This window comes from Nostoc sp. (assembly GCF_036917675.1).
Lineage (GTDB): Bacteria > Cyanobacteriota > Cyanobacteriia > Cyanobacteriales > Nostocaceae > Nostoc.
Map to the genome: position 1 here is coordinate 230,687 of NZ_JBALCT010000044.1, position 57,671 is coordinate 288,357.

Sequence of the window (57,671 nt, forward strand, 5' to 3'; positions counted from 1 at the left end):
TCTATCTAACGATAAAGTTTGTGTAAAAGTTATTCCCCAAAGAACTTCACAATTAATAGGGAATTATGTTGATTGTTACCCCATTAGTATTTATTAGTTTGTATTAAGGTGATGTAGGGTTTCCTAAGCAACTGGGGTACAGCTTAACCTCACCGCGATCAAGAATAAGCGGTTCTCCCCTCTTTCTGAGTTCAAAGCTACGGTGTACACACAAGTTATTGCATTCCCCGAAAATCTTTCAAAACCTCACCCTGTCCTATCTTTAATCCCTCTCCTTACTAAGGAGAGGGACAGGTTTTGCGTAGCAGAACCAGGGTGAGGTATCTCAGGGGCTGTGAGACTTAACCGTAAATTGCGTCACCAAAGACTTGTCTGTACACCGTAGTTAGTAAGGAGAGGGGTTGGGAGTGAGGTTTTGAGATGTACTTCACTCTTATTGGGAAACGCTATATAAGAGCAAAATTAACTACGGATAAACACTGATATTTACTTAAAAACTTTGTGGGATACCGCCACTATTGCCTATAAAGGTAACAGCCCTATTGTTACTTTGTCCGGCAATATCCGGTTAAATGTGGCGTAAATTTATCAGCAGATTTGTAACTTGCTCTAACACCTTTAATGCTGTTAACGAACCTCGAATCAGCCGAGTCGCAGCAAGGGGTTGTCGAAGCATTCCCATCGCTAAAGGCAAAGGGTTTAGGGAGCCATCAGAGTTAATTGCTGATGTCAGATCAGGGATATTATGCTGGCAATCGTCACTGACGACTCTCAGTATTGCCACGGATACCCCAGATGCCTTGAAAAACTCTAGGGCGGTAAATCCTTCCATATCAACAACATCAGCCGCCAAAGTCTCACCTAAATGGCGTTTTTCAGCAGCAGACCAAATGACGCGATCGCTTGTCAATGCCTTGACCAATGAGGCTTTTTGTGATATTAGAGAGTGCAATTGTGCTGTAAAAGTGCGATCGCATTCTTGCTGCTTTCCTTGATAAACACAATCTTGATACAGCACGATATCACCAACTGTATGGCGATCGCTCAAGCTGCCACAGATACCCATAATCAGTACTCTGGATTTTGGAGCCAGAAATTGTCCATTTCCTGGGGATTGTTGTAGATATTTGAGTAAAGGTTTCATCCCAACAGGTATGGCTACTACCGTGGGAATAGAGCCAGTAACGCCGCTTAATCCGCGACAGACAGCTTTATATTCTGCTCCCTGAGGTACCAGAATTGTGTTAATGGGCAAAAAATTAGGCACTAGCACGGCATGAGGTAAATAAACCACCCATTCCAAATCAATAAAACGCTTATGCTGTATACCTGTTTGAATTTTGAATGCGTGAATTTTGAATTCACGGCGGTACTAGCCCTCTCCACAGTTTTGAAGTTTCCTTTTCGATTAAAAATTTTGCCATATCTGAGTGACAATAAATAATATTGCCGTTTAATAGTAACCAAAACTTGCAAACCCAAGGTGATTGCTGCTGCCAGTACTAAGTTAACATGCATTAAAGTTGCATATTAGCAATTGCCAAAAGGCTGGCTAGGATTGTGTTTTTTCATTTTTCATTTTTCATTTTGAATTGCTTAATAATTGTGTCACCCACACGATAATTTTCCAAGATGGTAAAGCTTCGTAACTCCAAATCCGCACGAGAACTCTTCAACATTTCCAAATTGGCGATTCAATTTTCGTGGCTGACGGTGAGTTTTTGGATTGCCGTAACCGTAGCTGGTGTTCTGGCTTTCAGTTCCCTTAAGTATGCCTTGTTTCCAGATATTACCTTTCCAGTGGTGGTTGTGAATGCTATAGCCCCCCTGACAACTGCCCTGGATACGGAGGCGAAGCTCACCAAACCCCTAGAAAAACGCCTCCGCTCCCTAGAAGGACTGGAAGATATCCGCTCATCCACCTATCCTGGGCAAACTGCTGTTAGCCTTTCTTTTGCTGTTGGGACGAATTTAGAAACATCGAGCAAAAAGGTTGAAACTGCCCTCAAGCAGTTGACTCTACCTCCGGGAGCAACTGACAAAATTATTCCCCTGAATCTAAACGAGTCAGCCGCCATTAGCTATGCCATAGAGAGTCCGACGCGGAATCTCAAAGATTTGACGAAGTTGGCGCAAGATGAGATTGTGAGTGCGATCGCTAAACTACCAGGAGTTTTGAAAGTCTCACTACTAGGTGCTGCTACTGCAACTCCTGGGGTAAATCCAGCGAATGCGAGTGCAGCTGCTCTGCCCCAAGGTGGAGCAACATTAGTCAGGTTTAATGGTGAAGATGCATTAGCATTTCAGGTAATCAAACGCGGTAGCGCTAACACCTTGGAAGTAGTGAGTCGAGTTGAGAAAGAAGTTCAAAGGCTACGCTCTACCCTTAAGGATGTCAACCTGACTTTAGCTGCCACCCAAGCAGAATATATCCGCCACGCCACCCAGTCAACCATCGATGCTTTGCTGGAAGCAGTCGTCATGTCAATCGTGGTAATTTTTCCTTTTTTGTGGAATTGGCGGGCAACTCTCATCTCTGCCTTGGCGATTCCGACGTCTTTGTTGGCGACGTTTATCGTCATGGCGATTTTCGGCTTTAACCTGGAGACGATTACGTTGCTGGCTTTAGCTTTGGTGATTGGTAGTATTGTTGATGATGCGATCGTGGATGTAGAAAACATCATGCGACACATTGAAGATGGTGAAACTCCTCGCCAAGCGGCGCTTTTAGCGACAAATGAAATTGGGTTGACAGTTACCGCCGCCACTTTGACAGCAGTCGCAGTTTTTCTGCCCATAGGTTTGATGGGTGGGGTAATCGGTCAGTTCTTCAAGCCTTTCGGCATAACTGTTTCAGCCGCGATGCTTGCTTCGATGCTAGTTGCTCGAACTTTATCTCCAGTTCTGGCTATCTACTGGCTAAAACCTAAATCCTCACTCTCCCCGCATCAGGAAGCAAAAATCTGGGTGGCGTTTACCCAATTTTACAGAAATTTGCTGAGTTGGTCTTTGAATCACCGGAAGATAGTTATCGGGTTAGCTGTCCTCAGCTTCATCGCAGGTATAGCACTGATTCCACTAATTCCCAAAGGGTTTATTCCCAAACTCGATCGCGGCGAATTTAATATTGCTTATACGGCTCCTTTGCCAAGTATCCCCAGTGGAGCAGAGGAGCAGGGGAGAAATCCCAGTCCGCAGTTCCCAATTCCTAACCCTTTGAACGATTCTCTTGAGGTTGCGAAGAAACTAGAAGAGGTTGTGAGAAAATCACCAGCAGTTGAAACAGTATTTACCACTGTTGGTTCTCGTGAGGGTGAGCCAAACAAAGGCATACTATATGTGAAGTTAAAGGAGAACCGCACAATCACAACTGGGGAACTACAAGATCAATTGCGCTCCTCCTTACCTGCTCTTTCTGGGGTAACTACCAGTGTTGAAGATATTCAATTTGTCGATTCCGGCGGTCAAAAACCCCTCCAAATAGCATTACAAGGTGATGATCTTCAAGCTCTAAGCAAAGCAGTCAAAGCGATTAAAGAGAGGATTCAGAGGCTACCGGGATTTGCTGATGTCACGGTTACAGGTGAAACGAATCCGCAGGGCAAGGTTTTTCAGATCGAGCGTCTGAATAATCAACGGGTGGCCTACATCAGTGCTAATCTGGGCAAGGATCTGTCCTTGGGTGATGCCACTGAGAAAGTGGTAGCTGAAGCAAAGGCGGTGTTACCCTCTGATGTTTCCTTAAATTTAGGAGGAGACTCTGCCCGTCAAGATGAAGTTTTTGGCAGTTTCGGCACTACTCTAGTTCTATCTGCTCTGTGCATTGTTGTGGTACTAATTTTGCTGTTCAAAAGCTGGGTAGATCCTCTGGTTATTGGTGTCTCTTTGCCTTTGGCACTAGTGGGGGCAATGTTGGCGCTACTAATCACCAAGAGCGACTTTGGCATGATCTCACTGATCGGTTTCGTCTTTTTGCTGGGGCTGGCAAATAAAAATGCCATTTTGCTTGTAGATTTTATCAACCAGTTACGCAACGCTGGCTTAGACCGCACCGAGGCGATCCTCAAGACTGGATTAGTGCGCCTCAGACCAATTATGATGACCACGGCTGCCACTATTTTAGGGATGCTACCGATCGCCTTAGGTTTGGGTGCTGGTTCAGAATTGCGATCGCCTATGGCTGTAGCGATCGCTGGTGGACTAGTAACTTCTACTATCCTCAGCTTGATTGTTGTGCCAGTAGTTTACACCATTTTGGATGATTGGTTTCCCCGATTTCAGAAAAGGGAGATAGGTTAATGCAGGTTTTTGTCACGGGGGGGACGGGTTTTATTGGTGCCCATTTGGTACGGTTATTGCTACAACAGGGTTACACAGTCAAAGCACTGGTACGCCATAGCAGCAATTTGGAGAATCTACGCGGTTTGGAGGTGGAAATTGTCAAAGGTGATTTAAATTCACCAAATCTCTGGCAACAGATGCTTGGTTGTCAATACCTATTTCATGTGGCAGCCCATTATTCCCTGTGGCAAACAGACCGGGAGTTACTGCACCGTCACAATGTCCTGGGTACGCGCAATGTGTTAGCAGCAGCTCGCAAAGCGGGCATTGAGCGCACCGTCTACACGAGTTCAGTGGCGGCAATTGGGGTAGGATCATCTGGTCAAGTCGTGGATGAAACACATCAGAGTCCCTTAGAAAAGTTGGTGGGTGACTACAAAAAGTCTAAGTTTCTGGCTGAACAAGAAGCCATGCAAGCCGTTGCTACAGGTCAGGAGGTAGTTATTGTCAATCCCAGCAGCCCGATTGGTTCGTTGGATATCAAACCTACCCCCACGGGTGATATAATCTTACGGTTTTTACGACGGCAAATGCCCTTTTACTTAGATACTGGTCTAAATTTTATCGATGTCCAGGATGTGGCATGGGGGCATTTACTGGCTTTGCAGCGAGGTAAATCAGGCGATCGCTATATCTTAGGTCATCAAAATTTAAGTCTCAAGCGACTTCTCGAAGAACTCGCCGATATCACAGGTCTAATAGCACCTCAACGAACTGTACCCGCTTGGTTGCCCCTTAGTGTTGCCTGGGTTGATGAAAAAATTCTCGCACCATTGGGTAAATCGCCCTCAGTGCCATTGGATGGCGTTCGGATGGCGAAACAACCGATGTATTACAATGCTGCAAAGGCTGTACGAGAGTTGGGTCTACCTCAATCTTCGCTGAATGCGGCACTGAAGGATGCTGTGGATTGGTTTGTTGCTCAAGGTTACGTCAACCCCTCCAGGGAATTCAAAATTAAAGACCCCATAGATAAATCTTGGGGCTGAGAAAGTGGTGTTTTGATCTACAGAGGAGTAATAGAATGGCAGTTAATATACAACAAGCTATGGATATTGGGAAGTACCTTGTTACTCAGCGTTTGAAAGGACGTAAACGCTTCCCTTTAGTATTGATGTTGGAACCTCTTTTTCGGTGTAATCTAGCCTGTACTGGTTGCGGTAAGATCCAACATCCAAAGGAAATTTTAAAGCAAAATCTCACCCCAGAACAGTGCTTTGCCGCAGTGGAAGAGTGCGGCGCACCGGTTGTCTCAATTCCTGGAGGAGAACCTCTGCTACATCCCCAAATTGATGAGATTGTCCAAGGATTAGTTGAGCGCAAGAAATATATTTACTTGTGTACCAATGGCTTGTTGTTAGAAAAGAGTCTGAATAAGTTTCAACCTTCTCCTTACCTAACTTTTAGTGTGCATTTAGATGGGATGCGGGAGTTGCACGATCAGTGTGTCGATCGCCAAGGTGTCTTTGATATTGCTGTCAAAGCTATTCGCGCCGCTAAAGCTAAAGGCTTTCGAGTTACTACTAACACCACTATCTTTGAGGGTACCCAACCCAAAGATATGCAAGAGTTTTTCGACTTTCTGGAAACACTAAATACTGACGGGATGATGATTTCTCCCGGTTACAGTTACGAGTGGGCACCAGATCAAGATCATTTTCTCCACCGAGAACAAACCCGCGCCCTCTTCCGGGAAATTCTAGCTCCATACAAAGCTGGTGAAAAAAACTGGAACTTCAATCACAATCCGCTATTCTTAGATTTTCTCACTGGTGAGAAAGACTACGAATGCACACCTTGGGGTAGCCCTAGTTATAGCGTTCTCGGTTGGCAAAAACCTTGCTATTTGCTGAACGAAGGTTATTACTCTACCTTCAAGGAATTACTAGCACAAACTGACTGGAGTCAATACGGCCAGAAGAGTGGTAATCCCAAGTGTGCCGATTGTATGGTTCACTGCGGCTACGAACCCACCGCCGCAATTGATGCAATGCAGCCGCAAAATATGGCGCGTGCCCTTGGTAGTGTGTTTGGTAGGAACTAAGGAACGTGGATTAAATAAAATGTAAAACTTCATCCTATCTCTAGCTTCCCTCTCCAATATATCGGAGAGGGATTGAGGGTGAGGTAAGCCAGGGACATAAATTGTATGTTATTTAATTCTTATTCCTAAGTAATCGAGAGCTAGATGGCAGCTTAGGTGGATGTTTGAACTTTGGACAAAGGCGATGCCGAAGGCGGTAAACTACGCACTGATGACAGCATTCAAGCGATCGCGTTCAGCGTCTCGTAGAGAGGAAACGAAGCGATCGCTGGTACGTTGAGACTTGCCAAAATATTCATTGAGAGAATGCTTACCTAGTAAGCTTTTCAGGCATACGCGTCACTCTTTTGTGTGACTTAGGGTCGCACCTTCGATTGCTCATTTACCCCGTGTATGGAACGGAAAACTACCTTTAAAGCATCACGAGGTCGGGGTGTGGGTATCATTACTAAATCCAAATTTTGCCCTGGTACAAGTTCCCATTCATAACCACGCAATAGCAAAGCAGCAAATATTTTCATCTCTAATTTAGCAAATTCCTTACCTAAACATTCTCTTATTCCACCCCCAAAAGGAACGTAACTAAAAGGTTTAGATTTATCCTCAGCCCTATCTATACCAAACCTTTGCGGCTCAAAATTTTTAGGATTTTTATATATACTTTGATCTTGATGGGTTTTACTTATCTGATACAATACAGACCAACCTTGGGGAATACGATACCCATTAAACTCACAAGTTTGGATAGTCGAGCGAAAACCGCCACCAACTGGAGGAATAATTCGCAAAACTTCCTTGAGTATTTGGTCTAGGTAAGTCATTTGTTGAAGATGTTCAGGTGTTAGCGCACCTGCACAAATTATTTGTTGTTGTTCTCTCCTAGCGGCTGCTAAAATTTCTGGATTTTGCGCTAACAGCAAACATAGAGAAGATAGTGCAGAAGTTAAGGTTTCATGCCCAGCGAATAATAAATTCAGAATTTGGTCTTTTAGTTCTTCTATACTTAAACTCTTACCATCTTCATCTTTGGAATCTAGCAATAAACCTAAAGCATCTTGATGAGAATTTCCTTGTTGTTGACGCTGTAAGATCATCTCTTCAATTTTTGTTAATAACTTTTCTCGGCATTTTAATGCTTTCCCAAATTTCGTCCAAGGTAATCGAATAGGGAGAGTAAATAATCCGGCACACCATTCTTCAAATAATTCAGTAAAATGGGTATCATTAGTAGCGTCTTTTCCTACTAATAATTTACAAGCTATATCAAGAGTATATTGTCTTAGCTGAGGATACCAAGTCAATTGATTGAATGTTTCCCATTTTTTGAAGTGGCGATAGCTAATTTCTGACATCGCTGGTAGATAACTTGCCAAAGCTCTCGGTTGAAATGCTTGTGATAATAATTTGCGTCTTGTTTGATGGATGCTGCCTGTTTGCGTTGATAAAGAAGCAGAGCCGAGTAATATTGCAACACTCTCTGGCCATTTTATTGCAAAATTCTGATTTTCTTCGCTAAATAAATAACGATTAGCTTCTGCTCCCAACATCATAATAGTTGGCGAACCAAATAGATTAGTTTTAAAAATGTTGCCGTATTTCTGTTGTCGTTTGGTAGCAAAATCTGGGTCACGCAAAAAGCTAATTGTCTCCCCAATCAACGGGAAGCCCAAGCTTCCGGGAGGTAAAGGTAGTTGATTTTTAGTCAAAATATCTTGGTTTTGTGATTGTTTTTTTGGGATTTTCATGCTTTGTTGCGGTCAAGCTTTATTGGACTACTGGATACAGCCTTGGCTGTTAAAGAAATAGAGACAATCCGGGTTATCCTCAGCGAATACGAACACCAGCTTCTATTAAGGCTGACCAAGGAAGTCTTGTTTGCCAAGTTCTACACCGCAGTGTCTGAGAATGTCATAAGCTGTTGTGACATGGAAATAAAGATTTGGTAAAACAAAATATAAGAGAAATGGCATTCCTTGAAAAGAGATAGTGTTGTCACCCATCTTAAGGGTAATTGCTCTCTCCTCAGAACCGTCGATTTGCTCAGGTTTAAATGTATTTAAATGAGAGATAGTTTTTTCAATGCGGTCAATAAGTTGAGGGAATGTAGTTTCATTGTCCTCAAATTGGGGTGGTTCTATTCCTGCTAATCGTGCAGCACCTCTATTTACTATGTCAGAGGCAATTTGCACTTGTTTTGATAACGGAAACATATCTGGGGATAGACGACCATTGATTAACACAGAAGGATCTATTTTTTTAGTTTCAGCATAAGTAGCACCTTTTTGCAGAATATTTACAAGGTTATTCAGTGTGCGAATAGACACAGGTATTGAAGCTTGGTACATTGAAATGCTCATTGAGATTTCTCCACAAAAAGTTTAAAGGATTTTGAAATCGTCCCATCTCATTTTATCAAACAGAATTCAGGAGTCAGGAGTCAGAATTCAGCAATGAATTCTTTCCGAGTGGCGGATGAATAACTGGGTTTAAGACCACCACCAAATTTTCTTGTTTTGTGGTGCAACAATTCAGTGGCGGATCTAAGAACAAAGTTGCTCCTCTTGGGGAGACCCAAAGACCGCACTTTGCGCTGAATCCCCGACTAATTGATTCTGACGCCTCGGCGGAGCTTTCCTTGCTCCGCTCCTGAATTCAGAATAGCTGAATTCTTCTTCAACGCATGGTTTACTACGGCTAGGAACCAACGATTGCAATGCGATCGCCAATTAGGCGCGTGCCCCTATCATGGGCTAGGAAGTAGCCAATACTACACAAATTAAAGGTGCGATGCCTGGGTTGACCTATTCGGTGTCGCATTCTTTAACGGATTTCCCAGAAATAAATTATCCCATCTTTATCTTTTGGGGTGGAGAGGATTCAATATGGTTCGGTTAACTTGTTGAACAACTCCAAGATCCCCGTAACAGTGTAAATACTTACTGCTAAAAGGTAAAAGTAATATTGCTTATCTTATCGGCTTTTTAGGCTTTTGTAAAAAGTAAACTTATGTAAAGGAAATTAACAAACATAACAATAATTTGTAATAAATTATGATGCGGCAACATTGTATAAAGAGAACTTAGAGGCAAAAAACAACATCTTAATCAGGTTTTCCAGTCGTTCGCAGAAGTTTTAAGTTTTCTAACAAAAGTTTTAATCTGAAAGCCTGGAGATCGTAAACTTATTTCTTGAGATGTCTGTTTTAAACCTTTCGTAACTCGTCAGGCAATGCTGACATCAAAAATAAACTGAACCATTCAGTTTTGAGTCCAATTATTCTTAACCAAGCAAATTAGGAGATTTAAGGCAATGGTTTTAGATGCATTTGCAAAAGTAGTTTCCCAAGCTGATACACGTGGGGAATACCTCTCCGATGCACAATTGGATGCATTGAGCGAACTAGTCAAAGATGGTAACAAGCGTGCAGATGCTGTTAACCGGATTACCAGCAATGCGTCAGCTCTTGTTGCTGCTGCGGCTCGTGATTTGTGGGCAGAACAACCCCAATTGATCACTCCCGGTGGTAATGCTTACACCAGCCGTCGCGCTGCTGCTTGCATCAGAGACTTGGACATCATTCTTCGCTACATCACCTATGCAATCTTTGCTGGCGATTCCAGCGTGCTAGATGACCGTGCCCTCAATGGTTTGCGGGAAACCTACTTGGCATTGGGAACTCCAGGAGCTTCAGTTGCTGTTGGTATTCAAAAGCTGAAACAAGCTTCCCTGGCCATTGTCAATGACACAAATAACATCACCAGAGGCGATTGCAGCGCTTTAGCATCTGAAATAGCTAGCTATTTTGATCGTGCTGCTTCAGCAGTAGCTTAAGGCAGACATTTCTGCTATTGACTGAGATATTGTCCATAGGACAAAACAAAATTTCAACCAAAAGTTTGTAAAAGGGAAATACCAAAATGACAAAAACACCTCTAACTGAAGCAATTTCATCGGCTGATTCTCAAGGTCGCTATCTCAGCAGCACCGAGATTCAAGTTGCTTTTGGTCGCTTCCGCCAAGCGCCAGCTAGCTTACAAGCAGCAAAAGCATTGAGCGCTAATGCTCAACGCTTGACCGAAGGTGCTGCTCAAGCAGTTTATAACAAGTTCCCTTACACCACTCAACAACAAGGCCCCAACTTCGCGTCTGATGCACGCGGCAAAGGCAAGTGTGTTCGTGATGTCGGCTACTACTTGCGGATTATCACATACGCTTTAGTTGTTGGTGGCACAGGTCCCTTGGACGATTTCTTGATTTCTGGCTTGGCTGAAATCAACCGGACTTTTGACCTATCTCCTAGCTGGTACATTGAAGCTCTGAAGTACATCAAAGCTAACCACGGTCTAAGCGGCGACCCAGCTGTTGAAGCAAATTCCTACATCGACTATGTAATCAATACTCTAAGCTAGAGTGTTTCTTTAGCCCGGAGAGGAAATCAGCTCTTATGACAAGTAAGTTCTATGAGTTGTTTACCTCTCCGGGCAGTTTTATCAGAAAGGCTAGCTGAAAACCCTGGAGAAACGGGAACGTAGTTCTGCATTTTTTGATTTTGTCAATTTAATAAGACTGTTAAAAGATTAGAAAAAAATTTTCTAAAAAGTTTTCAGTTTTGTAGTTAAAACTGAGGAGGTTTAAAGATGGCAGCTTTGGGACAAGCAGCAAGATTAGGGATTGGAGCATTTGAAAACTCAGCACTCGTAGAACTCCGTCCCGATAGAACAGAAGCGGATGTGGCAGTGGTTATCCGGGCGGCTTACCGTCAAGTATTGGGTAATGAATACCTACTGGAAGGAGAGCGTCTAGAGAGTGCAGAATCACTGTTGCAGCAAGGTGCAATCTCAGTTCGGGGATTTGTGCAAGCCATTGCTCAATCGGAACTCTATCGGGATAAGTTTTTCTACTCTAATTCCCAAACTCGGTTTATCGAGTTGAATTATAAGCATTTATTGGGGCGTGCCCCACAAGATGAGTCAGAGATTTCGTACCATGTTGAGCTTTATAACTCCCAAGGTTATGAAGCTGAGATTAATTCCTACATTGACTCATTAGAATATCAAGAGAGTTTTGGCGAAAATGTTGTGCCCTACTATCGAGGCTTTAAAAGTCAAGTAGGACTGAAAAACGTTGGATTTGGCCGACTGTTCCAACTGTATCGGGGTTATGCCAATAGCGATCGCTCTCAAGGACAAAAACAAGGACGGCTAACCTGGGAAGTGGCTAAAAATCTGGCTTCACCCATTTATCCAGTCTCCGCCGGAGCCTTAACAGGACTCTCTACAGGTGGTCGCGGGGAAACATACCGCATCAGAGTGCTACAAGCAGCTTCCCCAAACTCGACTGTAGTGCGGCGGGGAACTGCGGAATTGATCGTACCCTACGAGCAACTTTCTAGTAAATTGCAGCAGTTGAATCGCAAGGGCAGTAAAGTGATTAGCATTACAGCCGTATAAATAGTTACTGGAGTGGGGAGTAGGGAGTAGGGAGTAGGGAGTAGGGAATTTCACCACTCCCGTACAGACGCGAGGAACATCGCGTCTCTCTACCCACTCCCCTTACCAATTACCAATTAGAAAAGGAAAATTACCAATGGCTATTACAACAGCAGCGTCCCGTCTGGGGACAGAGCCTTTTAGTGATCAGGCTCCTGTAGAATTGCGTCCAAATGCAAGCAAAGAAGACATTGAGAGAGTAATTGCTGCCGTCTATCGTCAGGTGTTGGGCAACAACTACATATTGGCATCTGACCGCCTTACAAGTGCTGAATCTATCCTGCGGGATGGAAAAAATACAGTGCAAGAGTTTGTGCGTCAAGTAGCTAAATCAGAACTGTACAAATCCAAGTTTTTCTACGACAATTTCCAAACTCGCGTCATCGAACTCAACTATAAACATTTGTTGGGTCGTGCCCCCTATGATGAGTCTGATGTGGTCTATCACTTAGACTTGTATCAAAACAAGGGATATGAAGCCGACATCGATTCTTATATTGATTCGCCAGAGTATCAATCTAACTTTGGTGAAAATATTGTGCCTTACTATCGCGGCTTTAAAACCCAAACAGGACAGAAAACTGTAGGATTTAGCCGGATATTCCAACTTTATCGCGGCTATGCCAGTAGCGATACGTCCCAACTTAAAGGCAAGTCCTCACGCCTTGCTAGCGAACTAGGTCGCAATAGTGCATCCATCGTTGTTCCTCCCTCCGGCGGTCCTTCAGGCTTTTCATACGTTGCTTCGGAAAAAGGCGTTACCCCCAACAGTACTTTCGGTGGTGCGGGAACTTTTGGTAAAGAAGGCAGACTCTACCGCATTGAAGTAGCAGGCGTTTTTGGGGCTGGGTATCCTAGCACCCGCCGTGTTAATCAAGCGGTGATTATACCTTATGAAGAACTATCTAGTTACTTCCAGAGAGTGGTAAAACAAGGTGGTAAAATCGCCAGTGTGAAGCCTCTTTAGTGTCATTTGTCAATCGTCATTAGTCATTATTCAAGGACTAATGACAATTTAGAATTGGGAATTAATTTTATGCTTGGACAAATTAGTAGTAGAAGTAGTAGTCGTTACTTTCGGTATGAAGTAGTCGGTCTACGCCAAAGTGAAGAAACCGAAAAAACTAACTATCCGATCCGTTCAAGTGCCACTGTGTTTTTCACAGTACCTGAGAACCGGATGAATCAAGAAATGCAGAGGATTACTCGCTTAGGTGGCAAAATAGTTAGTATTCAGCCATTGAACGCTGAAGCTCAAACAAATAGCACACAAAGCCATCCTGCTTCTTGATAATGAATTCCAGTCCGCAGAAATTTGAAGATTTATCACCGACAAGTAACTTTGGCGATGGTGAATCTTTAACGGTAGAGCAAGCTCTAGCTAATCTTGAAAGTGCAGATTTAGGCTTGCGATTTTATGCTGCCTGGTGGTTGGGTAGGTTTCGCATCGGTGAACCAGCTGCGGTTACAGGACTGATTAAAGCTTTAGAGGATGAAGCCGATCGCACACCAGAAGGTGGATATCCTCTGCGACGGAACGCAGCTAGAGCCTTGGGGAAACTAGGCGATCGCCAGGCAGTATCACCTTTAATTGGGTGTTTAGACTGCTCAGATTTTTATGTCCGGGAAGCTGCGGCACAATCTTTAGAGATGTTGGGTGATCCGGTTTGTATTCCTGCCCTGATCAAGCTATTAGTAGTAGGTTTGCAGGGAGAGCAACTCATATCAAACCAGCCTGATTTATCTCAACCTTACGACTCCATCTTAGAAGCCTTGGGAACTTTGAAAGCGACTGAGTGTATCCCTTTGGTAAAGCCATTCTTAGAGCATCCAATCGAATTGGTGCAATATGCTGCCGCACGAGCCATGTATCAATTAACCCAAGAACCAGTTTATGGAGAACGGTTGGTAAAGGCTTTAGGGGGTGAGAAATTGCAATTGCGTCGAGCAGTGTTAGCAGATTTAGGAGCGATTGGATATCTACCCGCAGCAGATGCGATCGCACAGACTCTTGCCGAAAATAGTCTGAAGCTAATTTCTCTTAAAGGATTACTAGAATATCAAGTTAACCACACAGCAACAAGCACTTTCTCAGCAGGTGCGATTAAAGTGATGAATTTGATGGACTCGCTGTTGTAGTCCTAAGTTCTAGATAATCAGTTGTCATTAATACGTTTAAATTAAATATTTGTCACACATAAACCCCCAACCCGACTGCAAAATCAGGGCTAGGGGTTTATGTATGATGCCAACTACGGATAACTCAAGCTACAATTGGCTGACGACTAATTACTCATGAAAAATTCCTATGAATAACAGTGAGCTTGCCCAAATATTAATCCGTGCTGTGCAAGAAGCAGACTCATCAGAGCGGCTAGTAGACGCAGTTCAAGAGTTAGCAGCAGCTGGTATAGAGGAATCTGTTCCCACTCTGATTGCAGCTTTAGGCTATAACAATCCAGGGGCGGCGGTGGCGGCGGTAGATGGACTAATTGCGATCGGGGAAACCGTAGTACCCCCACTATTGCAACTAATTGATGACTACAACTACGGTGCTAGAGCGTGGGCTATTCGTGCCTTAGCGGGAATTGGTGATGTCCGGGCGCTAGATACCTTGTTAGAGGCAGCAAAAACCGATTTTTCCTTAAGTGTGCGGCGGGCAGCTGCCAGAGGATTAGGCACTTTGCGCTGGCATCAAATACCGTCTGAGAAACTGGAATCTGTTCAGACTCAGGTATTAGAGGCGCTATTACTAATTTGTCAAGATCCAGAGTGGGTAGTGCGCTATGCAGCAGTGACGAGTTTAGAAACACTAGCCATTGCAATAGCAGTCACTTTACCCGATCAAGCGTCGCGGATTACAAATCAACTTCAGCAAATGCTCAATACAGATGCCGATCTGGGAGTTCGCACCCGTGTAAGGTTGGCACAGGAAAAAATTCAGCCGCAACAACATCAAGAAACGTTTGCACCGAAAAGAAAGCTACAAGACATTGAAGTGCCGGAAGTGCCTTATCGTGGTGCTGGCAGACGGTGAAATACCCCGCCGTAAGACGGACGTTGCTCTCCCAATTCATCGGGAATAATCTCGTTTTCAGCCAGAGGCTGAAAACGAGACAATCTCTAAAAACTGCTTCTAGACTGCTTTTAACATAAAGACTGAATTTCTGTCTGGATATTGCCACGGGCAGATGGTTCGGCGAACTCTGACATTAAAGGTGTAAAGTAGATATGCGATCGCTGTAAAAATTCTTCTAAAACCTGCCGACGACCTATGATATACTCTGCCTGTGCCACCCAGCCATATTCCTGGCGAATGGCATGAGCGTATTCTGGATATTGCACTAGGTTAGTAGCCAAGATCGCTAAATCTGCATCAAGTAGAACTTGGCTATCATAGTCATCCACCGCAGCTTGGTGCTTTTTAGTGTTCAGAATCAAACGGGTGACAGTAGTGATAGTACTTTCTGGAATACCCAAATTACTTAGCAATTTCAAAGCATAGTCTACGCTTCGTTCTTCATTATCTTCAGCTTGAGAGTTATACACTACATCGTGAAACCAGGCAGCTAGTTGAACAGCAGCTAGGTTGTTAGTGTAGCCTTGCAAAATCTGAATTGTGCCCAGGACGTGATCAATGTGTTTCAGTGTATGGTAGTAGCGATCGGGGGTAGAGTAAGCTGCAACCAAGCAATTAAAGGCTTTCTCAGCCGCTACCTGTTCAACACCAAAGGGTTTGAGTGTGTGTTGCCAGTTAGAAAATAAGATATGGGTGAGGTTTTCTGTAGGCATAAACATAGTATTCACAATAGTATTCACACTATTAATATGACTGAGCTAATCTTTTGGGCTGCAACATTTGTCTCATCAAGTTAGAAGTAGATCCACCCTCTCTACGAGACGCTACGCTAACAACTCTTAGTAGGGTGGGGAGGAATAGCTGGTAATGAGGAGCATTACCTACGATCAATCTTGAACGCAGTAAAAGTAGGGAATGGGTAAGCGACGAATTACCAATTTCACAATCTTCAATGTATATGTCTCATCGTTTTCAGTCTCACATTAATCACGTCATCAGCTACCAACTTGTGAAGTCTGCCAAGGCAACTAATCCTGAAAGTTCCCACCTCAGCCGTTAGGCAGGTGGGGGTAGTTTACCAAAAGGATAACACTTGTGATTGAATTGGGCATTGGGCATTGAGAAAGAGAAGGCAGAAGGCAGAAGTTCTTCAATGCGTGAATTTTGAATTGATTTCTCCCCACTCCCCACTAAATATATGAAAGCGTCAAAATAGAAGACACAGGCTTTATACAAAAAGCCTTGCCTTGATTAACGGAGTTTATGATCAGTGGTATTACAAGTACAAACAAGCACCTACGAAGCTAAAACCCAAGAAATTGCTAAACAACTTCTCGCAGCAACGCAGGAAAATCGTTCGTTTTTTTCTTCCCTGCGGGATCAAATGCGCTGGGATGATAAATTACTAGCTTGGGCGATGGGTAATCCTGGGTTGCGGGTGCAATTATTTCGCTTTATAGATACGCTACCTGCTTTGCATAGTAAATCAGAAATTGCCTCACATTTACAAGAATATCTCGGAGATGAGTCTGTAGAATTACCGGCAGCTTTGAAGGGAATGCTCAATTTTGCTAACCCCGACTCTATGCCAGGACAAGTTGCTGCTACAACCGTTGGTACTGCGGTTGAAACTCTTGCTCATAAATATATTTCTGGTGAAAATATTAAACAAGTCATCAAAACAGTTGAACGACTGCGAAAAGAAAAAATGGCTTTCACCATCGACTTACTTGGTGAAGCGGTGATTACCGAAGCTGAAGCGCAGTCTTATCTAGAACGCTATCTAGAATTAATGCAACAATTGGTGGAAGCATCGAAGAATTGGACAGCTATCCCAGCTATTGATGAGGCTGATGGCGAACTGATACCAAAAGTTCAGGTTTCTGTTAAATTAACCGCGTTTTATTCCCAATTTGATCCTCTAGATGCTAAAGGTAGTGAGGAACGAGTTAGCGATCGCATTCGGATTCTCTTACGTCGTGCTAAAGAATTAGGCGCAGCTGTGCATTTTGATATGGAACAGTATGCCTATAAAGATATAACTCTCAGCATCTTGAAAAAACTGTTACTAGAAGAAGAGTTTCGCCAACGCACAGATATTGGCATAACAATTCAAGCATATCTGCGTGATAGTGAGCAAGATACCAAAGATTTAATTTCTTGGTTGAAACAGCGCGGTTATCCCCTGACAATCCGCTTGGTGAAAGGCGCATATTGGGATCAGGAAACTATCAAAGCAGCGCAGAAGCATTGGCCACAACCAGTTTACAACGAGAAAGCGGCAAGTGATGCTAACTTTGAAACCATCACTCAGTTATTGCTAGAAAATCATCAATATGTGTATTCTGCCATTGGTAGCCATAATGTGCGATCGCACTCTCGCGCCATTGCTATCGCTGAAAGTTTAAATGTGCCTCGCCGTCGCTTTGAATTACAAGTCCTCTACGGTATGGGTGATAAAGTTGCAAAGGCGTTGGTTGACAGAGGTTATCGGGTGAGAGTTTACTGTCCTTATGGTGAATTATTACCTGGAATGGCGTATTTAATTCGGCGGTTGTTGGAAAATACGGCTAATAGTTCTTTTTTACGGCAAAATCTCGAAAATCGACCGATTGAAGAATTATTAGCGCCGCCGATTGTCAACGTAGAGACGCGATTAATCGCGTCTCTCCAAAGTACAGACGGGATTAATCGCGTCTCTCATTTCCTTGGTGCTGCTGATACCGATTACGCTGAGGAAGAGATGACAAGAAAATCTGCTCAAGCTTTCCAAAGCGTTCGTCAACAGTTGGGTAGAACTTATTTGCCCCTGATTAATGGCGAGTATGTTAATACGCCGGAATTTGTTGATTCTCTGAATCCTTCTAATTTCAGTGAGGTAGTTGGTAAAGTTGGGTTGATTAGCGTTGAACAAGCCCAACAGGCGATGGAAGCTGCGAAAGCGGCCTTTCCTGGGTGGAAGAAAACACCAGCTAAACAACGCGCTGATATTTTGCGGAAAGCGGGAGATTTGATGGAAGAACGCCGCGCCGAACTTTCAGCTTGGATGGTTTTGGAAGTTGGGAAACCAGTTAAGGAAGCTGATGGAGAGGTTTCTGAGGCGATAGACTTTTGCCGATACTACGCTGATGAGATAGAACGATTAGATGAAGGTGTGAATTACGACATTCCGGGCGAAATAAATCGTTATATTTACCAGCCACGGGGAATTGTTGTGGTGATTTCTCCCTGGAATTTCCCGCTAGCGATCGCTTGTGGAATGACGGTTGCTGCTTTGGTTTCAGGCAATTGTACTCTCCTCAAACCGGCTGAAACGTCTTCTGTTATTGCAGCGAAACTCACAGAAATCTTGGTAGATGCTGGTTTTCCCAAAGGTGTATTTCAATACGTCCCTGGCAAGGGTTCGCAAGTCGGCGCTTATTTGGTAAATCATCCAGATACTCATGTAATTGCTTTTACAGGTTCCCAGGAAGTCGGCTGTAGAATTTACGCAGAGGCGGCAATTTTGAAACCTGGACAAAAGCACATGAAGCGGGTGATTGCGGAAATGGGCGGCAAGAATGCCATTATTATCGATGAAAGTGCTGATTTAGACCAAGCTGTTGTGGGCGTAGTGCAGTCGGCATTTGGTTACAGTGGACAAAAATGTTCTGCGGCCTCAAGGGTGATTGTGCTGCAACCAATTTATGATACCTTTGTGCAACGGTTGGTGGAAGCGACAAAATCCTTGAACATTGGGGAAGCAGAGTTACCGAGTACACAAGTTGGGCCAGTGATTGATGCTAATGCCCGCGATCGCATCCGCGAGTATATTGAGAAGGGTAAGGCAGAAGCACAACTAGCTTTAGAATTACCAGCACCAGAACAAGGATATTTTATCGGCCCAGTTATCTTTAGTGAAGTATCGCCCAATGCGGTAATTTCCCAGGAAGAAATTTTTGGCCCTGTGTTGGCGGTAATTCGGGTGAAAGATTTCCAGGAAGCCTTAACAGTCGCCAACGGTACAAACTACGCCTTGACTGGCGGACTTTACTCTAGAACGCCTTCGCACATTCAACAGGCGCAGACAGAGTTTGAAGTTGGGAATTTGTACATTAACCGCAATATTACAGGAGCGATCGTTGGGCGGCAACCCTTTGGTGGATTCAAACTTTCTGGAGTAGGTTCTAAAGCAGGCGGGCCTGATTACCTCTTGCAATTTTTGGAACCACGCGCAGTCACAGAAAATATTCAGCGCCAAGGTTTTGCACCAATTGAAGGCGCAGATTAAACTACAAGAGTAGGTAGCGCATATAGGACTCATATTTGATTTCTGAAAAGATACGTAGGGGAGCCAGTGCGTTGCGGTGAGGGGGTCGCAGTCTTGGCGCTTGGCGTCGATTGCGAACCCCCGAACCCGAAGGGAGGTTCCCTCCGTTGTAGCAACTGGCGTTGTGTTAGCGCCGAGAGTACGGCACCATCTCAAGCTCTTGGTGCGTTACGACGTTCCGTCTAACACACCCTACGAACACTTAGATTTTTTCAAAAATCAAATAGTAATCCTATATGCCCTACTTATTAGACTTCTTGCATAAATCAAAAATAAAGAACCCCACCCCGCATTTGAGTAAAGCAAACGCTCCCCTCCCCGCAAGCTCTTAGGGGTTGGGGATGGGGTGTTAAGGACTTTTGCAAGAGGTCTATTATATGTAGAAATCGTAGAGAGACTTTAATGAGTAATTTAGTTATAAAAGTTGCTGAATTACCTGAAGATTTTCCGGCAATTCAAGCAATTAGAATAGCAGTATTTCAAGAAGAACAAGGTGTAGATCCCGCTTTAGAGTTTGATGGCAAAGATGAAATATCTGAGCATCTAATTGCTTATTTAAATGAGGAAGTTGTGGGTACTACCAGAATTAGATATTTAGATGAGAAAACTGCCAAAATAGAAAGGCTTGCTGTTTTGTCTACAGCTAGAGGACAAGGTATTGGTAAGAAAATTATGATCAAAGCACTAGAGATTATAGCTAATAAAAATATCCCCGAAGTAGTGATTCATGCTCAAGAATATGTGAAAGATTTATATAAAAAATTGGATTTTGTAGAAGACGGAGAAATCTTTGAAGAAGCCAGTATTCCCCATGTGAAAATGAGGAAAAGTTTCTTACCGTCAAAGTAAAATATACTATATTTCCACTTCGTTCCATAACCCGCTCTAATCCCTACCCTACTAAGAGTTGAGGCTAGAGACTGCCGCGATGCGTTAAATTTGGAATTTGAAATTTGGAATTGATTTCTGCCCCATCTCTCGAATGCACTGGATTTGGTAGAAACAGAGTGAACTGACTACCTTTTCCCAAAGTCGATGTGAAGGTAACATCTCCACCATGCAAACGCGCTAATTTGCGTGTTAAAGCTAAACCCAAACCAGTGCCTTCATACTGACGATTTAACCGACTGTCAAGCTGTTTAAACGGTTCAAATATAAATTTAAACTGATTTGAGTCTATCCCAATTCCAGTATCTGAAACTGCAAACGTTATCCCTTGCGGTACTTTTTTGACTACCAGCGATACCTGTCCGGTTGGGGTGAATTTAATGGCATTGGTTAGCAGGTTGAGTAGCATTTGCTTAATACGCCGTTCATCAGCAATACAAATATCCGCTTCTAGGTCAATTTCATGCGTGAGTTGCAATCCCTTTTCTAAGGCGCGATCGCGCACTGTCCAGATGGCATAATTACATAAATCTGACACTGCCAAAGCTGAGAGTAACGGTTGCTCTTTGCCTGCTTCTACCTTAGATAAATCAAGGATATCGTTAATCAGTCCCAGCAGATGTTCACCACTACTATATATAGAATTTACATATTCGTTCTGCTTTTCATTGAGTGAGCCAACTATTTCTTGTTGCAGCAACTGTGACAAACCCATAATCGCATTCAGAGGTGTCCGCAACTCATGGCTCATGGTTGCTAAAAATTCATTTTTTGCCCGACTGGCTGCTTCTGCTGCTTCTTGAAAGGCACGCAGTTTCAACTCTGTTTGCTTGCGTTCAGTAATGTCCTCAATCATCGCTAAAAAAAACTCAGGTTCACCATTACTGCCAGGTATAACAGAAACAGAGATATGAGTCCAAACTAAGCTACCATCTTGATGCAGGCAGCGTCTTTCCATCTCAATGCAATGTCTAGCGACAAGCTGTTCCTGATCTTCGGAGGCTTGGAAGCCGACCCTCGAAGTTCTCTTTAAGTCTGTGCGAATTCCTGACATCAGTTGTTTGTAAAGTTTTAACCCCCCCCTTTCTGTGGGAATGTAATCTGTAAAGCGCTTGCCATATAGTTCTTCTCGGCTGTATCCAAAAATCTTGCACAGTGCCAGATTGGTATCGACTATCTGCGCTTTCATATCTATAAGTCCTATGCCGATAGAGGAACGCTCAAAAATCGCCCGGAATTGTAAAGCCTCTTGGGCTTGGTTCTGCTCTGTAATCTCTCTAGCCGATACCACCTGCATTAGTTACCCTTAAGAACAAATAATTTTGTTTTGCAGTTATACGTAAAAAGTAAAACCGTCTTTGTATAACTACAATTACTTCATAAGGGTTTTCCTATCCGAAAAGTATTATTTGTTTCATCAAATCTTTATTTAGTACTGACTAGCAAAACACCGTTGATTCCAATACGGTTCACTTAAGAAGAATAGTAGGTTGGGTTGAGCGTAAGCGTTACCCAACAAAGCCTTGATAATGTTGGGTTTCGTTCCTCAACCCAACCTACGCCAGTTTTAGTTTTTAGCCTTGACCCAAGCGTATTGCCGTTGATTCCCCTAGAGAAAGATGCCTAAAGTCTTAAATTTTGCCAAAATCAAGGTAATGGCAGCTGTTGTGGAGGTGAAACGATGACGGATAGTAGTGTGAGAATTGTTTCTTTAATTCCCGGTGGAACAGAGATTTTAGCGGCACTAGGGTTGGTTGATGCGATTGTAGGGCGATCGCACGAATGCGATTACCCTCCAGAAATCCAAAACCGTCCCATTTGTACCCAAGCACGTTTAAATTCCAATGCCTCCAGTAGCGAAATTAACGATGAGGTGAACAATTTATTGCAATCTGCTCTCAGTATTTATGAAATCAAAACAGATGTTTTAGAGCAGTTGCAGCCTACCCACATTCTCACTCAAGACCAGTGCGATGTTTGTGCTGTTAGCTTACACCAAGTTGAAAAGGCAGTTGCCACACTCATTGACAGTAAACCCCAGATTATTTCTTTACAACCCAATAGTCTCAAGGATGTTTGGGCTGACATTGAGCGAGTTGGCAACATCTTTGGCGTAGACTCGGTAAACATCTTAGAAAACTTAGAAGCTCGCGTCAAAATTTGTCAGCAAAGAATCCAAGGACTTTCTTTAAATGAAGTGCCTACTGTCACCTGCATTGAGTGGACTGATCCTTTGATGGTCGCCGCCAACTGGATTCCAGAATTAGTTAACTTAGCAGGAGGACACTCTCTATTTTGTGTTACAGGTCAGCCTTCTCCTATCTTGCCGTGGGAAACACTATTAACAAGTAATCCCGATGTAATTGCTTTTATGCCTTGTGGGTTTGATTTAAATCGCACTCGCCAAGAAGCCAATTTGTTAACTCAACATTTAGACTGGGAAAAATTGCATGCTACCCAAGCTGGTAGAGTCTACATCACTGATGGTAATTCTTACTTCAATCGTCCAGGACCACGACTGGTAGATTCTCTAGAAATTTTGGCAGAAATTTTGCATCCAGAAATTTTTCAATACGGCTACAAAGGAACCGGTTGGGAACCTTTATAAGAAGAATTCAGAACTCAGGAGTCAGAATTCAGTATAAATTGGAGTTTGATGGCTCGACTAAGCGTTCGGCCAATGTCTGGGTAATGAATATTGGTTTAAAACTTTGCCCTTTGTGAGCGAAAGAAAATTTAAATATTCTTCCTTATTAGAACTCCATGCCTTCATGGGTGGAGCATTCTGAATTCTGACTCCTGAATCCTGACTCATTTTTATGGTGTTTGTTCAGAATCTGCCGATGGTTCATTGTTAAATAACAGCAGGCGTGCAGCGAGCATGGCAAATCCCACAGCAGCGATCGCTTTTAGGACGCGTGTAGGTAATAATTCCGCCACTGCACCCCCTGCTAATGATCCCAACAGACTTGTCAACAGCAATGCGCCTGCTGCGCCAAAAAATACTGCACGCGGGGAATTACAACGCCCTGAAAGTGCGATCGCTGCTAGCTGACTTTTGTCACCCAATTCTGATAAAAAAACTGTAATAAAGCTCAGTCCTAAAAGATGCCAGTCCATATAATTAAAGGGGAGTGGGGAGTGGGGAAAAGGAGAGAGATGAATTAATAACCAATGCCCCATGACAAATGACTAATGACTAATGACTAATAACTAGTAAATATATCCCAAAACAGCATTAGGGAAATCACCAACAACATCACGCCTGCTGATTTTTCTACAGTTTTCGGGCTGAGTCGGTTGGCTATCCAACTACCTAAAAGCACACCTAATAAGCTGGTGGTTATCAGCGCCGCCGCAGAGCCGATAAATACCACCCACGGCGAATGAGATTCTGCACTCATTAACAGGGTGGATAGCTGAGTTTTATCTCCAATTTCTGCTAGAAAAATGGTTACAAAAGTTGTACCAAAAACTACTAGCACTGATTGCTGCTTTTGAGGACTATCGACAACTACAGGCTGAACTGACGGAGCGATCGCGATCGCAGGAGTTAAGCTCAAATCAGTGCTGTCTTTCAGTTCTAGCTCGATCTCAGTCTGAGATATGCTAGATATGTCCAAAGGAGCAGAGTCAAGTTTCACAAGCAATAGTTTTGTTGCTAGGTTGTTTTCATATTTCTATCATATTCTCAGATTGTTAATAAATTGCAACCCTATAGAAAAAAAGAAGCGGTGGAGTGAATGTTAAAGCCCAACAGCTTTATTGAAGCGTAGTATTTCCAGACTGCGATCGCCATATACTCCCTCTATTTGCTGACGACAGCAGTCAATGGCAAAATCGTTGACTTCTTCTGGTTCAACCCCATACATATCTTGAAACACTTCTGATTCCACACGGCAGAAGCGAGGACGATTGGAGTAGATGCGACATTCTCGCGTGGTATGGTCGAAATTAACGCACCATCCTCCTTCGCCTACCATGCTGAGGTAGAGTTCTAATTCTGGTGGAGAGAGATACTCTTCCAAATCTGGACGCTCTGCTGGATCAAGATTACAGCAGGCTCCACATTGCTTTACACATTGCCAAGTTGACATTTTTAATTAGGGAGTGGGGAGTGGGGAGTAGGGAGTAGGGAGTAGGGAGTGGGGAGAATAATCAATGCCCAATCCGCTTATTTTACGTTTTTATATCTTTTCTTATAATTTTGTTAAGTAAATTAAATCTAACAGACCATAGCCAGATATGATCGATTTTGGGTTTTGTAATTAAGTTATTGAATTTTTTAAAACAATTGAGAGGAGAAAAGCAAAATGTTTGACGCTGTATCTGACTTGTTTAACGCTTTTACCAGTATCAATTGGGAAGTAATCTTCCAATTGCTGTCTGTGGCGCTAATTGTGATTGCTGGCCCAGCAGTAATCTTTGTGCTGGCATTTCGCAACGGTAACCTTTAACAGTGCTGAGTGCTGAGTACTGAGTAAGTAGAAGTGTGGAGTGCTGAGTAGAAGAAAATTTTGGAATTTAAAACTCATAACTCATAACTTAAAACTCATAATTCATAACTCAGCACTCAATACTGATAACGCCTGAAGGGCAGCTTGGATAATATTGTCATACGGTGGTTGAGAAATATCAACCTCTTTAGCGTTTTGACGATTAGTACCCAGCAAACCGATTATATCTCCTGGCTCCATGACTAATACTTTGCCTTCAGAATTTTTAATTCTTAATTCTGCTTCAATACCGTTTTTATAGAAACCACAAGTATAATGTCGCTGGTTGTATTCAAAGGTGGTGCTTGACGGAATAGGTGGCGAAGCAAAAAATTGTTGAACCTGAATTGGCAGTCTGACACCGATTAATTCTAGCTCGATGGTGGTCTTACCGTTAAAGTAATTTTCTCGCAGTTTGTAAGCGACATCCACTCGTGGTGGTAAGTGGAAATAGTCGCCCCAACGCCAAGCGATCGCCTTAATTTTGTATTCTTGATTATCAATAGTTTGGGCAATTGTTAGTTTAATGTGACCCTTCCCGACGATTTTTTGCTCAATCACTTGAACATTAGGTGTCCAAAAAACTGGATCGGGGTTGTCCATACCGCAGGGGTGTAGAGCATTAAGCTGTTGATAAAGCTGCTGATTGATGTGATTGAGGTTGACTTCGGCATCAATTTTGAGCAGAGGCTTAAGATGCTGGGGTTCAAGACACTGGTTAGCAAACTCAATCAAACGCGATCGCAACACCTGTAAATTCTCTGCTGGTAGAGAGAATCCTCCGGCTGCTTTGTGTCCACCAAATTTTCCTAATAAATCGTGACAATATTCCAAAGCTTCAAACACATGAAACTCTGGAATCCCTCGTGCTGAACCGCGTATATGTTCCTCATCCTCATAAGTACCAATAAACACGGGAACGCCGTAACGTTCCACCAAGCGGGAGGCCACGATACCAATAACGCCGTGATGCCAATTGGGTTGAACAACAACTAATACACGGTCTTTTTGTAGAGATGCAACAAATTCTGTTTCTACATAAGCGATCGCTTCTTGTTCAATTTGCTCACACATTAACTGGCGACTAGTATTAGTTTGTTCGCACTGCTTTGCGAGTTCCAGCGCCACCCCCATATCATCTGTAGTCAGCAATTCAATCACAGTCTGGGGATTACCAATCCGACCAATAGCATTAATTCGCGGCCCCAAGCGAAAACCGATATCTTCAGGCTTTAACGATTTTGGATTTTGGATTTTGGATTTTGGATTGGGGCTTTTCTCCCCTGCTTCCCCTGCTCCCTCTCCTCTCACCTCCACGCCACCTACCTGAATTAATGCCCGTACCCCAGCTAAGTTAGATTTGGGTAAATGCTGTAAACCTCGTTTCACCCAACGGCGATTTACGCCAGTTAAGGGAGCTAAATCTGCGATCGTTCCCAGTGTAAATAGTGCTAGCATCGGCTGGATCAAGCCCTTAGTCGCCCCTAGCTGTTGTGCTAGAGACACTGCCAAAATGTAGGCAACACCAACACCAGCAACACCCCGATAAGGTGACGATTCTGCTATTAGTTTGGGGTTGAGGATAGCGTTAGCTGGAGGTAATTTTTGGGGGATATCGTGGTGATCGGTGATAATCACTGCAAGACCAAGTTCTCTAGCTCTAGCAACTGGTTCAAACGCAGAGATGCCATTATCTACAGTCAGAATTAGCCCTACACCTTCGCTGTGAAATTCTTCAACTATGCGTTTATTAATACCGTAGCCTTCGTGCATCCGGCTGGGAATAGCATAATCTACCTTTGCGCCTAAAGTGCGGAGACTACGCAAAAGTAGAGCAGTGCTGGTCATACCATCAGCATCGTAATCACCACAAATAGCAATTTTAGTTTGAGAAGCGATCGCATTTTGCAACAACTCCAAACTAATCGCCAAATCTGGGAATTCCTCTAACGGCGAAGGTAAGACTAAAGACTCTGGATCTAAAAATGCTTGTACCTGTTCTGGTGTTTCCATGCCCCGATTAATCAACAACTGGCTGATAATGGGTGAAACATTAATCAAAACCGCCAGCTTTTGGGCAAATTCTGGTTTTTGTGGATGAATTTGCCAGCGCTGATTAGGTAAGCGCCTACTAGGTTTTGAGAGTTCAGATACAGGTCGGTCTAGCACAGTATAAAGTTAGGGGTTTTTAGTTAGGATGTATATTGACTAATTAATTGTCGTTTTTATTTCTGGCAGAAATTTAGCTGTGAACATTATATAATTATTAATGTTTATATCACCAATTAAGAGATTTAGAATTAAAAGTAATTTGTTTTTGTAATATAATGTTTCTTGTAAAGTTCATATTGCTTACAGGATCAAAAACAATACTAAATTTTGGAACATCTTCCAAAGTACTTACTACGACAAGAGCATAATCATTTTTATATTCCTGCGCTTTCAAGAATTCATTATTTGTTAATCTTACACTACCATAATTAGATTTAATGCCTTTTATTTCAGCTAAAAATGCTTTTTGGAAAACATCTACTTGAAAATCGTAGCCATCTCCAAATGTTCGGGCATCTTCTAAAAAACCATCTTTAAATTCCTGGATACTTTGATAATTTTTTATGAAAAACAGTTCTGCTGCTTTGCCAGTATCTTGTAATTGCTTAAATTTACTCTTTAAAATAGGGCTTATAGATTTTGCATCTATACTACTACTGATTTTTTTGTCTAGGTAAAGTTTGATAATATTTGCATAAGATTTATAATCTTCTGAACCAAAAAGGGAATCAATTAGTATTTTTCGATGAATATATGTATCTCCCTTTTGCCATCATCCTTTTCTGGCATTTTCAAAAAAAGGATCAAATAAATCTTGTCTATTTTTTATTGTTCCTATAGTTTTAGCAATACCAGTGTTTACAAGATAAATAAAAAAATCTTGCTTAGTTTTAAAACTAAATTCTCTAACAAAATCCATATCAAATTTAGCTAAACCATATCCAATTAGATTAAGAATTTCATAATTCTCATGTTTGTTAGTATTAGCTCGACTCATAAATTAGACTATTAACTTAAGTTATAACCGTATTGTCCTATAGAAGACAGTAGTATGTCACTGATAACACATAGTAATTCAGTGTACATAGGAGTTATGAATTAAAGGTTGTTTCTTAACTCATAACTAATAACACTATTTGCAATCTAAAACACGTTAATCCTACCATCATCCATAATATATAACGAGCGATCGCCCGGAGAGCGCAAAGTCGGACGGAGTTCAAGCCGCAATGTGCCAAAATTAGGTTTCGAGACAATTGCTTGTAGCGATAAACCCTTTTCGCTCCAAAATATCAGAGATGTATTTGGCTCCGTACCCTCTATTTGTTCTAAATTTAATTTCTGTCCTGGACTCAAGGATATTGCATCAGTCCCGGAGGGTTTTTGGATTTTGATCAGGTTGGGTGTGCTATTGACGACTTCAACTCGGATGTGTTGCCCAGGCGTAAATTGAATTGGGTGCGACCCACACTTAGAGGCACAAGTTTTAGCTAAAGTAGCACTAGGATTATTGATTGATCCAACTAGAATGGTGGCTGCAACTAAAGCAAATGACAGAGACTTAAACATAATACACAGTATAAGTACTAAACTGAAATATTACTCCAGCTTAGTACTATTAAGCCTCAGCATATTTTCTCGAATTAAGCTGAGGAGATTATCTTGACAGTGGCAGATGATACTGAGCATATTTGCGACGCCGAATAGCCCGTCGTAGACATCGCTATACTGCTTGGACTGGTGTAAGCCATAATCAAAAAAGAATTAGGAATCAGGAACACAGAAGCGAACTATGCACATTGTATCCCTTCACTATCCCGATGACTTACTCATTACCTCCGGCAAATCACCCCAAGCATTAGAAGCAGAACTTACATTTTACTCGCAGTCAAACTATTCGAGCTACGCCGACTATCTCTTGGTAAAGCCGCCGCCTTTTGCAGTATGAAAAAACCCCAATTCATGTAGGAACTAGGACGTTTGCAAATCCCAGTTATCAACCTAGATAATGACCAAATCGCTGATGAATTGCGTGATGATTAACTCTGTCATTGTTGCCGATAGCAGCCCCCTCATTTCCTTGTCAATTATCTGCCCTTAAATCCCCTCTCGAAGAGCGCGGAGGGGAGACAAAGCGTAGCTTTGGCGGGGTGGGGTTCTTGAAGTTTAATAAGTAATCAAGCGGACATGATATAACGCATTCCCCACCGTCATTACGAATTACGAATTTACCCAAAACGTCCACTGATATAATCCTCAGCTTCTTTGGTTTGAGGAGAACTGAACATTTGCGCCGTAGGATTAAACTCAACTAATTTTCCGCGACGCTTGCCATATTCGTCAATTTCTGTATTGAAGAAAGCCGTGAAATCTGCCACTCTCGAAGCTTGCTGCATATTGTGTGTCACCATAATGATGGTATATTGCTCCTTGAGTTCTAAGCAGAGTTCTTCGACTTGGCGGCTAGAAATTGGGTCGAGAGCAGAACATGGTTCATCCATCAATAATACATCTGGCTTCATGGCGATCGCACGGGCAATGCAAAGCCGTTGCTGTTGTCCGCCAGATAATGCAGTTCCCTTTTCTTTGAGTTTATCCTTGACTTCATCCCAAATAGCAGCGCGTCTGAGGGAATCTTCCACCAATTCATCAATGTTACCTTTATAACCGTTAGCACGCGGCCCAAAGGAAATATTTTCGTATATTGACTTGGGGAAAGGATTCGGTCTTTGAAAAACCATTCCGACTTGGCGGCGTAATTTTACAGAATTTACCTTAGGATCGTAAATATTGCGATCGCGATAATTCAGTCTACCCTCAACCTTAGCTCCAGGGATTAAATCATTCATCCGATTGAAGCAACGCAGTAAGGTACTTTTACCACATCCTGAAGGTCCAATAAAAGCAATAATTTGCTTATCAGGAATCTTTAGATAAACATCTAAAAGTGCCAGAAATCCTCCATAAAAAACCTTTACACCTTCAACATTAAATACACCCTTATCTTGGTCGATTGTGGCACTATCTGATTGACTTTTACTATTGCTATAAGTCATTTAGCTATTCTCCTAATATTCGTGAATGTATCGCAATTAGATATTTAATTACCTAACTTATTGAAAAGCGTTGTCGAATATAAATTGCTACACCATTTAAGACTAAAATCAAGAGTAACAATGCAATAATTGTCGCTGCTACTGCACTAGCAAAACCCGGTTCAGGACGAGTGATGTAACTGTAAATTTGAATGGGTAATGCCATAAATCTCTGAAACAAACCAGGGTTAAAGGTGAGAAAACCCACAGCACCTACAACAATTAGAGAAGCTGCATCACCAATAGCGCGGGATACAGAGATAATCACCCCTGTCAAAATACCGGGAATAGCATAGGGTAAAACATGATTGCTGATAGTTCGCCATTTGGTAACACCTAATCCATAGGAAGCATTTCTCAGGGAATCTGGGACAGCGCGAATTGCTTCTCTAGCTGTCACAATAATTACTGGTAAAGACAACAAAGATAAAGTTAATGCACCGGAAATCAAAGCGGGGCCAAACCCAAGCAAATAATTGAAAACCCCTAAACCCAGCAATCCATAAACAATAGAAGGCACACCCGCCAAATTACTGATATTAATCTCAATAATCGCTGTCCACCAAGCTTTAGGTGCATACTCTTCTAGATATAAAGCTGCTCCAACACCAATAGGGACAGTCACAAAAATCACAACAATTCCTAAAAGAACGCTGCTGATAATCGCAGGACGAATACCACCTTGGTCAGGAAAACGAGAAGGAGTTTCCGTGAGAAAGCCAGGTGATAAAAATCTGCCTAATCCGTCTCGAAAAATATCAAAAAGTAGCAACGCTAGGACAAATAAACCAATCAGCAATCCTAACAAAAAAAGTACTTCAAATACTTTCCCTAATGTCTCCCTACTCTCAACATTATCGGTAAATTCTGCCGCCGAATCTAGAGAATCATCTTGTTGATAACTTGTAGCCATATCATCTATTTAGTCGTATTTTTCTTTAAAGCGATTAGCAATCCAGTAACTAACAATATTCAAAGCAAGGGTAAGTAGAAACAGAACAGCGCCTACAGCATATAATGTCTTGAAATTGAGACTACCACGTGGACTATCTCCACCAGAAATTTGCGCCATGTAAGCTGTCATGGTTTCTACTGATTCCATAAAATTAACAGTTAATCTTGGTTGTTGTCCGGCAGCGATGAGGACAGTCATTGTTTCACCCACAGCGCGAGAAATACCCAAAATAATCGAGGCGATGATTCCAGAAAGTGCGGCTGGTAGAACTACTTTAAAAATGGTTTCCAGTTTAGTGATACCTAAAGCATAAGCTCCTTCTCGCAAAGAACGGGGAACTGCTTTAATAGCATCTAAGCTGATAGAACCAACAGTAGGTGTAATCATTACCCCCATCATTAACCCCGCACTCAAAGCGTTAAATATTTCCAGAGGGATCAAATTCCGCAGCAATGGTGTAAGGAACAACAGCGCAAAGTAACCATATACTACCGTTGGTATTCCTGCCAAAAGTTCCACTGCTGGACGTAAAACTGCTGCTACTTTGGGTTGAGCATATTCACTCAAATAAATAGCAGAAGATAAACCCAAAGGAATAGCAACTGCCATCGCAATAGCTGTAGTCAAGAAAGTGCCATTAATCAACGGCCAAACTCCAAAATGCTTATTTGCAAATAGAGGTGTCCATTTACTATCAAGAAAGAATTGGGCAAAAGAAACTTCTTGGAAAAAACTGAATGTCTCTTGAAAGATAATTACGACAATCCCAAAGGTAGTCAAAACTGAAACTAAAGCACAAGCAAATAAAATTGCCGCAACAATCTTTTCTGAGATATCTTCAGATGCATTTTTATCCAGTGACTGTCTGGATAGTAGATAAGGATCATCTTGATAATTAGTATTCTGCATAAACAGTTAATTTTTGACTACAATCAGACTACAATGACTCGGACTTTATTTAAATAAAGTTTGTGATTGGTTCACCCGGTTTGGCTTTTTTAAACTTTGTCCCAGTTTCACCAGTAGCAAATTTTTGTTTTACCTTAATATAAGCTTCATCAGGTAGTGCCACATAACCAACACTATCTACCCACTTCCAAGAATTTTCTAGATAAAAATCTACAAATTCTTTTACTGCTGGCTTAGTATCTAAGGATTTTTTACTGACATAGATGAACAGAGGACGAGACAAAGGTGTATAGATATTTTTAATCACATTATCTACTGGAACTGGTTTTTCGCACTTTCCTGTAGGACTTTCTACAGCAACTAGATTCAGTTTTTCTTGATTTTGAATATAGTAAGATATCCCTACATAACCCAAAGCTGTTGCATCACCTGAGACTCCTTGTACGAGAAGGTTTTGATTCTGAGTGGCAGTGTAGTCTGTACGGCCATTCTTGGCTTTGCCCGTCACAGCTTGAGTCATATAATCGAATGTTCCCGTATCCGAAGATGGAGCATACAACTTCAGCTTTTCATTAGGGAATTTTGGATTAACTTGATTCCATGTCAATACTTTACCGTCTGATTTGCCGCCCCAAATCTTGCCCAGTTCCTTAATAGTTAGACATTTGGCGAAGTTATTTTGACGGTTAGCAATCACAGCGATGCCATCTAAAGCTACAGGCAACTCGACAAATTTAATATTCTTACTTTTACATTTTTTGATTTCTTCATCTCGAATGGTACGAGAAGCACCAGCAATATCAATATCACCATTACAAAATTTACTGAAACCACCACCAGTACCACTTGAGGCAACGCTTACTTTAGCTTCCGGTTTGACTTTACCGTATTCTTCTGCAACTGCTAAAGAAATAGGGAAACCTACAGCTGCACCATCAATACTCACCTGACTTTTCTTTTCTTCATTACTGCTACAAGCAGTGATGCTGCTGGCAATAAAGATTAAAAATGTGAGGATAAAGCTATGCTTAAATTTGCTACGAAAGCTCATAAATTATCAATTAAGTAAAGTGACTGAAGAATTCCTTATGCTTGGTTATCTGCTAGTAGATAATCTTGCAAGAAAAATATAGATATCATGCTTTATTCGCAGCTTGAATTTTATCAAAAATTGCCCCATCTCCAAAAAACTTTTTCTGGATAATATCCCAGCCACCTAAATCTTGAGATGTGAATAAAGTTTTAATTGGCGGATGTTGTGATGCTACTTCTTGGCTGACAGTGGGGTTAACAGGACGATATTGTAATTTTGCAAATTCCCGTTGAGCTTCTGTGGAGTAAAGAAAATCAACAAATGCTTGTGCAATTTCTCTTGTACCGTGTTTATCAACGTTTTTATCAACTACGGCTACAGGATTATCAATGGAAATATTGACTTGGGGTACAACATAAGGTAGTTTAGTCCCATTTTTACCTGCTAAAATTACCTCATTCTCGTAGTTTATTAAGACATCACCCTGATTTTGTTGGAAAAATAAATTGCTAGCTTCACGAGCATCTTTCGTTAGAATCGGAGTATTTTTATAAACTTTGGTGACATAATCTAATGCTGTGGCTTCGTTACCTCCGGTTAAACTCACAGAACCCCAAAAAGCCAAGAATTCCCAGATAGCAATACCAGAAGTTTTTGGGTTAGCCGCAATCACTTTCACGCCATCTTTTGCCAAGTCTGCCCAAGTATTGATGCCTTTGGGATTGCCTTCGCGGGTGACGATCGCAGCAACCGATCTGCTAACAATACCACTTCTCGGTGATTTTATTTCCCAACCTGATTTAATTAAACCTGCAAGAGCAATTTTGTTGACATCCAGGGGAAGTGCCAAATGTACTATATCTGCTTCTTGCGAACCTGCAATCACAGCAGCAGCTTGAGCGCCAGAACCCCCATAACTTTGCTCAAATGTGACGTTTTGGTTATGTTCTTGCTTCCACTTTTGCACAAATTTGGGGATTATCTGGTCATGAGCCGCTTTGGTGACAGAGAAAGAAACGAGTTTTAGTTTAACATCATTTTTGCTAGCTGAACTGCTTCCAGAGCAGGAGGCAACTGCTACACTCAAAAAAGCACCTATAAGAAACAGACTCACAAAGCTTTGCACAGTGCGTCCATTCAACCAACTTCTAATTGTATGTTGATACGAAAGTTGTATGGTCTGCAAAGCTTTCACAGCATAAACTTGCATTCCTTCAATTAGAAATTTACCCAATTGCGTCGGTTGTTGCGACTTGCTCATCAGAATTTACCCCTAAATCTACGGTATTTCTAGATTGATACCGTAATTAAAAAGATTATAGGGTATATAGAATAATATTTATCATCTGGCTTCAATTTTTTTTACTTAGTCAGCAATTGATCATCGAAAGTTGCAAATAAATCTGAATTTATCAACGCATTGGAAAAATATGACTTGTTTTTACTGTGAAGCGAAAAAATTCGATAATATTCATACATAATATTTGCCAAAAAATATGTGATAATTAATACCAAATAGTCAACTTAACGTTACCAGACTTCCAATCTGAAGGGCATTTTGCACATTTGGGATACGATCGGTGCGATCGCATCCTGGCTATATCATCCAAAACTTTGAACAATATACATATCATCGCTACCCACTGCTACAGCAATTACCCCCTTGCGTAACCAACTTAGATTTCACAAACTCATTCAAGAATGTGGTAATCTATTTATTTCTCAAAGCAGAGGGATGTATGACTCTATGGCTGGACAACCCACCGTACATATATAAATTTGAGCCAAATAAATTTCATTCTGAGCTAACAATGTTAAAACAAAAGATTATCAAATATACTTCTAAATTACCTTTTAATTCCCCTTGGTTTATTATCATTATTTTTTCTGTTCTTGGTTTAATAGGTATTCTTAACCATTCGATGTGGCGAGATGAACTAAATCCCTGGCTGATTGTCAGAGATAGTGAATCTTTGGGCGATTTAATTGCAAATATTCATTACGAAGGTCATCCTGTTCTCTGGTATTTTTCTTTGGCAATTCTGAGAAAAATAGTTGATAATCCGATGATTATGCAAATTTTTCATTGGGCAATTACAGTTGTTTCAGTTGCTATCTTTTGCCTATATAGCCCTTTTAATTCTCAACAAAAATTCCTGTTTTCCTTTGGTTTCTTTCCTTTTTATGAATATCTTTTAATCTCTCGAAATTATGCCTTTAGTATGTTGTTCATTTTTGCATTCTGTACAGTTTTTTCATCGAGAAAAATAACTTATGTTTATTTGGCAATTTTATTGGGTTTACTAGCAAATAGTAGTGCTTATGCTTTATTTGTATCATTTTCTTTATCATTGACTTTGCTAGCTGAATTTTGTTTTGATAGCGAACATCGCCAGCAGTATTTTAGTCAAAGCCAAAAATACGATTTATTTTTAAGTATTCTATTTATCACACTTTCTTTTATTTTATCCATTTATATTCTTACTCCTCCGACAGATAGTTATCTTTATGGTGGGTTAAATAATGGTTGGCTGATGCAATTAGATATCCGTCATTTGTTGAGAAGCATAGGTAGAATATTTGGTAGTTATTTCTTAATTATTCCTGCACACAAAAAATGGCTGGATTTAATTGTTTGTGCGGTAATTGCTCTATTCATTGTAATTTTAACCTTGATTAAATTATCTAAAAAGCCAGTTGCTCTCTTTTTCTACATTGTAGGTAATTGTGTAATATTTACCTTTACATACTTTAGATTTATCGGTATGCCTCGGCATTTTGGACATTTCTATTTAGTTCTGATAGCAGCTTTATGGCTGGGAAGTTATTATCAAGAGTCTCCAGTTTTACTCAACAAGTTTTCTATTCGTCTAAATTCAATTATATTTGTGAACAAATGGCATAATATCGCTTTGATGCTAATTCTTTATGTCCAGTTTGGAGGAGGTATTTATAGTTTTTCAAGAGATTTAGTTGTACCATTTTCAGCCAGTCGGGAAACAGCTCAATATATTCAAAAAGCTGGGTTAGCTAATGAGTTTATTGTTGCCAGTCGAGATGCAAATATGGCTCCTTTATCAGGTTATCTAAATCGAAAGTTTTACTATCCTGAGCTTCAAAAAATGGGAAGCTTTACCCTATTTAAAAAAGGTCGTCAAGATGTCGAACAACCTGAGATATTAAACCAAATTAATTCTCTATTCAAAAATCAAGATAAGCAAAAGAAAATGTTGCTGATTTTAAATAAAAAACTGAATGTTAACCGCAATGATTTGAAGATTATTCCGATCAAAGATTTTCAGAGAGCCTGGGTGGATAGTGAACGATATTATCTTTATTGGGTAGATGAAGCTTAACAATTAAAAATTCATGAAATAGCTCTCTGCATCTTTGCGTCCTGTTAATTTAATCGGGGGATCTCACTTTCGTACAAAGCCTAAACCTCACCCCAGCCCTCTCCTTAGTAAGGAGAGGGAGCAGGAATCTTGTTTAATCCCCCTGTGGATTCTCATCCCACAAAGTTGTCAGTTCCCGTAAACTTTGATGATTGCCATTGCCCAAAATCAGATGATCTAGTACCGGAATGCCCAAAAGCTGCGCCCCTGCTAATAACTGACGCGTCAATTCTATATCTTCCTGGCTGGGTTCAAGGTTCCCAGAAGGATGGTTGTGGGCAACTATTACCCGCGTTGCACCTTGACGAATAACTTCTCGAAAGATATCACGGGGAGAAGCTAAGGTTTCGGTTGCAGTACCAATGGTGATTACTTGCGTACCTAATAAGCGATTCTTAACATCCAATAGCACCACTGCAAAACGTTCTTGTGTCTGCCACATCAAATCTTGACTGAGGGTAGCAGCAGCAGCAAGTGGGCTATCAATTAATGTGCCGTCATTAGGACGAGATTGAAAGGCGCGTTTGCCCAATTCAATTGCTGCTAAGATACTTGTCGCCTTCGCCGGGCCAACACCAGAAATTTGCATCAATTGAGCAGGGGTAACTTCTCGCATAACTGCCAAAGGATCACGTTGGTGTTTGCCTAATTCGCTCAAAATATATTGTCCCAAACCTACAGCAGAGAGTTTCCCTGGTCCTTGTCCAGTGCCTAAAAGAATTGCAATTAACTCTGCTGTGGCTAAAATTTTGGCACCATGCGTCATTAGCCGTTCACGCGGACGCTCATTTGTAGGTAAGTCGGCAATTCTCAGGCAATAGGTCATAGAAAACTAAGAAAATCGTCACTAAAGATGTAACTATCCTTAGTTATCCCTTGTTTGCTCTCAAAATCATCTTTATTTGAGAAAATCTTTAATTTTGGTAAGTTTTCTCTCTTTCTGTATATTCCTCACTTAGGATGTCTCTCAAGTTACTATTAAGATTCTCAACGGATAGCAAAAGGTCAACCGATGCCAGGTGTAAGAGAGGTTACAATGACTGCTGATGATAGAGCCTATGAGTTAGACATCCTGAAAAAAGTAATCAACACTTATTTAGATAAAATTGTACCAGTTACAGAAGAGGGTTTAAATTCCCTAGTGTCCAAACACGATGAGACTGTCTGGAAGATAGCTACAAAAATTTATAGCGAGAGCGGACACAAGGTTGAATTTTCTCTAGTGCGTGATATTGTTAACTCCTATATCGAAGTCGGGAAAATGCACGTAGCGACTGAGAAGGCAGCTGCCTACAAGCGCTTACAGCACCAAAAAATTGAGGAAGCTCGACGAGTGGCACAAGAAGCTCAACAAGCGACAGAGGCAGAGAATCGCAGGCAAAATCGATTGACTGAGTTAGCTAAAAAGTTTGATGGGTCCGGTAGAGACAAGAGTATCTCCGATCTTTTTGTTAAAGTTCTAGATATAGTCAGTGAACAGTTGAGCGTTGAGTTGGATAAAGTACATTTGACTAGTCACATCTGTAAGGATTTAGGGGCGGATGAGCTTGATACCGTTGAGCTTGCAATGGCACTTGAAGAGGCGTTTGATTTTAATATTGAAATACCTGAGGACATATTAGGGTCAGTTAAAAAATGGCCGCCGTCATATAGCAATGATTATTTCGGTGATTCAGATCCTGTAGCTTGCACTGTTGGAGAACTATTAGACCACATTCACAAGCAAATCTCTACCTGAAGTTTGAGTAAGCAAAGTGCGATCGCCTAATTCTCACGCCAAAGTTCAACTAAGCTGCAATTGATGCTAGCTTTAATAAAAGAATTTTATATGAGAGCAGCATACCATGTCATCCGCAGCGATCGCTACTGTATCGAAGATGATGGAATCTTTATCTGTTGAGGCACAGGATCGAGTTGCAGAGCATCTTCGAGAATACATTAATGACTTGCAAGATGAAATTCAGTGGAACGAATCCTTCCAGAGAACGCAACAAAACTTGTAGCTGCTGTACAGCGTGCTAAACAAGAAATCGCTGAGGGACAAGCTAAGTCGTCTTTGAATTGATGGAAATACACTACTCCTATTTCCTACTCCCCACTCCCTATGCCAGTAGATTGATAAATTTGGGTTGCTTTGAGCATGTGGTAGGTAATGATTAGCTGGGTGAGAGCAAGAGGGTAACTTTGCAATGTCTCCCCAGTTGTACCAGCAATTTTACCCAGTTCTGGATTACTTTCGCGATCGCAAATATTTCGTAAATGAGGCATATCGGAACAAATAATATGCTCTAGCTGATTCACCTGTTCTAAGGTGGCATGACCATCAACTTCTAAGACATCTACGGGCTTACTCATATCTCTGTCTAGCCCCAAGCGGATCGCTGAAGAGGAATTACCATAGCCAGAGTTGATAATCTGGGTAAAATCTGGGTGGGGAATTGTCGGACGTAGTACCAGGCGCACATTCAGGTGTCCATTGGTTTCACCATCATCCTCAGTGGGTGGGTAGAAACTAATGACGATATCAGACCATTGCCGTTGCGGACGAATAAATTGTGCTGAGTCTGGTTCGCGCTTTTCTAGTTCCGCTAACACTTGTTTAGGACTGTAGCCCCGCTTTTGGGTATCCCGATTGACTTTCCACTTAGCGCGTAGTGTTTCCGGGGGTGCAAGGTAAACTTTAACATCGTAAGAGTCACGGGCTGCACGGGTAGAATAACCGAGTAATCCCTCAATAATCACGAATTTATTCGGCTTGATATACTGCGGTGCCTCGAATGTGCCGGTTTTATGGCTGTAAACTGGCTTCAGAATTGGCTGTCCTGTGCGTAGCAACGACAGGTGTTGCTGCATTATATCTAAGTAGTTGCAGTCCGGGTGAAGGGCAGTGATGCCAATTTCTGCACGTTGTTGGCGATCGTAACGGTGATAATCATCTGTACAAATGATCGTGACATTTTCTAGGCCAAGTACCTGAGCGATTCCTCGCGTTAGTGTTGTTTTCCCAGCAGCGCTGTCGCCGACAATACCAAGAATTATTGGACGGCTCATCATACCTCCTAGAATAAAAACAAGTTTATTAATAAAATTCCCTACGATAGTTTTAATTCTAGAAGGGTTTAGGCGAGTAACTCAAACAAAGACTTGGTATGCAATATCTCTACACACATACAATGTTTGGGCGATCGCTTTTGGCACAATCATTAGTCTTGCGATCGCTTTAAGTCAGGTTGAAGTACCAAACCTGACCTAACATTTCTTTCACTGAGCGGCATTGAAATTAAACTAGAGCATACACTTTAGCTTCCCACGGGAAGATACCTTCTCTACCTACCCATTCAGATGGAACTATCCGCTCTTGAGTAATTTCCTTCCACTGCTTGCCAACTGGGGTTGCAGGCCAATTCGGGACTCTGTACTCAGAACCAACAGGAGTGCCGTAGTCAGAGAAATTCGCCACTACAACTACTAATTGATCGGCTTTATTACCACGCTGCCAGACTAGAACTCGTTTACCATCATTAAAGTCAACATGAAGAAATTGAGTATCATTCACAGCTAAAGCTTCAGAAGTTTTACGTAAGCGAATCAACCTCGCAACGTATTGGAAAATTCGTTGCCGCCAATCATCATTCACACGGCTGTAGTTAACTGGGTCAATCTGCTTATACTCATCTGTTGGAACCAAATCCTGCTGATCGGCAAATTCGTCTCCGGCAAGGATCATGGGAATTCCTACAGAGGTAAGCAGACAGACAAATGCCAACTTAATGCGCGGTTCAGTATGATCAATTCCATTACTAGCAAGGTAGCTGAAGAAACGCTCGTTACCATAACCGCCAACATCATGGGAAGTTATATAGTTTACCGCCTGAGAACCATCTGTAAAGCCTAAGTTTCGGCAATCAATTAGTTTGCGGATACTCCACTCAAAGCTGGGTTCGTCCCAGGCATTCTTACCTAAAATCACCTGTCGGATGATTTGCTTGAACTTTTCATTCCAAAGTCCATCCAGACGATTTTGTTGGATGAGAGATAGGGGTACACTCAACTCTTCGCCAACTACGAGGAAGCGATCGCCGCTTCCACCTCTTTTGTCCCAAAGAGTGCGGGCAAAATCTTTGAATTCCTGCAAAAAGTCGTAGTTGGCAATATTGTTCACGCTATCCAACCGCAGACCATCAACCCGATAGTATTCCAACCAGTGGGCAATATGGGCTTTTAAGTATTCACGCGCTGGGACAAGCCATGACTTTTGCCCAGTAATCGGGTTATAGCCCTCTACCCAATAGTTGTACTTAAATAAATCGCCACCAAAGCCATCTCTTGACCCAAGTTCTGGATCACCACTAGCCCATTTGATGTAAAATTCCAAAAAATTAACGTTATGGTAAGGATTATTCCGCGAGAATGCCATCACCAGATCCACAAAAAAGCGCAACCCTTGCTGATGGCAAACTTTGATCAGATTAGCTAAATCAGTCGAAGCAGTAGGTGCTGACTGGTTATCTGGACGTCCTAAGTCAAAATCTGCTGCAAAATAATTTGCTGTACCATAGCCCCACTTGAGATCATCATCACTGTCTTCTGGTGGCAAAAGTTCTAGGGCGTTGATTCCCAGTTCCACAAGATGAGCGCGGTCATTCAAGGCGCTGACTATGGGAAAATTCGGAGCGATCGCTTCTGGTATTAATAGTGCCAGTACGTCACGAAATGTGCCGTTTCCTTCTTCAATCAATCCGTTTGCGTTAATCTTTGTCCAACGGGTTGGTAATTCGTAAATTACCAGTTGATTATTGGTTGGCAGCGTCTCTAAAGGAGCATCGCCTTCCCAATTTACAGTTTGCCCTTGGGGATCACAGGGAATCAGCGTTCCATTTTGATAAAGTACGACGCTTGCTGGATATGACCTAGTAACACCTCCCGGTTCTGATGGCTTTGGTGCAGGTAAGCGTCGATCCACAGTCGTCGCTGTTGGATCTGTGCAGTAGAGAATTTGGTTAGCATTGGCAGAGTCGTAAGGGTCTGAGTTGTGGACTTTAAACCAGTAAAAATAGACCTGTCCTTCAGTCAGACTAGATTCTTCAGCCGAAACTTCCCACAATTCTGGAAATTCTGTTGATTGACGAAGCGGAATTTCTTTGAATTGAGCTAATCTGTCTGGGCTTTCGGTAGCAGTATTGCCAATATAGAGAGTGGGAGCTAGTTCTGAAGCACTGGGACGCCACAAAACAAAATGAGTTTTTTTGCGGTTCAATAGATCGATAGGCATGACAAAAACCTCTGGGTGATCAAAGTTCAATTATGAATTTCTTACACAACAGCCGAGTGTTATTCCAGACGATAGCTTGAATTTATTTAAACTCTCAATATTATGCAGAGGATTAAGTATTTTGCTGGTAAATTTAGTAAATTAACTGTATATATCAAGCAATACCTTCGCCAAAAATAGAGGTAGTCTAGCTTTTGCCGAAATAGTCCAATACAAGAGCGTGCAATACTCTTAGGCAAAACATAAAACCCCAGTCCAGACCGAAATAACAGTATAAATTCCTTCCCACTCAAGTGGGCTTTTTATGTAGAAATATTTAGATTAAATGGCTTAAATTTAGTATTGTCGTAAGCTATGTATGTAATTTTCCTTAGGGTTTGCCAAATCAAGGTCTGAAGATTGGTATCAATAGTTTGTTAGTTTTCATGCTTAGTAGCATAGACGGGCTAAAAATCCAAATATGAGATTTGTGATCTTCAGCGTGTCTTATCTCAATCTTGAATAAGGCTGAAAAACATAATGCGAAGACTTAAACTTCTGAGTGTCTTGGTGATAGTGGGTTTATCACTTAGCCTTTCAGTATTAATTTCTTTTGTTTTCCCACACAAAGTTTTTGGTCAGTTTCGTACCAACATTCCCGACGATGCCACGTTAATTGCACAGCGACAAGCTGAAGTTAGGTCGGGCTTTGTGGTTGCGCCTCCGAATCAACCCCTTCGTCCAGCAGAGCGTCTCCGTCGCGATACCTTTGGCGACGTGGGACTTGCTCCCCTGAGAACGGCGGCTCAGTTAGATCGATTGCTCTATCCTTCTGTTTCGCAATCAGCTCGCCAGAAAGTGGTAGAAGGGTCGTGGTTTTTTACCACCCCAGAAACCGTTACCGAAGGTGCAGGGGCGATGGCTAACCAAACCCGATGCGCGGGCTGTCACTTAAATAACCTTGAGTCGGTTCCCGATGTGGGGCTGCTTACGGGTATCTCTAACGTCAGTCGAGCTGGACGCTCAACCCCCACCAACTTCAGTTTTACGTCGGGTGATACCAAAAATGGTGGTAGACCTGCTGGTGTTCGCTTAGATCCAGTCGATCCAAACGGTTATGTTAACTTGAATATCGTTAGTAAGTCCGACCCAGCCTTAAATGCGGTCAACAATACCGGGCGAACCGCAGCCTTTACGATCTTCGGGGACTTTTCACCGTCGGCTGAAGCAGCCGATCCGACCAAATCTTATGATCAGCTAGATGGTTCTAAAAACCGAGTCACAGGTAATGCACAGAATTTTGGTGGTTTTGTGCAGCATACACGCCCCCCGATTGCTGAACTTAAAGCTTTCGACCCGAGTATAGATTGCAAACCAGATGCGATCCCAAGCATCGCCCAAGATCGAAACCTCGGCACGATTGATCCAACTACGGGCTTGAGTTCAAGTGGATTTCGACGTGGTGTCGGTGAACGCGCTGGCCCGCCCTATATCGGTCGTGGGCTGATAGAGGCTGTTCCAAACCAGGATATTACAAATGCTCCTGATCCTTCTGACATTAGAGGCGGCAAATCGTCTTTGAAAACTGCTGTATTCCAGTGCAACGGTGATTGTGTCACAGGTAAGGTCAATATGATTCCTGCCAATGCGCCACCTGACCGACCCAACGCCCTGGCCTCTGGGGTAGGGCGTTTTGGCTTACGTGCCAATGGCGCAGAGATGCTACAGTTTATCATTGGGGGCTTGCAAGGTGAGCTTGGCATTACGAGCTTGGCTAACAATAATGAGATCAATATTGCTGATCCCAAAATTGCTCCCTACAATAAGAACTGCAAAAATCCAATAGCCGACCCTGAGTTTCACCTCAGCACCCCATTTAGTGAGCGCAATTTCTTGCGCCTGACGGCTCCCCCAGAATTTGGCCCCAATCTCTTGGCCGTGCTAAATTCCAAAAATCCCTCTCAACCTCGTTCTGACTCCAGTCGTGCAGCCAGCGTTCAACGAGGAGCGCAGCTTTTTGGTATTGATCTCACTGCCTTTGCCAACCGGATGATCCCCGGTCGTATACCTAGCGGAGGCGATGGTCGTGATCCCAATGCCATTAACCAGAGCGATCGCATGGTCAGTTGTGTGAGCTGCCATACTCCAGTTCAAAGAACTGGTCGATCCCCTGCTGTTGGTGATCCATCCTGGGGTACTGATGTAGCATCGGTTGTAGACATTCTCAGTTACCGTTGGGCACCAATTTTCTCGGATCTGATTCTGCATAAAGGCCCCACCATTGATGCTGAACGGTTTGCACCAACTCCGCGTGATCCAATCCTTGTGAGCCGATCCCAGGTTGTTCGTAGTAACCGATTGAACTTCAAGACGTATGATCTACCCCGTAACCTCACTGATGATATCTTCTCAAACCAGAAAGCAACTGCTAAGGGTGAAGAGTTCCGTACACCGCCTCTGATGGGGATTGGTAAGGTTGGCCCTCCATTTTTGCATGATGGTAGCGTCTATTTGAGTACCCTCACCCGTGACACAACGCCCGCAGGTAGTGTGTTTACCAATAGCGAAGTGACCAATGCACCGTTGGTTGTTCGTTCGGTAGACGATGCACTTCGGGCAGCGATTGAGCTACATGACCTACCTGCACCCGATGACTATAAGACCTCTAAGCTGCCGGGTGGAGGATGCCCTGTTCCTCCGGGTGGCAAAGTTTTTAATAAAATCGGCAATGTTATCAACTATGGCTCATCGCCTGATGATGTAATTTGCCCGCCTTATACCAGTGCTATTTCAAAAACTCATCGAAGTGAAGCACGCGAAGTTATCGGTCGTTTCCGTTATCTGACACCTTCTGATCAACAAGCGATAATTGATTTCTTGAAGGAACTGTAGTGGCTCTCTAATATCGATTGTTTGTGAATTTCACTACGGGGACGTTCTTAAGAACGTCCCTTATTTACAGAATTAATTACACAAAAACTGGGCTGAAATTCTTGCCTGGTAAAGAATCAATATGTAATTAATTCTGTGGGGGTACTTATTGCTCAATATCTTGATATTTCCTGCTATTGGCTTTCATCCCCAATTTAAAAGATATTCACTCCTCAAAATTTTTTGGATTTTGAAGATTGCATTTCCAGGTTTTCTGCATATTTCTGATAAAACCAGAGAATTAGTGTATAGGATTTAGGCAAAAGAGGAAGGCACGTTTTATGACGACTCAAACACTAGGACTCGAACAAAACCTCTATGACTATTTACTATCAATCTCTCTACGAGAACCGGAAATCTTGACCCAACTGAGACAAGAAACAGCCCAGTATCCTATTGGGAGGATGCAGATTGCTCCCGAACAGGGGCAGTTTTTGGCGTTACTGGTGCAGTTGCTGGGAGCTAAGAAAACTTTGGAAATTGGGGTATTTACAGGTTATAGTTCCCTGGTGGTGGCATTGGCGTTACCGAGCGATGGTAAGGTGGTAGCGTGTGATGTGAGTGAGGAATTTACAACGATCGCTCGGCGCTATTGGCAGAAAGCTGGAGTTGTGGATAAAATTCAGCTTCATATTGCCCCAGCTTTGGAGACTTTAGATCGACTACTGGCAACAAAAGAGGCGGAAACTTTTGATTTTGCCTTCATCGATGCAGATAAGAGCAACTATGATGGCTATTATGAGCGATCGCTGCAATTAGTGCGATCGGGGGGACTGATTGCGATCGATAATGTTCTCTGGTCAGGGAAGGTTGCCGACCCCGAAGTGCAAGATAATAGAACTAAAAAGATTCGTGCCTTTAATCAAAAGCTGCATCAAGACCAGCGAGTTAATCTGAGTTTAATTGCGATCGCAGATGGTTTGACTCTGGCACTGAAAAAGTGAGGGGCATTACAAGATGAGCAACCGAATCTAGGGAAATTCGTAATAAATCTTGTTAATCTTCAATCGCTCATGTATATTAATGAGCGCGCGATCGCCGATATTGTGGGTTGGGTTGAGTACCGACATGAAACAATAAAATTACACCTAATTTATTTTCCCAATAACACAAAGAAAGTTTCCTTATCAATACCAATATCCTGAATCATGCCCATTAGAGTCCCTTGCTTTAGGTTTTATCCCGCATGAATAGGAACAACAACCCTTTGTCTATGACTATCCTTGTAAATAGCATGACTCCCCTTTTGACGGTCAAGATAAAAACCTAAATTTTCGATGACTTTGATAAATTCTTTAGCTTTGACACAGGGAAAATTACTCATGCCAAGATACTTAATGACTTAACAATTAAATCTTCTCTAGGAATTGACTGATTATCAGCTCTTAAACTTTCAATATATAATTCAATAGCTTCTGTAATATTCTCGATGGCTTCTTCAAAAGAATCTCATTGAGAATGACAACCTTTTAGGATAGGACAAAAAGCGTGATAACCTCCATCTGATTCTTTTTCCAGAAGAACCGTGTAATTGTAAATTTGTTTATTGTTGTTGTCCATATGTTTTCAACTTATTTGCGATCTACCTATTTTTAACTTAGACTGATTTCATAATAAAGGCTTTTATGCTAGTTCAACCTGACCTAAAAGCGATCGCTCATCTATGATGATTGATCAGTATGCGTCACCGATAGCGTTCGCGCAGCGTCTCGTTGAGAAGCGGTAGCGAGTCTTCTCCCTTGGCGCTAGCCTCTCCCTTTGGGAGAAGGGGAGACGCCAAGGGCGAACGAGCGTCATAGCCCGTCGTAGACATCGCCAACAGAAATGCAAGCCTGACCAAAGCTGCCGAAGATGTGAGTTAAAATACTGATATCTTCATAACTACTCACGCAGACAGCCCCCGAAAAAGCGATCGCTATGCTTCAGTATCCCCATCTCGAACAAGCGCTAAAATATCACTTCGGTTACGACCAATTCCGCCCCGGACAACGGCAAATTATCGAAGAGGCGCTGCAAAATCGAGATTTAATGGTTGTGATGCCGACTGGTGGGGGGAAATCTCTGTGTTTTCAGCTACCAGCATTGTTAAAAAATGGATTAACGGTGGTGGTGTCGCCGTTAATTGCTTTGATGCAAGACCAAGTAGAAGCATTGCGAAATAATAATATTAATGCGACATTTCTTAATAGCAGTTTGAATGCTTACCAGGTGCGATCGCGGGAAGAAGCCATCCTCAACGGTAAAGTAAAATTACTATACGTCGCCCCGGAACGTCTGCTGAGTGAAAGGTTTCTACCGTTTCTCGATTTAGTTAAAGAAAAAATCGGTATTTCTAGCTTTGCTATTGATGAAGCGCACTGCGTTTCGGAATGGGGACACGATTTTCGTCCAGAATATCGCCAGTTAAAATCTCTGAGAAAACGCTATCCTGATGTTCCTACCGTCGCCCTCACCGCCACAGCAACCGATCGCGTCCGTAGTGATATCATTCAACAATTAGGGCTGAAGCAACCTAGCATCCATCTTGCCAGTTTTAACCGTGAAAATCTTTATTACGATGTTCGTCCTAAAACTAAATATGCTTACGCCCAATTGTTAGAACTAATTCGAGAAACTGAAGGTTCGACAATTATTTATTGTTTAACTCGTAAAAAAGTTGATGAACTCACTTTTAAACTACAAAACGATAAAGTTGTTGTTCTGCCTTATCACGCCGGATTAACTGATGAGGAACGTAGTAGTAATCAAACGCGATTTATTCGAGATGATGTCCGAGTTATGGTGGCAACAGTCGCCTTTGGGATGGGAATTAATAAACCGGATGTGCGGTTGGTAGTTCACTTTGATATGCCCAGAAATATAGAAAGTTATTATCAAGAATCGGGCAGGGCAGGTAGAGATGGAGAACTATCTCGGTGTACAATATTTTTCAGCTTTGGTGATGTTAAAACAATTGAATGGAGTATTGATCAAAAAACTGACCCTCAAGAACAGTTGATTGCCAAACAACAACTGCGGCAGATGATTGATTATGCTGAAGGCACTGATTGTCGCCGAACGATTCAACTGGGTTATTTTGGAGAAAGGTTTGCTGGGAATTGCGGTAACTGTGACAATTGTCGTCATCCCAAACCCATGCAAGATTGGACAATTGAAGCCATGAAGTTTTTATCTTGTGTGGCGCGTTGCAAAGAAAGGTTTGGGATGCTACACATAATTGATGTGTTGCGGGGGGCAAAAAAAGATAAAATTATCCAGTACGAACACGAGAAACTTTCTACCTATGGTATTGGTAAAGATAGAACTTTAGATGAATGGCGAATGTTGGGACGATCGCTTTTACATCAAGGGTTAATAGAACAAACTAGCGATGGTTACTCAGTTTTAAAACTAAATGCCTTAAGTTGGCAAGTAATGCGAAAACAACGCCCAGTTTCCCTAGCTGTAACCACAGTAGAAAAGATTACCTGGGAACAGGGAAGTGAAAAAGCAGAAGTTGCAGAAGTATTATTACAGAAGTTGCGATCGCTACGCAAACAATTAGCTGATGAGCAATCTGTACCACCTTACGTCATCTTCCACGATTCCACTTTAAAAGTGATGGTACAGGTACAACCCCAAACCTTAGCTGAATTTGCCAAACTTTCTGGTGTAGGTAGTCACAAACTCGCTCAATATGGCGAAAGGTTTATTACAGAAATTCGCGCCTACCGCCAAGAAAAAGGTTTGCAAAATAAATCTGTTACTTCCGCTTCTGTATCTTCGCCCAACTCATCTTCTTACACCGAATTACAGACATTACAATTATATCAACAAGGTTTAAATATCGCTCAAATTGCCCAAAAACGCAACCTTAGTCCGGCAACAGTTACAAATCATCTAGAAAAACTAATTGAGAAAAATCAGTCAGTTGATTTAAATCAATTAGTACCTTTAGAACATCAACAAAAAATTTGGCAAGTTTTAGAAGTGCTTGGTGATATCTCTTTAACGCCAATTCGAGAACAACTAGGCGAAAGCTACACTTTTGAGGAGATTCGTTTAGTAAGGGGTAAGTGGCGGCGCGAAAATCGCAAGTGATACGTTAAATTTTAGCTCAGTATGTAGATAGGGATTAGTCTTGCTCATTTACAGAATTGTTACTGAGACTTTTAGTAAAAATTATAGGATTAAGTGAAACTGGTAGAATGCGCCCAAATAACTAATGATGCTGAGATAACTTAACCAGACTGTCGCCAATGTGTCGGTGCTTCGATATAATCAGGTAGCCTCGTGTTGCGATCGCCAAGTGCCTCTCTAATCTGCTGCAACTCTAAGTTTTTAGCTCCTGTCAAAATTGTCCCTTCCAGTTTGACATCACTGAGATTAGTTTCTGAAAAGTTAGCTCCCATCAGGTTTGCCTGAGTCAGATTAGCTTGATAAAAGGTTGCCCGATATAGGTTTGCTCCGATGAGGTTAGCTTGATAAAGGTCAGCTTCCGTTAAGCTGGCTTCTGAGAGGTTGGCAAAATAGACTTCTGTTTGGTGGAGTTTGGCTGCATTCAAGTTAGCCCCAGAAAGGTTGGCACCATTTAGATTAGCCCCACAGAGGTTGGCACCAATCAAACCCGTCATGTGCAGATTGGCTTTACCCAATTTTGCTCCTTGCAAGTTAGCTAAAAACAGCTTTGCCCCAGAGAGGTTGGCGACTTTTAAAGTCGCTTGTTGCAAGTTAGCTTTATAGAGGTTTGCTCCTTGCAAATTAGCTACACGCAGACTTGCTCCAGAGAGGTTGGCTGAACGCATATTTGCTCCACAAAGATTGGCGCGGTTGAGATTAGCCCAACAGAGGTTAGTTCCACATAGACTAGCTTTTAGTAATTTGGTTTCATAGAGAATAGACTTAACGAGTTTAGCGCCGTTAAGGTTGGCCTCACTCAAGTCAGCTTCACGCAAGTCAGCCCCACTCAGGTCAGCCCCACGTAGGTCTGCTTCTTGGAGGTTAGCTTTAAACAGGTCTGCCCCTCTAATGTCGGTATTACGTAAATCAAGTTTCTGCTCTTTTGGGTCTTCGAGTAAATTACGTCTGCCGATGACAGTTAGGGCTGCTTGAATATCGGTGCGGATTTTTGGCAATTCTTCATGGAGGTTTTGCTCCAATTGCTCTGTAGGACGCGACCCACCTCTACGTCTACTTGAATATTCCGCCTTTTGTTGCTCTGCTTTTCCGTGCTGGATAGGTGCATTCTCTCGCACAAAGGCAGTGAGAATTTGCATGATTGTCCAGTGTTCTTGGGGAAAATCCTGAGCAACTCTTTCTAATGCATAAATTGCGCCTGTCCGAGTTTCAACCTTTTCATGACCAAGCTGGGCAATTGCCCCCATAAACCGCTCTGCAATCAATCTGTCTTGATTGACTTTTGCATTTTGAATGCCAATTTCCAGGTTTTTCTCAGCTGCGATCGCATTTTTATGCATCGCTTGGGCACGCTTTGCTGCATAATAAGTATTAAACATTGCTGCCGATGCCAGAAAAACTATTGCAGTAGTTGTTAATGCTTGGTTTCTATACTGAATTTTTTCCTGGATTGATAATTCCTTAATACTAGACAAGGCGAAGAAAATTACAGTTAATGAGAAGCCAAATAAAACTGTTATAGTTATCAACCAATTCAACAGAGGGTCTGTCTTTTTAGAAGACATGGTAAAAATTTTCCTTACAACCTAGAATTATTACTTAGATATTTGGGAAAAATAGTATAGCATTTAACAGAAAATTATAATAGATGGCGAGGCACTCATTGAACTAGGGAATGACATCGAATATACTTATACGCTCTGACAGAAATAAACCACCCATTGCAAAACAATGAAAGCCTTACACTCTATACCTGTTTGAATTTTTAATTTTGAATTCCGCCTTGCGGTAGCAGTGTTTTAGGAATAAGAATTAAATAATATACAATTTATGTCCCTGGCTTACCTCACCCTCAATCCCTCTCCGATGTATTGGAGAGGGATCGTGAGACAGTATGAAGTTTTGCATTTTAATTAATCCACGTTCCTAACAAAATAGCCGGTAAGCGTAAAGCTCAGTGGCTTCAGAGAAAGAGATACAAGCGACTCGTGCGGTTTTAACCGCATTCAATCTTTCTTAACTATGAGTTTTTTACACCAACTATGGTAGTATAAGATAGGAGGTGGAAGCGATGCTTGTATTCGAGTTCAAAGCCTACGGAAAGTCAGCGCAATTAGTTGCAATAGATGATGCAATCCGTACTGCAAAGTTTATTCGTAATAGTTGTATTCGGCTATGGATGGATGTTTTAGGTACTGGTAAAAATGATTTGCAGAAATACTGCGCGGTACTTGCCGCTAATTTTCCCTTTGCTGATGAACTCAACTCGATGGCTCGTCAAGCCTCGGCAGAACGAGCATGGTCATCTATCTCTAGATTTTACGACAACTGCAAGAAAGGTATTCCAGGCTTAAAGGGGTATCCACAATTTGTGAAAGATTGTCGTTCTGTTGAGTACAAAACATCGGGGTGGAAGCTTGCTGATGATCGTAAATCTATAAACTTCAGTGATAAAAAAGGTATTGGACGATTAAAGCTCAAAGGTACTCGTGATTTGCATTTCTACCAAATTAACCAAATCAAACGGGTTAGATTGGTAAAACGTGCAGATGGTGTGTATGCCCAATTCTGCATTGATGTAACCCGTTCAGAAGACATAGAACCAACTGGTAACACAATCGGTTTAGATGTTGGGTTGAAAGAATACTACACCGACTCAAACGGGGAAATGATTGAGAATCCTAAATTTATTCGGATTGGAGAAAAGGTTCTCAAGCGTTCAGGGCGTCGTGTTTCTAGAAGGGTGAAAGGTTCAAAAAATAGGGGTAAGGCTAAACAGGTTTTAGGTAAACGCCACCTCAAAATAAGTAGGCAACGTAAAGACCATGCTGTGAAATTAGCACGGTGCGTAGTTCAGTCTAACGACTTGATAGCCTACGAAGACTTGAGGATTAAAAATATGGTGAAAAATCATTGTTTAGCTAAGTCTATTAATGACGCATCTTGGTATCAGTTCCGTGCTTGGATTGAGTACTTTGGGAAAGTATTCAAACGGGTCACGGTTGCGGTTAATCCGCAATACACAAGCCAGGAATGCTCTAGCTGCGGTGAAATTGGAAAGATTACTCTGTCAACTAGAACGCACATTTGTAAATGTGGTTGCGTCATGGATAGAGATGAAAACGCAGCTAGAAATATCCTTAGTCGGGGATTGAGTACCGTAGGGCATACGGGAACTTTTGCGCTAGACGCAAGCAACGCTTGGGGAGATGGAACCACTACTCTAGTTGGTGCAAGCCTGCTTGAGCAAGTTATGTCGAAGAAACAAGAATCTCAGTGTCTTTAGACCTGAGAGTGTCAATCAGAGAATTTGGCTTCCCTGAGATTTGCCCCATCGAGTCTGGCATCATTGAGAATTGACCCATGCAACCTAGCTAGATATAAACTTGCACGATGCAGGTTAGCTCCAGAGAGGTTAGCTCCTTCTAGGTTGGCTGCACTGAGAATTGTCCCTTCTAGGTTGGCTAGATATAAATTAGCTCCTTCTAGGTTAGCTGCACTGAGAATAGCCCCAGCTAGATTAGCTTCTCTGAGGTTAGCCCCAGCAAGATTAGCTTGATAGAGATTTGTCTGTTCTAGGTTCGCCCTATTTAGGTTTGCCCCCCTCATGTCCGTGTGACTCAAATCAAGTTGCTCATTTTCTGGGTCTTTCTTTACATCTCTTCTAGCGATAACGGTAAGGGCTGCTTGAATATCTGCACGAACTTTTGGTCTGAGGTTGCTCGTTAATTCCTCTTGGGGCATGTAAAGAGTATTTTCTCGGACAAAAGTAGTAAGAATGTTCATGATTATCCAGTGGTAATGTGGATGATTTTGAGTAATTTGCTCTAAATCATTAATTACAGCTAGACTGGTTTCTATTGTCTTATTCCCTAATTGTTCAATTGCTATTCTTAAACGTTGTCTTGGCGACTGATGCTGAGTTTGATTAACTTTTTCCTGGAAAGCATATATCCTAAGACATATTTTTGATAATTGACTGTTATTTGTCGGTGAAATATTTTTCATGGCATCAAAAGCATCAATAAAAATTCAAAATTCAAAATTCAAAAACTTCGGGGATAGTCTTCTCCTACGGTCGCCGCTACGCGAACATCAAAAATATCACAACTCAAATAGAATTGCTATTAAGTACTTCAATGCAGCAAAAGTTACAGCCGAAAGTTAAAGACTTAGTGCTGATTGGTGGCGGTCACAGCCATGCGATTGTCCTGAGAATGTTTGGGATAAAGCCTTTAGCTGGAGTTCGTTTGACGTTGATTACCGCAGCTAAAAAGACAGTCTACTCTGGAATGTTACCAGGACACATTGCCGGATTTTACAGCGACGATGAATGTCATATTGACTTGCGACCTTTAGCGAATTTTGCTCAGGCACAGTTATATATTGACAGAGTAGTTGCCCTAGACTTGGAAAACACCAAAATTCTTTGTGCTAACGGACTTGCGGTAGATTTTGATGTGCTGTCTATTGATATTGGCAGCACTCCGGCCACAGTGTCTGTATCAGGTGCGGCAGAATATGCGATCGCAAGCAAAGGCATCTTCACTTTACCACCTCACAAACTCTTGTGGCGTTATAAAGATTGGATTGACCGCCGCTTCATGGAACGCTCTCGCTTTGAAGAAACGAGAGAGTAGGGAAGGAGAAATAATATCATGTGCGGATAATTAGTTAGGATTCATACTCACCCATATCCCGCCCTGAACTTCAGTTCAGGGCTGATAGCTGAAGTCCACTCAAGTGGACTGAATTGATAATTTAGGAACGTGGATTAAATAAAATACAAAACTTCATCCTATCTCACGATCCCTCTCCAATATATCGGAGAGGGATTGAGGGTGAGGTAAGCCAGGGACATAAATTGTATGTTATGCCAATTCTTATTCCTTGTTCAAAGCTGTTCAATTAGCTGAATAATTTGTTGGTAATACTGGATATTTCCTTCTTGGTAATACAAGTCTGCGGATTTTTGGAAATCCGCAATTGCTGCTTGAGAATCTCCCAGATTTTGGTAGACATCTGCCCGAAGGATGTAAGCTGAAGCCCAATTAGGCTGACGCTGTAAGGCTTGGTTTAAGTCTTTTAGCGCTCCTTCTAAATCTTTTAATAATGAACGGCTACGACCCCGATTGTACCAGTCTTCAGCAAAACTGGGGTCGATCGCGATCGCTCGACTGTAATCTTCTATTGCCCCTTGATAATCTTCTAGGGCATAGCGAGCATTGGCGCGATCGCTGTAAAATGCAGCAGATTGGGGATTTATTTGCAAAGCTTGGGTGTAATCTGCGATCGCACTTTCATATTCTTCTAAAGCATAGCGGGTAGAACCTCGGTTATAATATGCTTCAATTAAATTGGGATTAATTTCTAATGCTTGGTTATAATCTGCGATCGCTCCTTCTTCATCCCCTAAAAGACGACGAGCATTTCCGCGATTGCAGTACGCTTGCGAAAAATCAGGAACAAGTTCTATTGCTTGGGTGTTATCATCAATTGCTCCCTGTAAATCTTGCAGAGCTTCGCGGGCAATACCCCGACCATAATAAGCTGCGGCTAAGTTATCATTAATTTGTAATGCGCGATCGTAATCTTTTATTGCTGCTTTATGATCTCCTAAAGAACGACGAGCCGCCGCCCGATCGCAATATCCTTCAGCTAAATTAGGATTGAGTTGTAATAGGCGATTGCTATCTTCAATTGCACCTTGATAATCTCCCAGTCGCCGCCGAGCATTCGCCCGAAAACCGTATACTAAAGCTAAAGTCGGATTTTCTTGTAACGCCTGATCATAATCTGCGATCGCACCCTCATAATCTTCAAGAGTACTACGAACAAGACCCCGCTCACAATAAGCTTGCACATCATCAGGATTTAACTTTAGCGCTTGGTTAAAATCCTCAATTGCTTGGTGATATTCTTTGAGATGAGCAAAAACCAGACCCCGATTGTAATATGCTCCGGCAAACCTGGGGTTTATTTCTAGGGCGCGGTTGTAAGAAGCGATCGCACTTTGATAATCTGCTAAAGCGTAGTGGGCATTACCTCGATTATGATGAGCCTCCGCTAAGTTGGGATCTAATTGTAATGCTTGGTTATGGTCAGCGATCGCTTCGTGATAATTTCCTAAGATATGATGAATATTACCACGATTGCTATAAGCTGCGGCAAAATGGGGATGCCATTGTAGAGCTTGTTGTAAATCTGCGATCGCTCCTTGATGATCACTGTTCTCAAAACGAGCCACACCCCGATTATGATAAGCATTGGCGATATCAATATTGATATTATCAGCTAATTGGGTACTCATTTCTATTGTTTGGATATAATCTGCGATCGCTTTGTCGTATTTTTCTAAGGCGAAATAAGCATTACCCCGGCTATGGTAGGATTGGGCTAAATTGGGATCTATTTGTAATGCTTGGTTATGATCCGCGATCGCTCCTTCATAATCGGCTAAAAGGTAACGTGCATTACCTCGGTGACAGTAAGCTGTGGCAAAATTGGGATTGATTTCGATAGCGCGATTAAAATCTGCGATCGCATTACGATAATCTTTGAGTTGACCACTGAGAATAATTCCTCGATTATGGTAAGCTTCAGCATAGTTAGGATTGAGCTTGATTGCTTGGGTGTAAGCTGCGATCCCCTCTGGGGTAGCCGCAGGCATCGCTCCTTGATAATCCCCTTGTAAACTGTGGTTTAATCCTTGATTTAAGAATTCTTCAGCATTCATATAATTTTTTTTGGATTTCGACATTCCCTAGCTTAAAGGCAATCGTATTTTTAACGATATGTTTTGACAATCGTTCCAGCTTATTGTGCCTCTTGTTAAGATTTTAATTCCTGATTTTCTGTGAGCTTTCAGAAAATCTTTTTCCTCATTCCCAGTCTGAGACTGGGAATGCATTCGTCGAGGCTCTGCCTCAATGTCTGACTATTTATTCTTCTGCGGTGGATATCTTACTCGCCCTTTTTTATCAGTATTGCTATAGTAGCGGATAACACATCTATTAAGTGCGATCGTATCTATTATCAATATGGTTCAAGAGTCTCAAAATCGCTTAAAACACTTTGCTGCTTTAAAGTCCAAGTACCAAGCAACTCAATATCAAGATTCATTACCCGTGAGTCTGCTGTATCTCATACTACGAAAACTTGACTTAGGAATTGAACTCATCGACTTAGAATCCAATTGGTTGGGAGAGTCTAAGCTTGAGGAGACTTTAGAAGTTATCAAGCAAGAACAGCAATATAGAGTGCAAGAATTCGGAAATCTAGAATTTGAATTCTCCAAATTAAAGTCTAAGTATAAAGCTACAAAGCATGATGTTTCTTGGGAATCTAGTCGTCTGTATTTCATACTTTTGAAACTTGAATCAGGAAATTCTCTCAGTGATTCAGAAGTGAAATGGCTGAGATCAAACGGTTTATATGAGACGAATCAAATTGCTCAAGAGGTAAAACGATTTACTCAACTTAAATACAAGTACAAAGCTACTCAATATCAAGACTCATATCCTGAGAGTAAACTGTATCAAATACTGAAAAAATTAGAGGTTACAGAAAGTTTAAGTAATTCTGAATATAATTGGCTGATCAATAACGAACTATTTGAAACAGCAGAAATTTTTCAACAACAAGAGTCAGTAAAAGAAACTCACTTTGCTCAGTTAAGAGAGAAATACCAAGCTAATAAACACAAACACCTGGATTTATCATTGTCGAGTCCACTATATCCAATACTGCAAAATATTGACGCAAAAGATAATTTGAGTGAGTCAGAAATTAACTGGCTAGAACAGCAAGGAATTAGCGAAACAATTGCCATTGCTCAAGAATTGGAACAAACACGAGAATTTGCTGCATTGAAAGCTAAGTATAAAGCAACTGAGTATCAGGATTCATCCCCTAAAAGTCACTTTTATAAAATTCTCAAAAGTATTGAGTTGTCCAATCAGTTAGGCGAACAGGATATTAACTTTCTCAAAAAACGCAAGCTGACTGAGATTATAGAAATTGCAAATGAAAAATACGCCTCTACCCTAAAATCTAAGATCGATTTACGAGAACTACTTAATGAGTCAGAAATTGATTGGCTACAAAATAATAGACGTGAAGATATCATTATTCTCGCTCAACAAAAGCACTTCGCTATTCTCAAGAGAAAATATAGATTGATATATCTTTCACTTGCACTAGAGCCATTTTACGCGATCATGGTCAAATTAGAGAAAAAACAACGGCTAGATCCTAAGTTGGTTTTGCAGCTTATGGAAGAGGAACTATTATCTCCTGGCGGGGAAATTGCTCTTGCGTATTACAGGCTAGAAGCAGAGTTTTATGAGCAGGAATTTCACCGCACTGGAAATAAATGGGATATTCCCACCGCTAGTAGTTATTGGCGCAAAGCACATGAACCTGAACAGGCATTAAAACTTACTAACTTAGACTTAAACCAAATCAGAGAAAGCAAGCTAAAGTCAGCAATTTCAGTTACTAGAGGTGCAGCATTCAGAGATATGGATAACTTAGCTGATGCAGAGATTTGTGCGAAAAAAGCTATGGAGTATCACCCTGATAGTCATCAACCTTATACCTTAATGGGTGCTATATGTTATGACAAAAGTGACTATGAAAAAGGAGATTATTGGTATGAACAAGCAATTAGACGCGGTGCTAAACCTGAAGATATAGATGATGAGAGAAAACGAGTAGTAAGGAGTACAAAAGATGAGAATAAACGACATGAAGCAGCAGAATATTTACTAAAAAAAGATTCAAAACGCTACTCTTGGGCTAAGTCTTATCTCAAAAAATCGCAAGATAATGGTAAATAAACTGGCTTGCATCACCAAACTACCAACATGACCAGATTTATTCATGACCAATTTGCCAAAGACTACCTCGAACAATTACTCACTCCTTACGGCGAAGTCCAAGCAGCTAGACGAGTTGCAGGAGAAGTTAGACAAATTGACGTTTATTTCATTCCCAAACCACAACCAAGAGACATACCAGAAACCCTCGGATTATTAGGTCAAATTGTCACTACCTCTTCTCTACTTGAACCCTTTCGTAACGCCGCCTCAGCTACAGAAATTTGCGATTGTCTATTAAAATTATTAGAGGTACGTGGCGATTTACAACGACAAGCAAATCGAAATAAAACTCGCATTCTAGAATCTGATTTACCAAAATTATGGATTCTTACCCCCACAGCATCAGCGCAACTCTTATCAGGATTTGGTGCTAATCCAAAAGACGACTACTTGCCTGGTATACACT

The 57,671-nt window shown here is 41.9% G+C and carries 46 protein-coding genes and 6 pseudogenes (1 of these 52 cut by a window edge); 26 read left to right on the forward strand and 26 right to left on the reverse strand.

Going from position 1 to position 57,671, the window contains the following annotated elements:
* Positions 1 to 568: 568 nt before the first annotated feature.
* Complete coding sequence (locus tag V7K31_RS15180; protein WP_335095127.1) at positions 569 to 1,255, reverse strand: 5'-methylthioadenosine/S-adenosylhomocysteine nucleosidase family protein; 687 nt, start codon at positions 1,253 to 1,255, stop codon at positions 569 to 571.
* A 377-nt stretch (positions 1,256 to 1,632) separates the two neighbouring features.
* On the opposite strand from V7K31_RS15180, the gene V7K31_RS15185 reads away from it, so the two are divergent.
* The 3 genes from V7K31_RS15185 to hpnH are packed head-to-tail and all read left to right on the forward strand — an operon-like array spanning position 1,633 to position 6,385.
* On the forward strand, positions 1,633 to 4,299 hold the full coding sequence (locus tag V7K31_RS15185; protein WP_335095128.1) for an efflux RND transporter permease subunit: 2,667 nt from the start codon (positions 1,633 to 1,635) through the stop codon (positions 4,297 to 4,299).
* On the forward strand, positions 4,299 to 5,330 hold the full coding sequence (hpnA, locus tag V7K31_RS15190; RefSeq protein WP_335095129.1) for a hopanoid-associated sugar epimerase: 1,032 nt from the start codon (positions 4,299 to 4,301) through the stop codon (positions 5,328 to 5,330). The genes V7K31_RS15185 and hpnA overlap by 1 nt, the downstream gene beginning before the upstream one ends.
* A 35-nt stretch (positions 5,331 to 5,365) precedes the next feature.
* Positions 5,366 to 6,385, forward strand: a complete 1,020-nt coding sequence (gene hpnH, locus V7K31_RS15195; protein WP_335095130.1) for an adenosyl-hopene transferase HpnH — start codon at positions 5,366 to 5,368, stop codon at positions 6,383 to 6,385.
* 356 nt (positions 6,386 to 6,741) lie between these two features.
* Here the strand turns inward: hpnH and V7K31_RS15200 are convergent, their stop codons facing one another.
* From V7K31_RS15200 to V7K31_RS15210, 3 genes are all read right to left on the reverse strand, one after another.
* Positions 6,742 to 8,130 carry a cytochrome P450 gene (locus V7K31_RS15200; RefSeq protein ID WP_335095131.1) on the reverse strand — a complete coding sequence of 463 codons (1,389 nt, stop codon included), beginning with the start codon at positions 8,128 to 8,130 and terminating at the stop codon, positions 6,742 to 6,744.
* 105 nt (positions 8,131 to 8,235) lie between these two features.
* Positions 8,236 to 8,742, reverse strand: a complete 507-nt coding sequence (locus tag V7K31_RS15205; protein WP_335095132.1) for a DUF1993 domain-containing protein — start codon at positions 8,740 to 8,742, stop codon at positions 8,236 to 8,238.
* 337 nt (positions 8,743 to 9,079) lie between these two features.
* Positions 9,080 to 9,202, reverse strand: coding sequence for a hypothetical protein (locus V7K31_RS15210; protein ID WP_335095133.1), 123 nt, complete (start codon positions 9,200 to 9,202; stop codon positions 9,080 to 9,082).
* A gap of 492 nt (positions 9,203 to 9,694) precedes the next feature.
* Here V7K31_RS15210 and V7K31_RS15215 point away from each other — a divergent pair, with 492 nt between their 5' ends.
* The 7 genes and pseudogenes from V7K31_RS15215 (at position 9,695) to V7K31_RS15245 (ending at position 14,911) form a co-directional block, all read left to right on the forward strand.
* Positions 9,695 to 10,216, forward strand: coding sequence for a phycocyanin subunit beta (locus V7K31_RS15215; RefSeq protein ID WP_334996615.1), 522 nt, complete (start codon positions 9,695 to 9,697; stop codon positions 10,214 to 10,216).
* A gap of 86 nt (positions 10,217 to 10,302) precedes the next feature.
* Positions 10,303 to 10,794, forward strand: coding sequence for a phycocyanin subunit alpha (gene cpcA, locus V7K31_RS15220; protein ID WP_334947110.1), 492 nt, complete (start codon positions 10,303 to 10,305; stop codon positions 10,792 to 10,794).
* A 228-nt stretch (positions 10,795 to 11,022) separates the two neighbouring features.
* Positions 11,023 to 11,835 (forward strand): phycobilisome linker polypeptide, encoded by an 813-nt coding sequence (locus V7K31_RS15225; RefSeq protein ID WP_335095134.1) that lies wholly within the window; start codon positions 11,023 to 11,025, stop codon positions 11,833 to 11,835.
* Between the two features lie 136 nt (positions 11,836 to 11,971).
* Positions 11,972 to 12,841, forward strand: coding sequence for a phycobilisome linker polypeptide (locus tag V7K31_RS15230; protein WP_335095135.1), 870 nt, complete (start codon positions 11,972 to 11,974; stop codon positions 12,839 to 12,841).
* 69 nt (positions 12,842 to 12,910) lie between these two features.
* Positions 12,911 to 13,138: pseudogene (locus V7K31_RS15235) on the forward strand (phycobilisome linker polypeptide); the annotation flags it as partial.
* A gap of 29 nt (positions 13,139 to 13,167) precedes the next feature.
* Positions 13,168 to 14,013 carry a HEAT repeat domain-containing protein gene (locus tag V7K31_RS15240; RefSeq protein ID WP_335095136.1) on the forward strand — a complete coding sequence of 282 codons (846 nt, stop codon included), beginning with the start codon at positions 13,168 to 13,170 and terminating at the stop codon, positions 14,011 to 14,013.
* Positions 14,014 to 14,182: 169 nt separating this feature from the next.
* On the forward strand, positions 14,183 to 14,911 hold the full coding sequence (locus V7K31_RS15245) for a HEAT repeat domain-containing protein (RefSeq protein ID WP_335095137.1): 729 nt from the start codon (positions 14,183 to 14,185) through the stop codon (positions 14,909 to 14,911).
* Between the two features lie 110 nt (positions 14,912 to 15,021).
* Here the strand turns inward: V7K31_RS15245 and V7K31_RS15250 are convergent, their stop codons facing one another.
* The gene (locus V7K31_RS15250) at positions 15,022 to 15,666 is read right to left on the reverse strand and encodes an HD domain-containing protein (protein ID WP_335095201.1); all 645 of its coding nucleotides are present in this window, start codon (positions 15,664 to 15,666) and stop codon (positions 15,022 to 15,024) included.
* Positions 15,667 to 16,223: 557 nt separating this feature from the next.
* Here V7K31_RS15250 and pruA point away from each other — a divergent pair.
* Both pruA and V7K31_RS15260 read left to right on the forward strand, forming a co-directional pair.
* A complete protein-coding gene (gene pruA, locus V7K31_RS15255) occupies positions 16,224 to 19,223 on the forward strand; it encodes an L-glutamate gamma-semialdehyde dehydrogenase (protein WP_335095138.1) in 3,000 nt (999 codons plus the stop codon).
* Positions 19,224 to 19,664: 441 nt separating this feature from the next.
* A complete protein-coding gene (locus V7K31_RS15260) occupies positions 19,665 to 20,111 on the forward strand; it encodes a GNAT family N-acetyltransferase (protein WP_335095139.1) in 447 nt (148 codons plus the stop codon).
* A gap of 64 nt (positions 20,112 to 20,175) precedes the next feature.
* On the opposite strand, the pseudogene V7K31_RS15265 reads toward V7K31_RS15260, so the two are convergent.
* A pseudogene (locus V7K31_RS15265) lies at positions 20,176 to 21,432 on the reverse strand (sensor histidine kinase); the annotation flags it as partial.
* Positions 21,433 to 21,645: 213 nt separating this feature from the next.
* On the opposite strand from V7K31_RS15265, the gene V7K31_RS15270 reads away from it, so the two are divergent.
* Both V7K31_RS15270 and V7K31_RS15275 read left to right on the forward strand, forming a co-directional pair.
* The gene (locus tag V7K31_RS15270; protein ID WP_335095140.1) at positions 21,646 to 21,777 is read left to right on the forward strand and encodes a hypothetical protein; all 132 of its coding nucleotides are present in this window, start codon (positions 21,646 to 21,648) and stop codon (positions 21,775 to 21,777) included.
* 54 nt (positions 21,778 to 21,831) lie between these two features.
* Positions 21,832 to 22,758 (forward strand): cobalamin-binding protein, encoded by a 927-nt coding sequence (locus V7K31_RS15275; protein WP_335095141.1) that lies wholly within the window; start codon positions 21,832 to 21,834, stop codon positions 22,756 to 22,758.
* Between the two features lie 209 nt (positions 22,759 to 22,967).
* Here V7K31_RS15275 and V7K31_RS15280 read toward each other — a convergent pair whose 3' ends face one another.
* The 3 genes from V7K31_RS15280 to V7K31_RS15290 all read right to left on the reverse strand — a co-directional run bounded on the left by V7K31_RS15280 (position 22,968) and on the right by V7K31_RS15290 (position 24,247).
* The gene (locus V7K31_RS15280) at positions 22,968 to 23,270 is read right to left on the reverse strand and encodes a TMEM165/GDT1 family protein (RefSeq protein WP_335095142.1); all 303 of its coding nucleotides are present in this window, start codon (positions 23,268 to 23,270) and stop codon (positions 22,968 to 22,970) included.
* Between the two features lie 86 nt (positions 23,271 to 23,356).
* Positions 23,357 to 23,794 carry a TMEM165/GDT1 family protein gene (locus V7K31_RS15285; protein ID WP_335095143.1) on the reverse strand — a complete coding sequence of 146 codons (438 nt, stop codon included), beginning with the start codon at positions 23,792 to 23,794 and terminating at the stop codon, positions 23,357 to 23,359.
* A gap of 102 nt (positions 23,795 to 23,896) precedes the next feature.
* A complete protein-coding gene (locus V7K31_RS15290; RefSeq protein WP_334996642.1) occupies positions 23,897 to 24,247 on the reverse strand; it encodes a YkgJ family cysteine cluster protein in 351 nt (116 codons plus the stop codon).
* Between the two features lie 216 nt (positions 24,248 to 24,463).
* Here V7K31_RS15290 and psb30 point away from each other — a divergent pair, with 216 nt between their 5' ends.
* Positions 24,464 to 24,607: a photosystem II reaction center protein Ycf12/Psb30 gene (gene psb30 / locus V7K31_RS15295; protein WP_069068686.1), complete on the forward strand. Its 144-nt coding sequence runs from the start codon at positions 24,464 to 24,466 to the stop codon at positions 24,605 to 24,607.
* A gap of 102 nt (positions 24,608 to 24,709) precedes the next feature.
* Here the strand turns inward: psb30 and V7K31_RS15300 are convergent, their stop codons facing one another.
* The 4 genes from V7K31_RS15300 to V7K31_RS15310 all read right to left on the reverse strand — a co-directional run bounded on the left by V7K31_RS15300 (position 24,710) and on the right by V7K31_RS15310 (position 28,267).
* Positions 24,710 to 26,815 carry a single-stranded-DNA-specific exonuclease RecJ gene (locus tag V7K31_RS15300; RefSeq protein WP_335095144.1) on the reverse strand — a complete coding sequence of 702 codons (2,106 nt, stop codon included), beginning with the start codon at positions 26,813 to 26,815 and terminating at the stop codon, positions 24,710 to 24,712.
* Between the two features lie 109 nt (positions 26,816 to 26,924).
* A complete protein-coding gene (locus tag V7K31_RS31885; RefSeq protein WP_442941292.1) occupies positions 26,925 to 27,449 on the reverse strand; it encodes a DUF3883 domain-containing protein in 525 nt (174 codons plus the stop codon).
* A 21-nt stretch (positions 27,450 to 27,470) separates the two neighbouring features.
* On the reverse strand, positions 27,471 to 27,695 hold the full coding sequence (locus V7K31_RS15305) for a hypothetical protein (protein ID WP_335095145.1): 225 nt from the start codon (positions 27,693 to 27,695) through the stop codon (positions 27,471 to 27,473).
* A 146-nt stretch (positions 27,696 to 27,841) separates the two neighbouring features.
* The gene (locus V7K31_RS15310) at positions 27,842 to 28,267 is read right to left on the reverse strand and encodes a hypothetical protein (protein WP_335095146.1); all 426 of its coding nucleotides are present in this window, start codon (positions 28,265 to 28,267) and stop codon (positions 27,842 to 27,844) included.
* 306 nt (positions 28,268 to 28,573) lie between these two features.
* On the opposite strand from V7K31_RS15310, the gene V7K31_RS15315 reads away from it, so the two are divergent.
* Positions 28,574 to 28,666 carry a UPF0175 family protein gene (locus V7K31_RS15315; protein ID WP_335095202.1) on the forward strand — a complete coding sequence of 31 codons (93 nt, stop codon included), beginning with the start codon at positions 28,574 to 28,576 and terminating at the stop codon, positions 28,664 to 28,666.
* 260 nt (positions 28,667 to 28,926) lie between these two features.
* Here the strand turns inward: V7K31_RS15315 and pstB are convergent, their stop codons facing one another.
* The 5 genes from pstB to V7K31_RS15340 all read right to left on the reverse strand — a co-directional run bounded on the left by pstB (position 28,927) and on the right by V7K31_RS15340 (position 33,951).
* A complete protein-coding gene (gene pstB / locus V7K31_RS15320; protein WP_335095147.1) occupies positions 28,927 to 29,754 on the reverse strand; it encodes a phosphate ABC transporter ATP-binding protein PstB in 828 nt (275 codons plus the stop codon).
* Positions 29,755 to 29,806: 52 nt separating this feature from the next.
* Positions 29,807 to 30,706, reverse strand: a complete 900-nt coding sequence (gene pstA / locus V7K31_RS15325; RefSeq protein ID WP_335095148.1) for a phosphate ABC transporter permease PstA — start codon at positions 30,704 to 30,706, stop codon at positions 29,807 to 29,809.
* Between the two features lie 9 nt (positions 30,707 to 30,715).
* Positions 30,716 to 31,657: a phosphate ABC transporter permease subunit PstC gene (gene pstC / locus V7K31_RS15330; protein ID WP_335095149.1), complete on the reverse strand. Its 942-nt coding sequence runs from the start codon at positions 31,655 to 31,657 to the stop codon at positions 30,716 to 30,718.
* Positions 31,658 to 31,706: 49 nt separating this feature from the next.
* Positions 31,707 to 32,708 carry a PstS family phosphate ABC transporter substrate-binding protein gene (locus V7K31_RS15335; RefSeq protein WP_335095150.1) on the reverse strand — a complete coding sequence of 334 codons (1,002 nt, stop codon included), beginning with the start codon at positions 32,706 to 32,708 and terminating at the stop codon, positions 31,707 to 31,709.
* An 85-nt stretch (positions 32,709 to 32,793) separates the two neighbouring features.
* On the reverse strand, positions 32,794 to 33,951 hold the full coding sequence (locus V7K31_RS15340) for a sulfate ABC transporter substrate-binding protein (protein WP_335095151.1): 1,158 nt from the start codon (positions 33,949 to 33,951) through the stop codon (positions 32,794 to 32,796).
* Between the two features lie 478 nt (positions 33,952 to 34,429).
* Between V7K31_RS15340 and V7K31_RS15345 the strand changes: the two genes are divergently transcribed.
* Positions 34,430 to 36,046: a hypothetical protein gene (locus V7K31_RS15345; protein WP_335095152.1), complete on the forward strand. Its 1,617-nt coding sequence runs from the start codon at positions 34,430 to 34,432 to the stop codon at positions 36,044 to 36,046.
* A 133-nt stretch (positions 36,047 to 36,179) separates the two neighbouring features.
* Here the strand turns inward: V7K31_RS15345 and radC are convergent, their stop codons facing one another.
* Positions 36,180 to 36,911: a RadC family protein gene (gene radC, locus V7K31_RS15350; RefSeq protein WP_335095153.1), complete on the reverse strand. Its 732-nt coding sequence runs from the start codon at positions 36,909 to 36,911 to the stop codon at positions 36,180 to 36,182.
* Between the two features lie 561 nt (positions 36,912 to 37,472).
* Between radC and V7K31_RS15355 the strand changes: the two are divergent.
* Both V7K31_RS15355 and V7K31_RS15360 read left to right on the forward strand, forming a co-directional pair.
* Positions 37,473 to 37,700 (forward strand): annotated as a pseudogene (locus V7K31_RS15355) (phosphopantetheine-binding protein); the annotation flags it as partial.
* Between the two features lie 229 nt (positions 37,701 to 37,929).
* Positions 37,930 to 38,150, forward strand: a pseudogene (locus tag V7K31_RS15360) (hypothetical protein).
* 23 nt (positions 38,151 to 38,173) lie between these two features.
* Here the strand turns inward: V7K31_RS15360 and V7K31_RS15365 are convergent.
* Together V7K31_RS15365 and V7K31_RS15370 are read right to left on the reverse strand one after the other, a co-directional pair.
* Positions 38,174 to 39,136, reverse strand: a complete 963-nt coding sequence (locus V7K31_RS15365) for a phosphoribulokinase (protein WP_335095203.1) — start codon at positions 39,134 to 39,136, stop codon at positions 38,174 to 38,176.
* 229 nt (positions 39,137 to 39,365) lie between these two features.
* Entirely contained in the window at positions 39,366 to 41,357 is a 1,992-nt protein-coding gene (locus V7K31_RS15370; protein WP_335095154.1) for an alpha-amylase family glycosyl hydrolase, read from the reverse strand.
* A 519-nt stretch (positions 41,358 to 41,876) separates the two neighbouring features.
* Here V7K31_RS15370 and V7K31_RS15375 point away from each other — a divergent pair.
* Positions 41,877 to 44,228, forward strand: coding sequence for a di-heme oxidoredictase family protein (locus tag V7K31_RS15375; RefSeq protein WP_335095155.1), 2,352 nt, complete (start codon positions 41,877 to 41,879; stop codon positions 44,226 to 44,228).
* Positions 44,229 to 44,548: 320 nt separating this feature from the next.
* Positions 44,549 to 45,211, forward strand: coding sequence for a class I SAM-dependent methyltransferase (locus tag V7K31_RS15380; protein ID WP_335095156.1), 663 nt, complete (start codon positions 44,549 to 44,551; stop codon positions 45,209 to 45,211).
* A gap of 233 nt (positions 45,212 to 45,444) precedes the next feature.
* Here the strand turns inward: V7K31_RS15380 and V7K31_RS15385 are convergent, their stop codons facing one another.
* Together V7K31_RS15385 and V7K31_RS15390 are read right to left on the reverse strand one after the other, a co-directional pair.
* Positions 45,445 to 45,591: a type II toxin-antitoxin system HicA family toxin gene (locus V7K31_RS15385; protein WP_335095157.1), complete on the reverse strand. Its 147-nt coding sequence runs from the start codon at positions 45,589 to 45,591 to the stop codon at positions 45,445 to 45,447.
* Positions 45,588 to 45,827, reverse strand: a pseudogene (locus V7K31_RS15390) (type II toxin-antitoxin system HicB family antitoxin). The gene V7K31_RS15385 and the pseudogene V7K31_RS15390 overlap by 4 nt, the downstream one beginning before the upstream one ends.
* Positions 45,828 to 46,184: 357 nt before the next feature.
* On the opposite strand from V7K31_RS15390, the gene recQ reads away from it, so the two are divergent.
* Complete coding sequence (recQ, locus tag V7K31_RS15395; RefSeq protein ID WP_335095158.1) at positions 46,185 to 48,347, forward strand: DNA helicase RecQ; 2,163 nt, start codon at positions 46,185 to 46,187, stop codon at positions 48,345 to 48,347.
* Between the two features lie 140 nt (positions 48,348 to 48,487).
* Here recQ and V7K31_RS15400 read toward each other — a convergent pair whose 3' ends face one another.
* Positions 48,488 to 49,948 (reverse strand): pentapeptide repeat-containing protein, encoded by a 1,461-nt coding sequence (locus tag V7K31_RS15400; protein ID WP_335095159.1) that lies wholly within the window; start codon positions 49,946 to 49,948, stop codon positions 48,488 to 48,490.
* Positions 49,949 to 50,454: 506 nt separating this feature from the next.
* Between V7K31_RS15400 and V7K31_RS15405 the strand changes: the two genes are divergently transcribed.
* The gene (locus tag V7K31_RS15405) at positions 50,455 to 51,669 is read left to right on the forward strand and encodes an RNA-guided endonuclease InsQ/TnpB family protein (protein ID WP_335095160.1); all 1,215 of its coding nucleotides are present in this window, start codon (positions 50,455 to 50,457) and stop codon (positions 51,667 to 51,669) included.
* Positions 51,670 to 51,680: 11 nt separating this feature from the next.
* Here V7K31_RS15405 and V7K31_RS15410 read toward each other — a convergent pair whose 3' ends face one another.
* Positions 51,681 to 52,391 (reverse strand): pentapeptide repeat-containing protein, encoded by a 711-nt coding sequence (locus V7K31_RS15410; RefSeq protein ID WP_335095161.1) that lies wholly within the window; start codon positions 52,389 to 52,391, stop codon positions 51,681 to 51,683.
* Positions 52,392 to 52,522: 131 nt separating this feature from the next.
* Here V7K31_RS15410 and V7K31_RS15415 point away from each other — a divergent pair.
* Positions 52,523 to 52,945, forward strand: a pseudogene (locus V7K31_RS15415) (FAD-dependent oxidoreductase); the annotation flags it as partial.
* 332 nt (positions 52,946 to 53,277) lie between these two features.
* Here V7K31_RS15415 and V7K31_RS15420 read toward each other — a convergent pair.
* Positions 53,278 to 55,119 (reverse strand): tetratricopeptide repeat protein, encoded by a 1,842-nt coding sequence (locus V7K31_RS15420; protein ID WP_335095163.1) that lies wholly within the window; start codon positions 55,117 to 55,119, stop codon positions 53,278 to 53,280.
* A gap of 304 nt (positions 55,120 to 55,423) precedes the next feature.
* On the opposite strand from V7K31_RS15420, the gene V7K31_RS15425 reads away from it, so the two are divergent.
* Both V7K31_RS15425 and V7K31_RS15430 read left to right on the forward strand, forming a co-directional pair.
* Entirely contained in the window at positions 55,424 to 57,223 is a 1,800-nt protein-coding gene (locus V7K31_RS15425) for a hypothetical protein (protein WP_335095164.1), read from the forward strand.
* 27 nt (positions 57,224 to 57,250) lie between these two features.
* Positions 57,251 to 57,671: the beginning of a hypothetical protein gene (locus V7K31_RS15430; RefSeq protein WP_335095165.1), read on the forward strand. 449 nt of this gene lie beyond the right edge of the window; only the first 421 of its 870 coding nucleotides appear in the window; it begins with the start codon at positions 57,251 to 57,253; the stop codon falls past the right edge of the window.

Bases quoted from the DNA above. Each gene is read 5' to 3' on its own strand.
- V7K31_RS15185 (WP_335095128.1), top strand. From the start codon at position 1,633: ATGGTAAAGCTTCGTAACTCCAAATCCGCACGAGAACTCTTCAACATT.
- hpnA (WP_335095129.1), top strand. From the start codon at position 4,299: ATGCAGGTTTTTGTCACGGGGGGGACGGGTTTTATTGGTGCCCATTTG.
- hpnH (WP_335095130.1), top strand. From the start codon at position 5,366: ATGGCAGTTAATATACAACAAGCTATGGATATTGGGAAGTACCTTGTT.
- V7K31_RS15200 (WP_335095131.1), bottom strand. From the start codon at position 8,130: ATGAAAATCCCAAAAAAACAATCACAAAACCAAGATATTTTGACTAAA.
- V7K31_RS15205 (WP_335095132.1), bottom strand. From the start codon at position 8,742: ATGAGCATTTCAATGTACCAAGCTTCAATACCTGTGTCTATTCGCACA.
- V7K31_RS15210 (WP_335095133.1), bottom strand. From the start codon at position 9,202: ATGCGACACCGAATAGGTCAACCCAGGCATCGCACCTTTAATTTGTGT.
- V7K31_RS15215 (WP_334996615.1), top strand. From the start codon at position 9,695: ATGGTTTTAGATGCATTTGCAAAAGTAGTTTCCCAAGCTGATACACGT.
- cpcA (WP_334947110.1), top strand. From the start codon at position 10,303: ATGACAAAAACACCTCTAACTGAAGCAATTTCATCGGCTGATTCTCAA.
- V7K31_RS15225 (WP_335095134.1), top strand. From the start codon at position 11,023: ATGGCAGCTTTGGGACAAGCAGCAAGATTAGGGATTGGAGCATTTGAA.
- V7K31_RS15230 (WP_335095135.1), top strand. From the start codon at position 11,972: ATGGCTATTACAACAGCAGCGTCCCGTCTGGGGACAGAGCCTTTTAGT.
- V7K31_RS15240 (WP_335095136.1), top strand. From the start codon at position 13,168: ATGAATTCCAGTCCGCAGAAATTTGAAGATTTATCACCGACAAGTAAC.
- V7K31_RS15245 (WP_335095137.1), top strand. From the start codon at position 14,183: ATGAATAACAGTGAGCTTGCCCAAATATTAATCCGTGCTGTGCAAGAA.
- V7K31_RS15250 (WP_335095201.1), bottom strand. From the start codon at position 15,666: ATGCCTACAGAAAACCTCACCCATATCTTATTTTCTAACTGGCAACAC.
- V7K31_RS15260 (WP_335095139.1), top strand. From the start codon at position 19,665: ATGAGTAATTTAGTTATAAAAGTTGCTGAATTACCTGAAGATTTTCCG.
- V7K31_RS15275 (WP_335095141.1), top strand. From the start codon at position 21,832: ATGACGGATAGTAGTGTGAGAATTGTTTCTTTAATTCCCGGTGGAACA.
- V7K31_RS15280 (WP_335095142.1), bottom strand. From the start codon at position 23,270: ATGGACTGGCATCTTTTAGGACTGAGCTTTATTACAGTTTTTTTATCA.
- V7K31_RS15290 (WP_334996642.1), bottom strand. From the start codon at position 24,247: ATGTCAACTTGGCAATGTGTAAAGCAATGTGGAGCCTGCTGTAATCTT.
- psb30 (WP_069068686.1), top strand. From the start codon at position 24,464: ATGTTTGACGCTGTATCTGACTTGTTTAACGCTTTTACCAGTATCAAT.
- V7K31_RS15305 (WP_335095145.1), bottom strand. From the start codon at position 27,695: ATGAGTCGAGCTAATACTAACAAACATGAGAATTATGAAATTCTTAAT.
- V7K31_RS15310 (WP_335095146.1), bottom strand. From the start codon at position 28,267: ATGTTTAAGTCTCTGTCATTTGCTTTAGTTGCAGCCACCATTCTAGTT.
- pstB (WP_335095147.1), bottom strand. From the start codon at position 29,754: ATGACTTATAGCAATAGTAAAAGTCAATCAGATAGTGCCACAATCGAC.
- pstA (WP_335095148.1), bottom strand. From the start codon at position 30,706: ATGGCTACAAGTTATCAACAAGATGATTCTCTAGATTCGGCGGCAGAA.
- pstC (WP_335095149.1), bottom strand. From the start codon at position 31,657: ATGCAGAATACTAATTATCAAGATGATCCTTATCTACTATCCAGACAG.
- V7K31_RS15335 (WP_335095150.1), bottom strand. From the start codon at position 32,708: ATGAGCTTTCGTAGCAAATTTAAGCATAGCTTTATCCTCACATTTTTA.
- V7K31_RS15340 (WP_335095151.1), bottom strand. From the start codon at position 33,951: ATGAGCAAGTCGCAACAACCGACGCAATTGGGTAAATTTCTAATTGAA.
- V7K31_RS15345 (WP_335095152.1), top strand. From the start codon at position 34,430: ATGACTCTATGGCTGGACAACCCACCGTACATATATAAATTTGAGCCA.
- radC (WP_335095153.1), bottom strand. From the start codon at position 36,911: ATGACCTATTGCCTGAGAATTGCCGACTTACCTACAAATGAGCGTCCG.
- V7K31_RS15365 (WP_335095203.1), bottom strand. From the start codon at position 39,136: ATGAGCCGTCCAATAATTCTTGGTATTGTCGGCGACAGCGCTGCTGGG.
- V7K31_RS15370 (WP_335095154.1), bottom strand. From the start codon at position 41,357: ATGCCTATCGATCTATTGAACCGCAAAAAAACTCATTTTGTTTTGTGG.
- V7K31_RS15375 (WP_335095155.1), top strand. From the start codon at position 41,877: ATGCGAAGACTTAAACTTCTGAGTGTCTTGGTGATAGTGGGTTTATCA.
- V7K31_RS15380 (WP_335095156.1), top strand. From the start codon at position 44,549: ATGACGACTCAAACACTAGGACTCGAACAAAACCTCTATGACTATTTA.
- V7K31_RS15385 (WP_335095157.1), bottom strand. From the start codon at position 45,591: ATGAGTAATTTTCCCTGTGTCAAAGCTAAAGAATTTATCAAAGTCATC.
- recQ (WP_335095158.1), top strand. From the start codon at position 46,185: ATGCTTCAGTATCCCCATCTCGAACAAGCGCTAAAATATCACTTCGGT.
- V7K31_RS15400 (WP_335095159.1), bottom strand. From the start codon at position 49,948: ATGTCTTCTAAAAAGACAGACCCTCTGTTGAATTGGTTGATAACTATA.
- V7K31_RS15405 (WP_335095160.1), top strand. From the start codon at position 50,455: ATGCTTGTATTCGAGTTCAAAGCCTACGGAAAGTCAGCGCAATTAGTT.
- V7K31_RS15410 (WP_335095161.1), bottom strand. From the start codon at position 52,391: ATGAAAAATATTTCACCGACAAATAACAGTCAATTATCAAAAATATGT.
- V7K31_RS15420 (WP_335095163.1), bottom strand. From the start codon at position 55,119: ATGAATGCTGAAGAATTCTTAAATCAAGGATTAAACCACAGTTTACAA.
- V7K31_RS15425 (WP_335095164.1), top strand. From the start codon at position 55,424: ATGGTTCAAGAGTCTCAAAATCGCTTAAAACACTTTGCTGCTTTAAAG.